The sequence below is a fragment of the Gluconacetobacter sacchari genome (assembly GCF_014174255.1).
Taxonomy (GTDB): domain Bacteria; phylum Pseudomonadota; class Alphaproteobacteria; order Acetobacterales; family Acetobacteraceae; genus Gluconacetobacter; species Gluconacetobacter sacchari.
The window spans coordinates 1-57,461 of record NZ_JABEQJ010000012.1; the positions used below are offsets into that span (position 1 = coordinate 1).

Below are 57,461 nucleotides of genomic sequence, written 5' to 3' on the forward strand. Positions count from 1 at the left end.
TCGATCCGCATGATAATATCGTGGCCGGGACAGCCTATCTGCGATGGCTGCACGACCGCTATGGCGATGCGGGTTTCCTCGCCGCCTACAATGCCGGTCCCGCCCGCTATGGCGAACATCTGGCGACTGGTCGTCCGTTGCCCAGCGAGACGGTTTCCTATGTCGCGCACGTTCGGACCCTGATCGAAAACCCGGCGTCTTTTCCTTCGGGACTGGCCGCGAAAATCGTTGCGGATTGGCGGGCGGGATCGCTCTTTGTCGGAGCAAAAACGGCTTCGGAATCGTTCATGCCGGTCGCAGTTTCCGTGTCGCAAAGGGCCGTATCTCCTCATCCCTTTCCGGCCGAATTTTTCGCGGCCCGCGATGGTTTCCGGCGTCCCGATTTCTTCGTCTCCCGCAGCGCACCGGAGCAGGATGGCGATGCGCGGACGGGAGTCATGAAACCATGAGCACAGGACGGGGGAGAAGGAGAAGGGGCAACTGCCAGCCGTAATCGAGCCTGAGCGGTCGTCGTCGATTGGCGGTCTCCCGGGCCGGAAAGAAGGTAGAGTTGCCGCGGTGAAACAGCAGCGCGGGAGGCGTGCGATGGAATTCTTTTGCGGTCTCGATGTGTCGATCGACGAAACGGCGGTCTGTGTGGTGGACGAGCAGGGCACCGTGCATCTGGAAACGACGGTGGCCACGGACCCGGCTGCGCTCAGGGATGCCGTGAAGCCGTTCCTGCCGCGCCTGCGCCGTATGGGTCACGAGGCAGGTTCCCTGTCGCCCTGGCTGCATCCGGAGATGCTGGCGCTGGGCCTGCCGGCGGTCTGCCTGGAGACGAAACACGTGCGGGCGGCGATGTCGGCGCAGCGCAACAAGACCGACAAGGCGGACGCGCTGGGGATCGCGCATATCGTGCGCACCGGCTGGTTCCGGACGGCCCATATCAAGAGCGAAGCAAGCTATCGGCTGCGTCTGATCCTGACCCAGCGCAGCACGCTCAAGCGCAAATTCATGGATCTCGAGAATACGATCCGCCATTCGCTCAAGGCGTTCGGTATCCGCCTGGGCACGGTCTCGCGGGCGCGCTTCGACACCGCCGTTCGCGAGGCCGTGGCGCAGGACGCGCTGACCCGCGATCTCATGGAGGCGATGCTGCGGGCGAAGGCCGTGCTCTGGGAAGAATATACCCGGCTGCACAAGCTGGTGGTGCGGATCGTCGCGGGTGACGAGGTGTGCCGGCGGTTCATGGCCATTCCGGGGGTGGGGCCGGTGACCGCGCTTGGCGTGATGACGGCGATCGACGATCCGTCGCGCTTCCGGCGCTCGCGCGACGTCGCGGCGTATTTCGGCCTGACGTCGCGGCGCTGGCAGTCGGGTACCAGCATCGATGTGCAGGGACGCATCAGCAAGGCCGGCGATCCGGAGGTGCGGCGGTCCCTCTATGAAGCGGCGTCGGTCCTGCTGACGCGTTTCAAGGGGCGCGACAAGCTGCGGACCTGGGGCCTGGAACTGGCGAAACGGTCCTGCCATCGCAAGGCGGCGGTCGCCGTGGCGCGCAAGATGGCCGTGATCATGCATGCCATGTGGCTCGACGGAACGGTCTATGACGGCGGTCCGGCCGTCGATCCCGAAGAGCGGGCCCGTCATATCGCTTGCAAGAACCGCAAATTGCCGCGGGCGCTCGCGTGAGTGTCCAGCTGCAAAGGAATGTTCCGCCGCGTGTCGGGATGACCGCGGCGTTCTGAACAGGGAGATCCGCCAAGGCGGATGGGGAAGGGTGCAGTCGAGGACGACGGGAAGCACGATATCTTGCCTGGAGCACGCGCAGGTGAACGCCTCGTGGGACTCCGCTCGAGTGCCTGTGATGCTGCCCCGTGAATCCGATGGCAAAATGCGCCACGACGAAAGGCCGGCCGCCCATCCACGGATGGGGCGGCATATCAGTCGTCGCTGAGCGCGGAAGAGTGCACGGCGTGCCACGAACCCTCAGTCAGGGCCGAGATGCCAGTCCAGGAGCAGAACTGTGATCGTGAAAGGAAGCTAAAGGAAAACGAAGAATGAAAAACTTGACCAAAAAACCCGCCCGATTAAGAGGGCAAGATTAAAGGGCGCGGCACTCCGTCCGGCCCGAACCTGCGGTTTTGTCTGTCTGCACATGGGGTTGGTGTCCCGCGTTGCGGCACCGTCGATTTTTCGCGTGGAGTGCGTTGGTTTTCCAGAAATCGGCTGTATTCCGCCCTTCCGCACGGCACTGTGCGGAAAACGGCGGTGAATTGCGGTGTCGGTCATGTCGTCTGATGACGACACAAGCTTCCAAATCCGGCCCGGTCGCATCCGTGGCAAAGAGGGCGGGAAGACCCGGAGTTTCCTGTCGCGGATGCGGGCAACCGTGCGGCGGTCGGGCACCTCCCGGCCGCTCCGAAATCATGGCGCGTCGGGCCCGGATATGCCTGGTGGTCCTGGCGGTACCGCCCCACGTCGTGGCGGTCGATCCGGCGTCCGGAAAGGACGCGGCGCGGCCTTCGTGCGGGGGCGCCAGATTTCCGGCTGGACTCATGCGAAGTCCGGCAGCCGATGCGTCATAGTCAAGTCGCGCATGATCCGCACGCCCGGCAGAGACGGCAGGGCGCGCGCCCACCTGAAATACATCCAGCGTGACGGCACGTCGCGCGAGGGCGAGCGGGGAAAGCTCTACGGGCCGGAGACCGATCGCGCCGACGGCGACGCCTTCCTCGAGCGCGGGCACGATGACCGACACCAGTTCCGCTTCATCGTCTCGCCCGAAGATGCCGAGCAGATGCAGGATCTGACCGCCTTCACGCGGGATCTGATGACCAGGATGGAATCCGACCTCGGCACGAAGCTCGACTGGCTGGCGGTGAACCATTTCAACACCGGCCATCCGCATGTCCATATCGTCATCAACGGCCGCGACGATCGGGGCGACGATCTGGTGATCAACGGCGACTACATCACCCAGGGCGTGCGCGAGCGGGCGACCGAACTGGTAACGCTGGAACTCGGCCCCGAGACGGTCCTGGAACAGCGCCGTAAGCTGGAGATCATGGTCGAGCAGGACCGCTTCCCCCGGATCGACCGGCAGTTGCTGGCGCTGGCCGAGGACGGGCCGATCGACATGCGCGGCGAGCAGGGTGGAGATCATGCCCTGCGCCTGCGGCGGCTTGCGAAACTGGAGCGGATGGGCCTCGCCAGCCAGGCCGAGCCGGGCGTCTGGCAGCTTGTGCCGGAGATGGAGAAAACGCTCCGCGAACTGGGCGAATGTGGCGACATCATCCGCGCCATGAACCGGGCGATGCGCGAGCGGGGCCGTGCCCTCGATCCTGGCCTGTTCGTCTTCCACGATGCGGCGTCGCGCGAGACGGTAGAGGGGCGCCTGATCGACCGCCATCTGTCGGACGAACTGGGCGAGACGATCGGCCTGGTCATCGACGGCGCGGATGGCCGCACGCACCATGTGACGGGGATCGATCCCGCCGCGCTGGAGGGCGTGCGCACCGGCAGCATCGCCGCGGTCGGCCCGGAGGTCGTCGGCCCCCGTCCGGCGGACCGGGAGATCGTGGCGGTCGCGGGGCAGGGCGGCGTCTATCGCGCGGACGCGCATCTCGCCCGGGCGCGGGCGAAGCCGCACGTTCCCGGTGGTGACGTTGACGCCTATATCGCGTCTCATGTCCGCCGATTGGAAGCCCTGCGCCGCGCCGGCATCGTGGAGCGGGTCGAGGACGGCATGTGGCAAATCCCAGCCGACTATCTGGACCGCGCGGCCGCATACGATACGGCCCGCGCGCGACAGCTTTCCGTCCGGGTCCTGTCTATCCTCGATCTCGACGCCCAGGTTACGGCGGACGGCGCGACGTGGCTGGATCGCGGGCTGGTGGCATGCGGGACGTCGGGCGTAGTCGATTCCGGCTTCGGGCACGAGGTGATCGCGGCACGGCAGCGGCGGCAGGAGCGGCTGGTCGAACGCGGTGACGCCTGGCATGGTCCGGACGGAGATATCCGTTACCGCAAGGGCCTGCTCGCCACCCTGGAGCGACGGGAACTGGAGCGGGTCGGCGGCGAAATGGCAGCAACGCGCGAAACGTCATTTCGGGCGCTGGCGGAGGGTGAGACCATGCGGGGCACATTGCGCGAGAAAGTGCGGCTGGCGAGCGGCACCTACGCTCTGGTCGAGAACGCGCAGGAATTCGTGCTGGTGCCATGGAAGCCGGTGATCGATCAGCGGATCGGGCAGGAGATTTCCGGCGTCATGCGGGCCGGGACGATGGACTGGCAACTGGGCCGGCAACGGGGGCTGGGATTGTAAGAAAGGGAGCGAACATTTCATCTGATTGCAACCTGGCCCGGTATACGACACCGCGTACCTTTGGCCGGCGCGTCTTTGGTGATCGCCGGTCCCCGTGGTTCAGGACAATCCTTCATGATCGACTGCCAACTGATAGCCCCCAGTGGGATAAGTGGCGGGAAACCGGTCGACGCGAACACACCAGCGGGCAGCAGGCGGTGAAAGCCACGCCGTCATTTCCAGCATGGTGGCGTGATGCTTACGCAGATCCCAGTGGAGGATGGGTTCGTGGTGTGCGATACGGTTTCGCAAAAGACGGATTGGTGTAAGCGGGCGGGAGAACTGTTTGCGGCCAAGCCGTTTGCCATCCGGCTTCGCCGCGATCGCGGACAAGCTGCTGCGCCAGAGATTCTCGTAAACAGGGCTGACCATAGCGGTCCAGAAGCTGAATGTGAGAGCTGCCACTACGCGACCGGGCAGCGGTTCCTTTTTGTCCTTGGCGAGTTCGGCGAGCGCGCCCTGAACCTGTTCCCGTTGATGCGGTGCCTGAAGGAGGCCGTCAGCGTCGAACCAGCGCTCGCCATAAGTGGCGGACATGATCGTGTGGACACGGTTGCGCAACGCCAGTTCCAGCACCTGGAGAGGGGTGTAGAGCGCCTCGGAAAGCTGGGTGTTCAGGGCATAGAGTTCGAGCGCGCGCGTTCGGTCGCCGTCTGCCCACGCCACGTAGCGGGCGAAGCGCTCCAGCGAGAGAGCATCCTCCATCTCCGCTACTTCGGTCATGGGGTGTTCCTCGAAACTCTTGCAATGAGGTGGGGGCTCATTTATCTATACCCGTGGACACCCCGGGACCGCCTCTGCTCACGCATGCGCCCGGGGTAACTTGTTTTCAGGCCTGCTCATTGCGCCGATGCCGCGGCGTTTCAGCCCTCTTTTGCGCCTCGCGGGCTTCGCGCTTTTTCGCCTTCGCTTCCGCGAATTCCGGTTCGAGCTTCTGCACGCGACCGACTAGGCCGGTCAGGTGATAGATGTTCGAGTTCCAGTCTCCGGCGGCGGTACGGCGTAGCTCGCGAGCAACGAGGCCTGCCTTCTCCAGAGCCCGGATATTCGTCTGGATCGTTTTGGGTTTGCAGCCAATCCGATCGGCGAGATCCGCTTTCGAGGGGAAAGGTGCCCGCGTCGGATCCCTCCAATAGTCCAGAAGCTGGGCCAGAATATTGAACTGGAGTGGCGTGATCCCGAGACGGCTTTGAGCTTGAATCAGCATGGAAGGCAGCGCCGTGTAACCGTGGGTCAGCACGGCTTTGCCCCAGATCTTCTCATGTGAAGAGAGGGTCTTCGTCGGCTTCGTTGGAAACTCCAGGACTGTCGAGGTTGTCGTATCGCTCATGGGCGTGAATCCTTTCTCTCAAGAACTTATGGAAGCACCTCTTCAGCATCAATATTTCTGGCACCCCAGGGTATGGCCATTTGACGACCGACCCGAATATCGATCATTTCGCTCGTTCCTGAGTCACGCTGAGACGGTATGTGCTGCATGTGCTGCTTAAGTGGCAGGAAGACACCTCTCCTCGGTTGTCCTCATACCTTACCCCTGGGTTATCAAATAGCCATACCCTCCAAGACTAAATTGGGTTGGAGGGTATGATGATCGCTCTGGCTGGGGACGGGAGCCAGATATATCCGGCATTTTCGCGGATCATCCGCACCAGCATTTCGTCGGGATTGTCAAAACGCCGATTCGTCCAGGTTGGACAATAATGCTGCCACGTCGATTCCGATGGTGGTCGCAATATCGAGGAATTCGATCACATCGATACGGCGCTCACCGGTTTCGTATTTTGCAACGTAGGACTGGGGCTTGCCGAGCCGGACGGCCAGTTCGGTCTGGGTCAGACCACGGGCGCGCCTTGCCGCGATCAGCAACTCCATGAGACGCTGCTGACGCGGCGAGCGCAGCGATTTCGGCATTGGCGCGTTCCCGATGAGGAAGGGGAACAGCGCCATTAATCCTATTTCGGGATTATCCCATTTGGCTGTGTCCCGAGGCGTGGTGTAGGAGTGAGATTGGCCGCTGAGGCGGCCACCGCCGGTCTTTGATAGGGTTCGGGTGCGAAACTGAACCAGAAGGACCTGACGATGACCGATGAGAAGATGGCGCTGCTTGAGCTTGTAGAGCAAGCGTCGGATAGCGATTTTGTGCGCGAGATGTTGGCGTTTGCTGCCGATCGGATGATGGAGATGGAGGTCGAGGCCCGAACTGGCGCCCCTTTGGGCGCGCGTTCGACCTCCCGCTCGACCCAGCGCAACGGTTACCGCGCCCGGAGTTGGGACACCCGGGCGGGCACGGTCGAGCTTGCGATCCCGAAACTGCGCAAGGGCAGCTATTTCCCGACTTTCCTCGAGCCGCGCAGGACGGCGGAAAAGGCGCTGCTGGCGGTCATCCAGGAAGCCTATGTGCAGGGGATTTCCACCCGGTCGGTCGATGATCTCGTCCGCGCTATGGGCGCCGGTGGCGTCTCCAAAAGCCAGGTCAGCCGTCTGGTCGGCGAAATCGACGAGCGGGTCAACTCCTTCCTGTCCCGCCCGCTCGAAGGCGAGTGGCCGTATCTGTGGATCGATGCGACGTATCTGAAACTCCGTCAGGGCGGTCGTATCGTCTCGATTGCCGTGATAATCGCCGTGGGCGTGAACATGGACGGTCGCCGTGAGGTGCTTGGCGTGGCGACGGGACCGTCCGAAGCGGAAGCGTTCTGGACCGATTTCCTGCGTTCCCTGGCCGATCGCGGCCTGCGGGGCGTGAAGCTGGTGGTCGCCGATGCCCATGCCGGTCTGCGCGCCGCGGCCGGTCGCGTGTTCAACGCGACCCTGCAACGCTGCCGGGTGCACTGGATGCGCAACGCACTCGCTTATGCCCACACAAAACAACGTCCTGCCATCACGGCCCTGTTGCGCACGATCTTCACGCAGGAAACCGCCGAGGACGCGTCACGCCAATGGCGGCACGTCACGGACACACTGCGCGAAGGCTTCCCGAAGCTGGCCGAATTCATGGAGCGGACAGAGGCGGATGTCCTGGCTTATATGGGCTTTCCCCGAGAGCACTGGACACAGATCTCGTCAACGAACCCGATCGAGCGGGTAAACCGGGAGATCAAGCGTCGCTGCGACGTCATCGGCATTTTCCCCAACGACGCCGCCATCATCCGCCTCGTCGGTGCCTTGATGCTCGAACAGAACGACGAGTGGGCCGTGTGCCGACGCTACATGACACTGGAAGGACTGGCCGCCATCAGCCATAATCCCACAATCAGCCTGCCCGCCGTGGCAGCCTGATCCTATCGAACCCCTCGAGGATCGGCGCTCCTACACCACACCTCGGGACACAGCCTCCCATTTTGGGTTAATTGGCTGGAACCAAGCGACGAGGTGCCCGATGTCCGCGCAAGCCGACCCTGATCCCGCGATCGCCGCCGAGGCCCCCGGCGGCCCGGCGCTGACCGCCTATGACCATCTCCATCACGTGACCTACCTGCGCCTACTCGACGCGGAGGCGGACGGCGCGGACTGGCGCGAGGTCGCGCGGATCGTGCTCGGCCGCGACACGGCGGACGACGAACCCGGCGCGCGCCGCTGCTGGGACTCGCACATGGCCCGGGCACGTTGGATGCGCGATGTCGGTTACCGCCAACTGCTGACCGTGCCCGGTGGCAAAACGCTGCAATAGACCTCCCGCCGATTACTTACCCTTTCGCCGCCGCTTGCCGCCCGGCGGCTGAATCCGCTTGCGGAAATTCCCGCTGTTCCTTCGCTGACGGACAGGTGTTCTGTCAGGGAGGAAGCCATGTCCGCCACGCGCGTGCTCTGGGGCCAGGTGATCCTGGTCCTGACGATCGTCCTCATGTTCTGGTGGGCAGCGACGGAATGGACCGCCTGGCGGCTGGGCTTCCAGCCCGCGCTGGGGCGGCCCTGGTTCCTGCTGGACAAGCGCTGGCCGGTCTATGCCCCGCCGCTGTTCTTCTGGTGGTGGTACGAATTCGATGCCTACACGCCCTCGGTGTTCGTGCGGGGCGCGCGGATCGGCGTCGCCGGCGTCATCCTGGCGGTCATCGTCGCGTTCGCGCTGTCGATCTGGCGGGCGCGGGAGCGGCGGCGGGTGGAAACCTACGGTTCCGCCCGCTGGGCCAGCCGGCAGGAAGTCGCCGGGGCCGGTCTGCTCGGTTCCGACGGACTGGTGCTGGGGCGGTATCGCCGCGCCTACCTGCGCCATGACGGCCCCGACCATGTGCTGTGTTTCGCGCCGACCCGCTCGGGCAAGGGCGTCGGGCTGGTGATCCCGACCCTGCTGACCTGGCCCGGCTCGGCGATCGTCCATGACATCAAGGGGGAGAACTGGGAGCTGACCGCCGGTTTCCGCGCCACCTTCGGCCGCGTGCTGCTGTTCGATCCGACCAACAGGGCGTCCGCCACCTATAACCCGCTGCTGGAGGTCCGGCCGGGCGAATACGAGGTCCGTGACGTCCAGAACATCGCCGACATCCTGGTCGATCCCGAGGGGGCGCTGGAGCGGCGCAACCATTGGGAGAAGACCTCCCATTCCCTGCTGGTCGGCGCGATCCTGCATGTCCTCTATGCCGAAGCGGACAAGACGCTGGCCGGGGTGGCCAAATTCCTGTCCGACCCGCAACGCTCGATCGAAGCCACCCTGGCGACGATGATGCGGACGAATCACCTCGGGACCAAGGGACCGCATCCGGTCGTGGCCTCGGCGGCGCGGGAATTGCTGAACAAGTCGGACAATGAGCGCTCCGGCGTGCTGTCCACCGCCATGTCGTTCCTCGGCCTCTATCGCGACCCCGTGGTCGCTCACGTCACAAGCCGCTGCGACTGGCGGATCGCGGACCTGGTTCAGGGCGAGCGGCCCGCCTCGCTCTACCTCGTCGTGCCGCCCTCGGACATCAGCCGCACCAAGCCGCTGATCCGGCTGGTGCTGAACCAGATCGGCCGCCGGCTGACCGAGGATCTCGACGCGGCGGGGAAGCGCCACCGCCTGCTGCTGATGCTCGACGAATTTCCCGCCCTGGGGCGTCTAGATTTCTTCGAGAGCGCGCTGGCCTTCATGGCCGGCTACCGTATCCGGGCCTTTCTGATCGCCCAGTCGCTGAACCAGATCGAGAAAGCCTATGGCCCCAACAATGCGATCCTCGACAATTGCCATGTCCGGGTCAGCTTCGCGACCAATGACGAGCGGACCGCGAAACGGGTATCCGACGCACTCGGCATGGCGACTGAGCAGCGGGATGCCACCAATTACGCCGGCCACCGCCTCTCGCCCTGGCTGGGACACCTCATGGTCTCCCGCCAGGAGACGGCACGGCCCCTGCTGACGCCGGGTGAGGTGCAGCAGCTTCCCGACCATGAGGAACTGGTCATGCTCTCCGGCTGCCCGCCGATCCGCGCGCTCAAGGCCCGCTATTACGACGATCCGCGTTTCCGGGAGCGCATCCTGTCGCCGCCCGAGCCCGCCGCCTGCGGAGAAGGGGAGGCCATTTGTGTCGCCGACGCCTGGGCGGGGGTCAGCGCGGCGCCTGATCCGGTGGGCGCGCCAAACGAGGAACCCGCTTCCACACAGGGAACGACCGAGGGCGCCGACACCGACGGCGGGATCCGGCGCGAGCCGGACCTGCCGGAGCATGAGGATATCGCACCGCGGCCTGACCCCGCCTGGGAATTCGATCTCCCTGAGCAGGACCAGGACGAAGAGGCGCGCCGGACGGCGGAATGGCTCCGGACGCAGCGGGGTGTCGCGCGCCAGGCCGGCATGGATCCGGCCGACGGGCTGGGCTTGTAGGGGGCCATCATGCAGAAGCGCAGCCGACGCCTGAACATCTATTTCGACCCGGCCATCCTTAAGCAGCTGGAAGCGCGCGCCGCACGGCGGGATCTCTCGAAATCGGCGCTGGTCGAGACCGCGGTGCTGTCCTTCCTGACGGATGACGCCGTCGAACGGCAGGAGGCCGCGACGTCGCGGCGGCTGGACCGCATGTCGCGCCAGATCGCCGGCCTGGAGGAGGACATTTCCATCCTGGCGGAGACCCTGACCCTGTTTATCCGCTTCTGGCTGACCAGCACACCACCGCTGCCGGAGAGCGCGCGGGCCTCGGCGCGGGCGATGGGGCTGGAGCGGTTCGAAGGGTTCCTGACGGCGCTAGAGCGGCGCCTGGCGACCGGCGACCGATTCCTGCGCGAGCGCTCGCGTGACATCGCCGCGCGGCAGGGGGCAGCGGAGAACGACCCGACCGAATAGCTGTCCGTTTCCTACCCGAACGCCGCATCGACCGAATTCGTTGTTGCGGCCCAATAAATCCGCCCCTTTCTAATCATCCCCGTCGTCGTCCGCGCTGGTCGGACGGCCCGAACGGATGGGGACGCGCATGCCGGTCACAGCAATCGAAAACAGCGTCAGGGCGCGCGGCATGTCCATGCTGCGCACGGCGATGGGGCCGGCCATAGCGGGGCGTCTCGCCGACCCGGCCGTGGTCGAGGTGATGCTCAATCCGGATGGGCGGCTGTGGATCGATCGGCTATCCGAAGGGCTGGCGGACACCGGAGACCATGTCACCCCGGCTGATGCCGAGCGGATCGTAAGGCTGGTGGCGCACCATGTCGGCGCCGAGGTCCATGACGCCGCGCCGCGCGTGTCGGCGGAACTGCCGACTGGTGAGCGGTTCGAGGGTCTGCTACCTCCGGTTGTGGCTGCGCCGAGCTTTGCGATCCGCAAGCCCGCCGTCGCGGTGTTCACCCTCGATGATTACGTCGCCGCCCGGATCATGACGGAAGGCCAGGCGAAGTTCCTGCGCCGGGCGATCGCGGAGCGGCGGAACATCCTTGTCGCGGGTGGCACATCCACCGGCAAGACCACTCTGGTCAACGCCCTGCTGGCCGAGGTGGCAAAGACCGACGACCGTGTTGTGCTGATCGAGGATACGCGCGAACTTCAGTGTCGGGCGCCGAACCTTGTGTCGCTCCGTACGCGCGATGGCGTTGTCACGCTGTCCGAACTGGTGCGCTCGGCCCTGCGTCTGCGACCTGACCGTATTCCCATCGGCGAGGTGCGCGGTCCCGAAGCACTGGATCTGCTCAAGGCGTGGGGCACGGGTCATCCCGGTGGGATTGGCACGCTGCATGCGGGCACGGCCATCGGCGCCCTGCATCGTATGGAGCAACTGATCCAGGAGATCGTCGTCACGGTGCCCCGTGCATTGATTGCCGAAACGATCGACGTGATCGCTGTCCTCTCCGGTCGGGGCACGCAGCGCCGACTGTCCGAACTCGCCACCGTGGATGGGCTCGATCCCGCCACAGGCGCCTATCGCATTCATCCAGTTCATACCGATGGAGATTTCCAATGAACCTCGCGCTGCTCCGCGTGCGTCGGCACGCGCCTGTCGTTTCCGCCATGCTGCTGCTGTCCATCGCATGGTGCTCGTCGGCCCTGGCGTCCGGGTCGGACATGCCGTGGGAGGAACCGCTCAACCAGATCCTGGAATCCGTGCAGGGACCGGTGGCGCGCATCGTGTCGGTGATCATCATCACCGTGACCGGCCTGACGCTGGCCTTCGGGGAAACCTCGGGCGGCTTCCGTCGCCTGATCCAGATCGTGTTTGGTCTGTCCATCGCTTTTGCGGCCAGCTCGTTCTTTCTGTCGTTCTTCTCCTTCTCCGGCGGAGCACTGATCTGATGGCCGCCGGATATGACGATGACGGGGTACCGGGCTTTCATGTGCCGGTGCATCGCTCCCTGACCGATCCGATCCTGTTGGGTGGCGCACCCCGTACCCTGGCCATCGCCAACGGCACGCTGGGGGCTGCGATCTCGCTGGGGCTGCGGCTCTGGCTAGTCGGCGCGGTGTTCTGGATCGTGGGGCACAGCCTCGCGGTCTGGGGGGCGAAGCGCGATCCGCTGTTCGTGGAAGTCGGGCGGCGGCATCTTCGCTACCCCGCCTGGCTCCGAGCATAGGGAGGGTAGGGCGATGATGTCCCTTGGTGAATATCGTAATCGTAATTCCCTCCTGTCGGATTTTCTCCCATGGGCGGCGCTGGTCGAAAAAGGTGTTGTCCTGAACAAGGACGGTTCGTTCCAGCGAACGGCCAGCATTCGTGGTCCCGATCTTGATTCCGCCACGCCCGCCGAGTTGGTGGGCGTGACCGGGCGGTTGAATAACGCGCTTCGTCGCCTTGGCTCCGGCTGGGCGGTGTTCGTGGAAGCGCAGCGCGTTCCGGCAACGCTGTATCCGGAGGGCGATTTTCCCGACGCGGCCAGCCAGATGGTCGATCTGGAACGCCGGGAGCAGTTCGAGGATGAGGGGGCGCATTTCGAAAGCCGCTACTTTCTCACGCTGGTGTGGCTACCGCCTGCGGAATCTTCCGGTCGTGCCGAGGATTTTCTCTATGAAGGCAGGGAACGGGACGGCCCTGATCCCCATGGCATGCTCCATGCCTTCGTGGATCGCTCCGACCGGATGCTGGCTCTGCTGGATGGGTTCATGCCCGAGGCGGCGTGGCTGAATGACGCCGAGACGCTGACCTATCTGCATTCGACCATTTCCACCCGTAACCAGCACGTCAGAGTGCCGGAAATTCCGATGCACCTCGATGCGCTCCTGGTCGACCAGCCGCTCGCGGGCGGCCTGGAACCGAAGCTCGGTGATGCGTTTCTGAAAACCCTGACGATCACAGGTTTCCCCAGCCGGACTTTCCCCGGAATTCTGGACGATCTGAACCGGCTGGCGATGCCGTATCGCTGGTCTACCCGTGCGATCCTGCTGGACAAGACGGATGCGATGAAGGTGCTGACAAAAATCCGTCGGCAGTGGTTCGCAAAGCGCAAGAGCATCGCAGCCATTGTCCGGGAGGTCATGACCAACGAGGCCTCGGTTCTCGTGGACAACGATGCCGCCAACAAGGCGGCGGATGCCGATCTGGCCTTGCAGTCTCTCGGCGCCGATGATGTCGGGCAGGCGTATATCACTGCCACGGTGACGGTGTGGGATGGTTCCGCGTCCATAGCGACCGAGAAGCTGCGGCTGGTCGAAAAGATCATCCAGGGTCGCGATTTCACCTGCATGGCGGAAAGCCTCAACGCCGTGGAAGCATGGCTCAGCTCTCTTCCCGGCCATGTCTACGCCAATGTCCGTCAGCCGCCGGTTTCGACCCTGAACCTCGCGCATATGATCCCGCTGTCCGCCGTGTGGGCTGGCCCGGAATGGGATGTGCATTTCAAGGCGCCGCCGCTGTTCTACGGAAAAACGGCGGGGGCGACACCCTTCCGGGTTTCCCTGCATGTCGGGGATGTTGGTCATACCCTGATCGCCGGCCCGACAGGGGCGGGGAAGTCGGTGCTGCTGGCGCTGATGGCGCTCCAGTTCCGCCGCTACGTGGGCTCGCAGATTTTCGCCTTCGATTTTGGTGGTTCCATGCGCGCGGCGACGTTGGCGATGGGTGGCGACTGGCACGATCTCGGGGGTGGGTTGTCGGACGGCGACATAGAAACCGCCGCCGTCGCCCTTCAGCCGCTGGCGCGGATTGACGATCCCGACGAGAGCAAGTGGGCCAGTGAATGGCTGGGTCAGATTCTGATCGGTGAGGGCGTAACGCTGACGCCGGACGTCAAAGCCCATCTCTGGTCCGCCCTGAATTCCCTGGCATCGTCGCCGGTACCAGAACGCACATTGTCCGGTCTGGTGGCGCTGCTTCAGTCCAACGCCCTGAAACAGGCTCTGGCGCCCTACTGCCTCGGCGGTCCCTATGGCCGCCTGTTGGACGCGGACGCCGAGCGCCTGGGGGACGCTGATGTGGTGGTGTTCGAGACCGAGGGGCTGATCGGCTCGGGTGCGGCGTCTTCCGTGCTGTCCTACCTGTTCCATTGGATCGAGGGTCGTCTCGACGGGCGGCCGACCCTGCTGGTCATCGATGAGGGCTGGCTGGTCCTGGATGACGGAGACTTCGCTGGCCAGTTGCGTGAGTGGATGAAAACGCTGCGCAAGAAGAACGCATCGGTGATTTTCGCAACGCAAAGCCTGTCCGACATAGCCAACTCGCCGATTGCCCCAGCCGTGGTGGAAAGCTGCCCGACGCGGATCTTCCTGCCCAACGAGCGCGCCATCGAGCCACAGATCACGGCGCTCTATCGGGATTTCGGGCTGAATGACCGGCAGATCGCCATCATCTCCCGCGCAGCCTCGAAACGGGAATATTACTGCCAGACCCAGCGGGGAAACCGGTTGTTTGAGCTTGGGCTCGGGCCTGTCGCACTCGCCCTGTGTGCCGCATCCGGCAAAGACGATCACAGGCTGATCAATGCGGTGCTGGCGGAGCATGGGCGGGATGGCTTTCTGCCCGCGTGGTTCGAAGCGCGTGGCGTGTCATGGGCAGCCGATCTTCTGCGTGACGATCGCGGATCGGAGGGCGTGCCATGACGGAAAAATCTTTCCGGCCTTGGGCTGAATTTTTCGGTCGTGCGAGCGAAAAGCATTTGTGCCGGGGTGTCCTTCTTACCTCTGCAATGCTGGCAGTTTGCGGGACGTTCTTTCCCTTGCGTCCGGCCCACGCGCAATGGGCGGTGTATGACGGCGCGAACCACGTCGAGAACGTGCTGATCGCGGCGCGCACGCTCCAGCAGATCGATAATCAGATCACGTCACTCACCAACCAGGCGCAGATGCTGGTCAATCAGGGTCGCAATCTGGCGAGCCTGCCTCTGTCGACATTGTCGACGTTGAAGTCAACGATTTCCAAGACGACGGCTCTACTCGCTCAGGCGCAGAACATCGCCTACAGCGTGCAATCCGTCGAGCAGCAGTATCAGCAGACGTATACGTCAGTGTCCTCCGGCATGTCCGACCGCACCCTGTTCAGCCAGGCGCAGACGCGGTGGCAGAATTCCGTTGGCGGGTTTGAGGACGCCCTGAAATTGCAGGCGCGGGTGGTTGGGAACATCCCCAGCGATAGCTCGGCCATGACGCAACTGGTCTCGGCCAGCCAGACCTCCACGGGGGCGTTGCAGGCGGCACAAGCCGGCAACCAGCTTCTGGCCCTGCAATCCCGACAACTGTCCGACATCCAGGCCGAACTGGCCGCCAACTGTCGCGCCACGGCTCTGCAACAGGCACGTGATGCAGCAACGGAAGCGGAAAGTGACGCGCAGTATCAGCATTTTTCGCAGCATGACGCCTATGTGCCGGGAACGGTGTCCATGTTCGGCGGCAGCGGGAACTGACGGCCATGGCCACCAACGACGTGGGCGTTATTGATACCTTCCTGAACACCTTCACGACCACGATCGACAGCGGCTTCGGTATGCTGAAAGGAAACGTTGTTTCGCTGGCGGGATCGCTGTCCGTGCTCGATATCGCACTGGCCGGGCTGTTCTGGGCCTGGGCGGCGGATGAGGACATCATCCAGCGTCTGGTGAAGAAGACGCTGTATATTGGTTTCTTCGCTTTCCTGATCAACAATTTCGACCATTTTGCGAAGGTGGTGTTCGACAGTTTCGCCGCCATGGGCCTGAAGGCCGGGGGTGGCAATCTGACATTGTCAGATTTCCTCCGTCCCGGTCGACTGGCCGCGACCGGGTTCGACGCGGCCCAGCCGCTGCTGGAGTCCGTTCATAATCTTCTCGGCCCCGTCGCGTTTTTCAAAAACTTCATCCAGATTTTTGTGCTGTGCCTGTCCTGGCTGATTGTGCTGGCGGCGTTCTTCATCCTGGCCGTGCAGCTTTTCGTGGCCCTGATCGAGTTCAAGCTGACCAGCCTCGCCGGTTTCGTGCTGATCCCCTTTGCCCTGTTCAACCGGACGGTCTTCCTGGCGGAGAAGGTGCTGGGCAATGTCGTGTCATCGGGCGTGAAAGTGATGGTGCTGGCGGTGATCTCCGGCATCGCGTCTGTATTATTCCGGCAGTTTACGACTTTTTATGGCGATGCTGTGCCCACCGTCGGACAGGCAACGTCGGTGGTACTGGCGTCACTCGCTATCGTCGGTTTGTCCATTTATGGCGGCAGCATCGCCAATGGTCTGATCTCCGGCGCGCCACAGCTTGGCGCGGGCGCCGCTGTCGGCACCGGCATGGCGGTGGGAGCGATGGGCGCCGCTGCCGTGGCGGGCGTTGGAGCGGTTGCCTCTGGTGGGGCTGCGGCCGTGGGTGCCACCGCTGCCGCCGCGCGTGGCGGAGCCACGATCGCGGGTGCGGCCAATACGGCTTATTCCATGGGGGCCATGAATGCTGCTGGCGAAAGTGCCGGTGCCCGCATGGCAGCCGGGCTGGGCGGTGTCGCTCGGGCGCCGGGCAGCGCTGCCGCGAATGCCGTGAAGAGTAAAATGTCGTCTGCGGCCACCGCCATGAAGCAGAGTTACGGCGAGGGCGCGCGAGGGGCTTTCACCGCGACAGGCGGACGCTTCACGGGAGGGTCCGATGCGGGTGCCGGGTCGTCCGGCAGCCCGTCAGGTAATGGCGGAGGGGGTGTTGCCGGCGGCGGTTCTGGCCCCGAGGGCACGCCACCCCGTTGGGCGCGGAGCATGAAGCGCCGCAACGCAGCCACCCATGCCGCCGAAGCCGCCCATGTTATCCGCTCGGCCGATGGCGGCGGCGGAAGTTCCAGCATTGATCTCTCGGAAAAGGAATGAGGACGATGTTCCGTCGCTCCACCAGCCGTTACGGGATCACGCCCGCTCCGGTCACACCCTATCAGAAGGCAGCGCAGATCTGGGACGAGCGGATCGGCTCCGCCCGCGTGCAGGCGCGCAACTGGCGGCTCATGGCCTTCGCTTCGTTGGTTCTCTCCGCAGGTCTCGGGGCCGGGCTGATCTGGCAATCCGCGCGTGGCACGATCGCGCCTTGGGTCGTGCAGGTGGACCATCTGGGCGAGGCGCAGGTTGTGGCCCCCGCGACTGCCGCCTACACGCCGACCGATCCGCAGATCGCGTGGTATCTAGCTCGCTTCATCGAGGATGTCCGTTCTCTGTCCTCCGATCCGGTCGTGGTGCGGGCCAACTGGCTGCGGGCCTATGATTTCACCACCATATCGGGCGCCGTGGCGCTGAACGATTATGCACGCCTCAACGATCCCTTCTCACGCATCGGCCATGAGCAGGTCGAGGTGGACATCGCCTCGGTGATCCGGGCGTCCCCCGACAGCTTCCGTGTTGCCTGGACCGAGCGCCATTACCGAGATGGCGCTTTCACCGGCACCGAACGCTGGACCGCCATCGTGTCGGTCGTGCTACGCACGCCCCGCGATGCCGATCATCTGCGGAAAAATCCTCTTGGAATCTACGTCTCCGCCATCAACTGGTCGAAGGAGCTGGGCCAATGATCCGTCGTGCTCTTCGTGTCCTGCCGTTGCTGGCCCTGCCTCTGGCGGGCTGCGCGCAGCAGTATCATCCGCCGGTCATCCGCTACGATGACGCCGCACGCGCAACGAGAATTCCCGATCCACCGAAGCCGGTAGAGGTCGTGGAAGTCTCCAGACCGCTTCCCCTGCCGGGGCAGCTTAAACCGTTGCCCGCACGACGCACGGTCCATCCGGCTTCCGAAGCTGTCGATCCGACCGCGCGCGTGACCCAGGCCAATGTCGTCGCACGCATCCAGCCCACGCGGGCAGGGTTCATCAATGCGGTACAGGTCTATCCGTATAGTCCGGGCGCGCTCTATCAGATCTATGCCTCGCCGGGAGAAATCACCGACATCATGCTCCAGCAGGGCGAAAAGCTGGTTGGCAGCGGGCCGGTCGCCGCTGGGGATACGGTACGCTGGATCATCGGCGATACCGAAAGCGGAGCAGGCGCGACGAAGCGCATCCATATCCTGATTAAGCCAACACGGCCCGATCTGACCACCAACCTGATCGTCAACACCGATCGCCGGACCTATCTGGCGGAACTGCGCTCGACACCCGCAACGTATATGGCGTCGGTGTCGTGGGATTATCCCGAGGACGATCTGATTGCCCTGCACCGGCAGGATAGTGCGGCAGAGGATGAAGCGCCGGTGGATGCGGGGTTGGACCTGAATGCGCTGAATTTCCGCTATGGCATCCAGCCGGTCAAAGGCGGAACACCACCCTGGCTGCCCAGCCGGGCCTTCGATGACGGCCACAAGGTCTATATCGCCTTTCCATCGGGGATCGGGCAGGGGGAATTGCCGCCGCTCTTCGTGTTGGGGGCCGATGGCGGGCCGAAACTGGTCAATTACCGAGTCCGGCAGAACTGGATGATCGTTGACCGCCTGTTCGCCGCCGCCGAATTACGCCTGGGTGACAAGCATTCTGAGCAGCGCGTGCGGATCGTGCGCACCGATGGACGGCGGACATGACCGGGCAGGCCCCGACAGCGGGAAGCCCCGCAGGTGCTGCGCCAGCGTCACCACCACCACCCGATCTGCGCCTGCGGGCGGAACGGCCGCGCGTGGTGCGACTGTCGCGCACCGTGGTCTGGTCTCTGGGGGGCGTGGGCATGATCGCGGTGGCGTTTGCCCTGGGCTATGCGCTGGAAAGCAGTCGTCAGACGGTTCCCCCGGCTGCCAGCCAGGACACGGATGCGCATTCGTCCGCCGATGGTCTGGCGGGGTTGCCGTCCGACTATGTCGGCAAGGAGGTGCCAAAGCTCGGTCCAGCGCTGCCTGGTGATCTGGGGCATACCATTTTGAAAGCGCAGGAGCAGGGAAAGGTCGCCGCTAGCGGCAACGACCGGCGGGCCGCGCAGGAGGTGGAGGCCGCGATCTCCAGCCGTCTGTTCGTGCAGATGGGGCAGCATGACCGGGGTAACGAGCAGCCAACGTCGTCCGCGCCGGGTGCCTCTGCCGCTCAGGGGCCGGCGCCCCCTGCGACGGACCCACAATCTGGCAACCGTGCTTTTCTTGCGGGCCAACCGGATCGGCTGACGACCAGCCCGGATCCCGTCACGCCCGCAGCCTCGCCTTATGTGCTTCAGGCGGGTACCGTGATCGCGGGGGCCTTGAACACCAAAATCAGTTCCGATCTGCCCGGCCAGATTACCGGCCATGTCACCCAGAACGTCTATGACAGTCCGACAGGCCGCTATCTCCTGATCCCGCAGGGAAGCCTTCTCTTCGGGGCCTATAACAGCGGGATTTCCTTCGGCCAGCAGCGCACCCAGATTATCTGGACGCGGTTGATCTTCCCGAATGGTGAAAGCCTGGTGCTGGAGAAGCTGCCCGGCGGCGACGCCATAGGCCAGTCCGGCCTGTCCGATGATATGAATAATCACTGGGGCCAGCTCTTCAGGGCAGCGCTGGTCACGACCCTCCTCAGCGTGGGCTCCGAAGCCGGGACGTCATGGTATGAAAACAACCTCATGCAGGCCATCCGTTCCGGGGCCAGCAATGGGTTTTCCATGGTCGGCAACCGGCTGATCGACCGTAGCCTCAACGTCCAGCCGACGCTCACTGATCGGCCGGGGCTGCCGTTCACGGTTGTCCTGAGCCACGACTTAATTCTCAAGTTATACAAGGCGGAAAACGATGACCGGTGACTCCCTGAAAATCATCCGTCTGGCCGATCCCAGACCTGTGAAGCTGACCCTGCAATCGCCCGCCGATGTCTGGCGTGACCTCGAACTCTATGCGGCGCTCCTGTCCGAGGCGGAAAAGAGAAAATTCCTCTCCCGAATCTCGCCGGCGATATGATTGCTCGCTTTATGAGCGAGGATCATGCGTTCCTTCGCCGCAGGAAGAAAATGTTGTCGGGCCATAAGGACTGACGCGTCATATATCACGATTCGGTATTCGGCACGAAACCACGGTCCGGCCCGAATACGGTCTTCACAGTCTTAAGAAAAGCCCGCAATGTCGGGCTGTTGTTGTAACGCGACCAAGCGGCATGGAACGTGATCATCGTTGGGCCGCCGCGCAGGGGACGGAAGATGACTCCAGGAGCGCGCAGATCGCGTGCTCCCGGCATGACAAGCGCCAGTGCGCGGTTTCTCGCCACGGACAGCAGCAGCGTATCCCGTCCGGCGTGCAGTTCCTCGACCATGGGTGCCCGCAATCCTTCCGTGAGCCAAGGGAGAAGGCGTTCCATCAGTGATGGTCCGATCCCTTCTGCGCGCACCAGGAACGTGCGACCTGCCAGATCCTCTCTAGTCAGGGTCGCCCGAGCAGCCAGCGCATCCTGATCGCTCAGGGCCACCAGCATGTCTTCATGCCAGAGAGGACGGGACAGAATGACACCACGTTCGTCGGGCACCCACGGCGTCAGCGCGATATCGAGCCTACGCCTGCGAAGGTTACCCGCGAGATCCGCCGGTGATACTTCCTCGGGGATAAGGAAGACGTCTGGCGACGACAGACTGAACTGCTCCAGCAGGCGCGCCTGAGTGCCGGACGTCGTGGCGGACTGGAGGGCGATATGCAGGGCGTTCGTGCGATATGCGCTTCCTCCAGTCGCCACGGCCTGCGCGATCAGGCTGAGTGCGCGTTCCGCGAAATCGAGGAAGACATGCCCTTGGAGCGTTGGGCGGACGCCGTGTTGCCGGTCGAACAGACGATAGCCGAGACTGTCTTCCAGCCCGCTGATCCGTGTGCTGACCGCTGAGGGCATGACGCCGAGCATGGACGCAGCTTTCCGGAAACTGTGCATCTCCGCCACCGTCAGGGCCTCGGCGAGCGTGACCAGCGATAGTCGACCGCTGACCAGATAACGCCGGAACTCTGTCTGGTTTCGGCCTCTTGGTCCGGATCGCAGAGACTCTGAATCCGTGTTACCGTTTGTCGTCATTGCTTACGGTCTCGGTCAACATATGCGGGTATTTGTCCGCCCAGTCGGGCAGTGCGAATTTTCGTAGTGCAGGTACATGTTGGTACACATGCTTTGTAAGCATTTTATGTAATTTAAATGCTTACGCTGAGTTTATTTTATCCATAAAATCTTTTGATTTAGGAGAAAGAAGGATAAAATAGTAACGGGCGGTGATATAATCCATCCTATATCGATAGAGCTAAATACACCGCAAAATGGTCCAGAAAAAAAAGCATTCGTCGCGAAAGGAATCTGGACAGAAACTCCAACGAAAAAAGCTGCGACGGCAGGAAAATTCACAAGTCCATAAATTCCGCCGTCAGACTTAAAAAAAGATCCGACATCGTAATTTTCTTTTCTGAAGAAATAAAAATCAGAAATATTGATCGTGACCCAGGGAACCAGTACGATAAGCAGTGCAAATACGATATTCAGAAAAACCGGCACGACGGTTGTCGTGAACATCAACGACAATATCAGCCCCGTTATGAGGAGGCTGGACGATATGGCGATACGGGCGACGCGTTCCGGTGACCATTTCGCAAAAAAAGTCTGAATCAATGTGATGATCGACAGGCTGGCGCCATATGCGTTCAATGCATTGTGGCTGATGATGTTCAGCACGAACAGAAGCAGAAGAGGGCGCGACAGGGCGCCGCTCAGGATGCTCAATGCATGAAGCGGGTCCGCTATGGTCGGTTCGGCCGCGGACACGAACGCGCCGAAGATAAAACTGAGAGAAGCGCCGATTGCGGCGCCGAAGAAACTCATGGCGAATGGTCGGGCAATGCCGACGGATGCGGGTAGATAGCGGGAATAGTCGGACGTATAGCAGGAATAGGATGTATTCCAGACCAGTGATGTCGAGAACGTCAGAAACCAGCCCCATCTGTTGAAACTACCGATTTGCCAGACAGCGGGAGGGGCTTGGCGGAAAATGAGAAGGAAGGCCAGTGCAAGCGCCGACATCATGAACCAGATTCCGCATCGGTTCAGGAGGTGAATCGTCTTGTATCCCAGAATGCCGATACCCACCGCGCAAAGTGCCCCGACAATGGTGGTCGCGCTGATGTCGAAAACCGGCACCACATCATGCAGTGCGGCTCCGGCCAGGACCGTATTCGACGTGAAGAAACCGAAATATAAAATAGACGCAATCAGCGTAATGATGACGGAACCGTAGCGGCCGAACTGGCCGCGTGCCTGAACCATCTGGGCCAGGCCCATTCGAGGGCCTTGGGCAGAGCAGGCACCCAGTACCAGCGCACCAAGAAAATGCCCGGCTATAATCGCTGTTGTACACCAAAACAGGGAGAGGTGGCTTCGGGCAAACAGCGCCGCTCCTGTGACGATAGGGAGGGGAGCGATGTTGGTCGTGAACCAGAGGGTGAACAGGTCGCGTACATGACCGTGCCGTTCGTTTTCGGGAACGAAAGAGATGCTGTATTTCTCGATGAGGTCGCTGTTCTCCGTTTGAAAACAGGCTTCCCCGGTCATCAGCCAATACCTCCGCCGGCAGGCGGCACAATAAATGGAAAGGGTTTCATGATCCTGTTTTCCATTGTCTCGATCAGGCATTGAATACGGGGCATGAACGCTACCCATGCCGGGTCTTGGGCCAGAGCGGCTCTCCGACTTTCCCGGTCATCGAGGCTCTCGTAGGCCCAGATATGAACAATCTCGTTCAGTGCGCCAATTTCGGAGTAATAATAGCCGATCAGATGCCCGAGATAAGGTTGCTGTATTTTGATGCCCTCTGATGAAACGGCATTGATGTATTCGGCTGTCTTGCCGGTTTTCAGACGATAGGTACGGATTTCGTAAATCATGGTAATATTTTCCTATCGCATGACAAATGGATCGGAGATCGGCTCGTCCGATGTACGAATCCAGACGGACTTGATCCGGGTATAGTCGAGCATGGCCTCCGAGCCGCCCTCGCGGCCCAACCCGCTCAACCCATATCCGCCGAATGGCATGAGGGGCGAGATCATCCGGTAAGTGTTGATCCACACGACACCGGCGCGAATACGCGCGCTGACGCGCTTGGCGCAGGCCAGATCGCGGGTGAAAACGCCCGATGCCAGACCGAAGGGCGTATCGTTGGCCTTGGCAATCGCGTCCTGTTCGTCATCGAAAGGAAGAACGCTGAGGACCGGGCCGAAAAACTCCTCCTTCAGACAAGGAAGGTCCGGTCGGTCGCAGAGAAGGATGGTAGGTTCGAAATAGAAGCCTTCCGCGAACGCTTCCGGTGCCTTGCCGCCGGTAATCAGCGTTGCGCCGGAATCCAGACTGCGGGCGATCAGATCCTGGATGTGCTCTCGCTGACGTTGCGTGGCGAGGGGGCCGAATTCGGTTTCCATGCTTTGTGGGGAGCCGATACGAATGGCTTGGGCCCGGGTTTTCAGCTGCCCCAGAAGCGGTTCGAAGATGTCACGATGAGCCAGCAGACGCGAACCGGCGACGCAGCTTTGACCAGAGGCAGCGAAGATACCAGCAATAAGGGCATTGACGGTGCTGTCCAGATCCGCGTCGGGGAAGACGATGACCGGCGATTTGCCGCCCAGTTCCAGCGTCGTGTAGGCCAGATTGTTCGCACTGTTGCGCACGACGTGGCGCGCTGTTTCCGGTCCTCCGGTGAAGGCGATACGCGCGACCAGCGGATGGCTGGTCAGTATTCTGCCGCAATCATCGCCGTAGCCGGTCAGGATGGATACCACGCCCGGCGGAAAACCGGCTTCATGCACGAGGCGGGCAAAGCCCAGCAGCGGTGCAGGTGCTTCCTCGGATGCTTTGAGCACGACGGTGCAGCCTGCCGCCAGCGCGGGAGCGAGCTTGACTGCCGACAGAAAAAGCTGCGAGTTCCATGGAACGATCGCCGCAACGACCCCGATCGGTTCCCGGCGCTGATAGGCTTCGGTATCGGTCTTGTCGATGGAGACGTATCGGCCGTCCAGCTTATCCGCCAGACCGCCGTAATAGCGATAATATTCGGCGATATAGGCAATCTGCGACCGGGTTTCCCGGATGATCTTGCCGGTATCACGGGTTTCCAGTTCCGCCAGTTCCGGGGCTGCCTGCTCCAGCAGGTCGGCCAGACGGAACAACAGGCGGCCGCGCTGGGTGGCGGTCAGCCCGGCCCAATCCGGGTCGTTCAGCGAGCGGTGGGCGGCGTTGACCGCGCGATCGACATCGTCTGCCCCGGCACGGGGCATGCGTGCCCAGGGGGTCTGCGTCGCGGGGTCGATGCTTTCGAAGGTTCGCTCGGCATGCTCGAAGCGGCCGTCGATATAGTGCTGGAATTCCCGCATGGCTGCATATCCTTGGACTGGTTTTCTGTCAGGAGAAGGCCGGCATGACATCCCGGATAAAGCGCTCCAGCGAGGCCTTCTTGCGCTCGAACGGCATCAGGCTGTCGATCCAGAAGCTATACTGGTCGTAGCCCATGGCCTCGTATCGCTTCAGCCGGTCGATGACAGTGCCTGCTGAGCCTACGGCCAGATTGTTGCGGATGATTTCGGGCGCATACTGCGGGCTTTCGGCCATTTCCTCCTCGGTCAATTGCTGGATGAAGCCATTGTCGATCGGACGCTGATTTTTGAACCAGGCACCGAAATAGCAGTAAAACCGGGAGAGTTCCCTGGCGGCCTGCTGTACGTCCTCTTCGCTGTCGGCCACATAGGTGTGCAGCAGCAGCATGATCTGTGGAGACGGAATGTGCGGATGGAGCGCGCAGGCAGCCCGGAAGCGATCCATGAGGCTTTCGACCTCGGCGTCGCCCGATGCCAGAGGCGTAACCTGGACATTGCAGCCATTTTCAACGGCGAAAGCGTGCGAATTTGGATCACGCGCTGCTAGCCACAGGGGCATGTCACCGCTCATGGGCTTTGGCACCACCGTCGATTTCGGAAAGGACCAGAATTCTCCCTGATGGGCCAGGTCTCCGGCCCAGAGCTTACGCAGCAGCGGCACCATTTCGCGCATGCGCTGGCCGGCGGTCCAAGCATCCAGACCTGGCATCATGCGTTCATATTCGAAACTGTAGGCTCCGCGCGCGATACCCAGATCAAGACGGCCTTTCGTCGCCAGATCGGTCAGCGCGGCCTCGCCGGCCAGACGCAGTGGGTGCCAGAACGGAGCGATCACCGTGCCAGTCCCAAGACGGATGCGCGACGTCTTGCTGGCCAGATAGGCGATGTTGATGAAGGGATTGGGGGCGATGGTGAATTCCATGCCATGATGTTCGCCGATCCAGGCCGTCTCCATGCCGCCGTCTTCCGCGATCCGGACCAATTGTTCCAGTTCGTCGAACAGTTCGGCGTGTGTCTGGTTGGCATGGTATCGTTCCATATGAACGAAGAGAGAGAATTTCATTCTTGGCAACTCCGGCTTCCCGCTGCACGGGCACATGGGGTGTCATTCAGGAAATCTTGTATGGCCAGATCGGTCGAGGGCGGATGGACGAAGCTCATCATGTGCCGTTCGCCGGCAAGAATGCGGGCGGTTCCGTTCGCGCTGTCGCGTGCCATGGCTTCCGACATCGCCGGCGTCGAATTGGGATCGAGCGCACCGGTCAGAAAAAGTGCGGGCATGGATAGGGTGGACAACTGTCCCTTGCAGGCGGCATCGGCGGTGGCGAACAGACGATATGTCCGCGCATAGCCTTCCGGCTGGATGGTATTCAGCAGAGCAAGGAGGACCGCCTTCTTGTCTTCTGTCTCGGGTGTCTGTTCGTCGCCGAACCATCGGTCGAGTGTCGCTGACCAGTCGGGCACCGTTCCGTCCAGAGTCGCGACGCGGCGGGCGATCGCATCCTTCTGCTCGTGCGTGCGATCATAGACACCGTTCATGACCACCAGACGCCGGACGTGCTGCGGGTAGCGCAGCGCAGCATCAAGCGCGATCAGGGCGCCCATGGAATGACCGATCAGGGTGACCGGCCCTGGGCGTAGATGTGTCACCAAAGCGGCGAACTGGGCGCTATAGTCGGACAGGCATGGGACGGGCGGCGGCAGGCGGCTCTGGCCGTGTCCCAGCATGTCGTAGGCGATGCAGCGATAATGCGGCGAGAAGCGGGCTAGCTGGGGTTCCCAGAACTCCAGCTTCATGCCCACACCGTGCAGAAAGACCAGCGTTTCGCGCTCCGCGTCCCCGGGGCAGACTACTCGGAAGCGCGTACCGTCGAAACTGTCGTCAGCGACGTGAAGCCTGTCTGGACGGTGTGTCATCGGTCAGCCCTGCGTGTCGCCCAGTTCGGCCAGATCCTGGTAACGGTCGCCGATACGATGGTGTGGACGACCGCCGATGGATGCCCCGAGGGCCACGACGATTTCGTCCGGTGCGGGGGCGTCGTTGATCGAGAACTGGATGGTCAGATAATGAGAGCGCCGCCCTTCGTCATTCTTGTCCATCAGGGGAATGACGATGGGGGCGTCAGGGCCGCCGCGCGTGTTGGTAAAGGCGAGATAGGATTTGGCGTTGACGGCGCGGCGGTAGAAATTGCCGAACCGCAGGGTATGGATCAGCGCCGAGGCATGTTCGATCTCGCCGGAGGTCCCGACGACGGCAGCCTTGCCGTAGCCCTCGATCCTGTCGCCACCGCCGGTCATTTCGGTGATCCGCGTGGTCAGGGTCTCGCCGAGGATCGGGGCGATGGCGTGGATTTCAGGCTTCAGATCCTCGACGAAGCCGCGTCCGGCCCAGGGGTTCCGGAGAATGGCCGCCACGGCAAACATCCTGAGGGGTATGGAGGCTTCCTTGCCGCCTTCTATGAAGGTGTCTTCTTGATAGGAAACGATTTTCCGGAGAAAAAGTGACATTTTCAGGGCCTCCTTGGCTGCCGGCGGATAGTGATCGTTACGATGTATATTCGAAGAATTCGCAGGGAAGATCAATGGATAATTTCCTAAAAGGAAAAAAAATTTCTCCTACGTAATCCTTGTGGTTGCTCTACGACGCGCCCAGCGCATGATATCCGCGTCGGAAATAGACCAGCGCCGGGGAACCATGACGGATCTCGATATCCTGAATGGCACCGAAGATGACGCTGTGTGTGCCGATATCGGTAATGCTGTCGATCCGGCAGTCGAACGAGACGATCGCATCTTCCAGCGCGGGGGCGCCAGTGACGCGCCTGTGCCAGGCGGCCTGGAGAAAACGGGTCTCCTGGTCAGCTTTGCTCGCAAACAGGCCCGACAGTTCCTGATGGGTGGCGTTCAGAACATTGACGCACAGAACGCCGTTACGCAGGAAGATATCGTGAGACCGACTGCTGCGATTGATGCAGACTAGAAGGGTAGGTGGACTGTCGGTGACGGAACACACGGCCGATACGGTCATACCCGCCCTTCCTGCCTTCCCGTCGGTCGTAATGATGCTGACAGCCGAGCCCACATGGGACATGGCTTCGCGGAAAACGGTCTGATCAATCATAATGTCACGTCCTTGCCCGTGGTCATGCTGGCCGCACGAAGAGTGTTCTGGAGCAGGCACGCGATGGTCATCGGCCCGACACCGCCCGGGACGGGCGTGATGGCGCGGGCATGGGCGGCAACTTCGTCGAACGCAACGTCGCCCACGATGGTCGGTCCGTTTGTACCATCGACGCGGTTGATGCCGACGTCGATGACCACAGCGCCGGGTTTGACCCAATCGCCCCGCACCAGGCCCGGGTGGCCAGCCGCGACGATCAGGATATCCGCCCGCCGCGCTTCGGCCGCGACATCGCGGGTCTGGAGATGGGTGATAACGACCGTGCATCCCTCATTCAGCAGCAGTCGCGCCATGGGGCGACCGACGATGTTCGAGCAGCCGATGACGACGGCATGCAGGCCGGAGAGCGACGGGAGGAAGCGACGGAGCAGGATCATGCACCCCATCGGTGTGCAGGGGATCATGCCGTCCGTGCGTCCAACCGCCAGTTTGCCCACATTGACGACGTGGAATCCGTCGACATCCTTTGCAGGATCGATCGCGTCCAGCACCGCGTCGCGCTGAATGTGGGGCGGAAGCGGCAACTGAACGAGAATGCCATGGATTGCGCGGTCGGCATTCAATGCGTGGATGAGAGCCAGTAGCGCCTGCTGCGTGGTATCGGCGGGCAGGCAATGGCAAACCGAATGCATGCCCGCGGCCTCGGTCTTGCGCACCTTGCTGCGGACATAGATGACGCTGGCCGGGTCGTCGCCCACCAATATCACGGCAAGCCCTGGTGTGATCCCGCGCGCCCGTAGGGTTGCGACCTCGCGGGCGATGGCATTCGTCATCACCTTGGCTTCGGCCTTGCCGTTGATCATCACTGCTCCGGCTGACATGTGGATATTCATCGTCAGTCGCTGAAGACGATGGTCTTGTTGCCGTTCAGCAGGGCGCGCCGTTCGATGTGATAGCGCACTGCCCGTGCCAGAACCCGGCGTTCGATATCCCGACCTTTGCGGATCAGATCCTCCGGCGTATCCGCATGCGAGATCCGTTCCACGTCCTGCTCGATGATCGGACCTTCGTCCAGGTCGCTGGTCACGTAATGGGCCGTGGCCCCGATCAGCTTGACGCCGCGCGCGAAGGCCTGGTGATAGGGACGCGCGCCTTTGAAACCGGGCAGAAAGGAGTGGTGGATGTTGATGCACCGTCCAGCAAGCTTGCGGGAGAATTCGTTGGACAGGATTTGCATGTAGCGGGCCAGGACCATCAGTTCGGCACCCGAGGACTGGAAAATGTCCCAGATCCGCCCTTCCTGCTCGGCTTTCGTATCCTTGGTGATCGGGAGATGGTGGAAGGGAATGCCGTAGAATTCGATATCGGCATATGTGTCCTGCGGGTGATTGGAAATGATCCCCACCGGTTCGATCGCCAGTTCTCCGATCCGCCAGCGATAGAGAAGGTCGACCAGGCAATGGTCGAATTTCGAGACCATCAGCAGCACCTTGTGCGGCCGAGCCATGTCGGTCAGCGTCCATTCCATCGCGAATTCATCGGACAGGATGGCGATGGCGTCCGACAGGGTCTGCTCGATCGCGTCTGAGAGCGGGATGTCGAAGACGATCCGCATGAAGAAACGCTGTTCTTCGGCGTAATCGAACTGCTGCGCCTCGGTGATGTTGGCGCCGAGTTCGTACAGCTTCATGCCGATCCCGGCGACGATACCGGGGCGGTTCGGGCAGCTGAGCGTGAGCGTGAAGGTGGCGTGGGCGGGAGAAAGACGTATCATCGTTACACTCGTTCCGAATGCGGAATGCCGCCTTTCATGGCGACATGGATATCGTGATGCAGGCTCCGAGCGAAGCTGCGGAAGACGGTGAAGTCGAGGCCTGACGTGCCATCTGGGCGACTGAGGATGACCGGGATGTGACCGGCGAGCGTCAGGGCTGTGTGCCCCGGCCCGAAGTGGTGGGGGGCCAGATCCACTGGCACCAGCTTGGCCGCGACAGCATCCGCGCCGGTGCCACGAAGGCATAATGTGACGCGGCTGTCGGTCTGGTTCGTCAGAGCCGCCAGCCCCGCGCAGAGGGGGGCCAGACGCGCCATGAGGCCGGCGCCCGCCGGCGCATGAGCGAACCATTGATGATGCGCCGCCTTGGTCAGCTGTAGTCCATCCTGACCCGACGCGGTGGAGAAGTCTGCCGGAAGGGTTACGCCGAAGGTGGAGGCCAGTGCAGCGTCGAGATCCGGCAGGCATTTCGCGAATGGGCCGATGCTGACGGTTTCACGCGTCGGTGCAAGCGCAAGCGTCAAACCGTTGACCGTGATGGAGGGGGGCTGTACCGCAGGTTGCGGCAGCAGGGGATCAGGCATGGAGACGTTTTCCTTCCGGATCGACGAAAACCGGCGAGACGATCTCGGCCTCGGTGATGGTGTCGGCCAACGGATTGTGAACGGCGATGATTTCGCCGTGTCGGGCCGGTCCATTGGACAGAAAGCCCAGCGCGATCCACGAGCCGATGGTCGGGGACCAGGCGGATGAGGAAATCCATCCCTGATCGAACGCCGCCGTTGCGGGGCTGCCCTTGGGCAGGAGATGAGCCCCCGCAGCCAGTGTCGTGCCGGCCACCAGCGGGCGCAAGCCGACCAGGGTTGGACGCGCCGGACCGGTCAGGGCAGCGCGGGCTGCCATCGTGCGGCCGATGAAATCCTTTTTCGTCGACAGCATGCGTCCCATACCCAGATCGTGCGCGGTCGTCTGTCCGTTCAGTTCAGGGCCGGCCGGATGGCCTTTTTCGATACGCATGACCCCGAGGGCTTCGGTACCATAGGGCGCGATGCCGTAGGGGGCACCCACGCGCATCAGCAGTCGCGCCAAGGCATCGCCATAATGCGCGGGAACGGCCAGTTCGTAGGCCAGTTCGCCCGAGAAGGAGAGCCTGAACAGCCGGGCGGACTGGCCACCGCAGACGGTGATATTCGCCGCTGCCATGTAGCCGAATCCCTCGTTTGACAGGTCGTATTGCGGGTCGACGATCTGGCGCAGCACATCGCGGGATCGGGGGCCTGCAACAGCGATCTGTGCCCATTCGTCGGTGACCGAGATGACCTGGACGTCCATGTCGGGCCACAGGCATTGATGGCAGAATTCCAGATGCTGCATGACGGGGCCGGCATTGGCCGTTGTCGTGGTCATGACATAATTGTTTTCGCCCAGGCGCGCGGTCGTCCCGTCGTCAAACGCAAAACCATCCTCGCGCAGCATCAGTCCGTAGCGTGCCCGCCCCACCGGCAGTTTCTGCCAGGCATTGACGTAGACACGCTCGAGGAAGGTGGCGGCGTCCGGTCCCTGGATGTCGATCTTGCCCAGCGTCGTGACGTCGCAGAAGCCAACGGCATTGCGGACGGTGTTGACTTCGCGGTTGACGGTGTCCTGCCACGTCGTTTCACCGGCGCGCGGATACCAATGCGCGCGCTGCCAGAGCCCGTTGGCCGTGAAGACGGCTCCCTGTTCGCTCGCCCATTGATGGGTAGGCGGCAGACGGTGCGGCTTGAAATGAAGCCCGCGATGCGGACCGGCCAGCGTACCCAGCGTAACGGGTTGGGTGGGAGGACGGGTCAACGTGGTGCCGGTCTGCGGGATGGACTGCCCGTTGACTTCGGCCAGAAAGGCGAGACCGTTGACATTAGCGGTCTTGCCCTGGTCCGTGGCCATCCCCAGCGTCGTATAGCGCTTGAGATGCTCGACGGAGCGAAACCCTTCCTGCGCGGCCAGTTTCGTGTCCTTGGCCGTGACATCGTTCTGAAAATCGATGAAGGCCCTTCCCGCGCGGCGCCCGCTTTCGGCGTCCATGGCGTGCCATTGTGGGACGATGCCGTATGACTCGTCCTGATCAACGATGGGAGCGGCCAGCGGGGGTGACGATGCCTCCCCGAACCCGCAACAGGCAGCGGCCTGATGGCCAGCCCGCGCGCCTTCGGTCAGCGCGCCCGATGTCGTCATCGTGCCGGCAGCGACACCCGCGACATGCAGGTCTTCCTCGTCGGGTGTGGGGATGAAGGCTGCGATCTCGTCGCTATAAGACGGGCGTCTGCCATGATGGGTGGTCAGGGCGATGTCGGGATTCCAGCCGCCGGAGACCGCGATCAGATCGCAGGCGATACGGCAGTCTTTCCCGTTGCCGCCACGTATCAGGGCGGCCGTGACACCACGATAGCCGGACGTATCGGCAATCCTGGCGCCAGGGAACAGCCGGGCCCCCGTCCGTTGGGCAACGGCCTGTGCATGAGTTGAGGACTGACGGGAATCGACGATCGCCATGATACGCACACCTGCGGCATACAGGTCGGCTGCCGTGCGCAGGCCGTCGTCATTATTGGTGTAGACGATGGCCTGACGCCCCGGTGCGACACCGAAGCGATTGACATACATACGAACCGCCCCTGCAAGCATGATGCCGGGCCGGTCATTGTTGGGGAAAACGATCGGCCGTTCGATGGCACCAGTAGCGACGACGCATTGCCGGGCGACGATGCGCCAGAGACGCTGGCGCGGCTGGTCGGGCTGGGGGACAGCCAGATGGTCCGAGACGCGTTCGAAGACGCCGTATGTGCCGCCGTCATAGCGTGCGAACACGCAACTGCGGGTCATGATCCGCACGTTGGGCATGGCGCGCAGCCGGCTTACGGTCGCTTCCGCCCAGGTCCATCCCGGCCGATGATCGATCAGAATGTTTTCGGCGCGCAGGCGCCCGCCAGGCAGACTGTCCTGTTCACACAGGATAACGCGCGCTCCGCTGGTGGCTGCCGCCATCGCGGCGGCCAGACCGGCGGGACCCGATCCGACGATCAGGACATCGCAGAAACCGTTGGATTTTTCATAGAAATCTGGATCGGCTTCCTCCGCCGCGCGACCGAGGCCGGCCGCGCGGCGGATGATCGGCTCGTAGATTTTCTCCCAGAACGCTGCGGGCCACATGAACGTTTTGTAGTAGAAACCGGCAGTGAAAACCGGGGACAGGACGCCATTGATACCCATTGCATCGAAGGCCAGGGTCGGCCAGCGGTTCTGGCTGCTCGCGGTCAGGCCGTCGAACAGTTCCGCGACGGTTGCGCGGGTGTTCGGCTCACGCCACGCGCCGGTACGCAGTTCCACCAGGGCGTTCGGTTCCTCGGGGCCAGCCGACAGGATGCCGCGCGGACGGTGATATTTGAAAGAGCGACCCACCAGACGGACGCCGTTGGCCAGCAGGGCGGAGGCCAGAGTGTCACCGGGATGTGCGGTATAGGATTTGTCGTCGAAGGTGAAGCGGATCGTCCTGCCGACATCGATCCCATTCCCCTGGATCAGACGCATGGGCTGGGTGGGGCCGGTCACGGGCAGCGGCGCATGATCCCGCATGATGTTATACATGTTCACGATTCCGACCTCGCATTTTCCGAAGCGGCACCCGCGGGCCGGACGCCATGGACCATGTGCGTCGTGGTATCCCGCTCTACGACCAACCATGCGCGGCAGCCTGCGCCGTGGTACCAGTATTCTTCGTGACGTCCGGCGGGGTTCTCCCGCAGATAGACATAGTCGACCCAGGATTCGGCCGGCGCATCAAGGGCGGGACGCCGCACGGTCGCGTCGCCACGATAGGTGAATTCCTCAAGGCTACGTTCACCGCAATGCGGACAGTTCAGACGCATGACAGGACCCTCAATGTAGATTGGGCTGTGCGCCCATGCCTTTTTCGTCGATGACCGCGCCGCGGCCGAAGCGGTCGAGGCGGTAGGCCGTTGCGACCTCATGCGGTTCGTCGCGTGCCAGCAAATGGGCGAAGCACAGACCGGAGGCAGGGGTGGCCTTAAAGCCTCCATAACACCAGCCCGCATTCAGATAGAGTTGTTCGACCGGTGTACGGTCTATGATGGGGCTGCCGTCCATCGACATGTCCATGATGCCGCCCCATTGGCGCAGCAGGCGTACGCGCCCGATGCGGGGCATCAGCGCCATTCCGCCCTCCACCACATCTTCGACGACCGGCATGTTGCCGCGCTGGGCATAGGAATTGTAGCCGTCGATATCTCCGCCGAAGACCAGGCCGCCCTTGTCGGACTGGCTGATATAGAAATGGCCGGCACCGAAGGTCGTGACGCAATCGATGAAGGGTTTGAGGCCCTCGGTCACGAAAGCCTGCAGGACGTGGCTTTCGATTGGTAGCCGGAGCCCGGCCATCGCCGCGACCCGCGAGGAGTTGCCCGCGCAGGCAAGGCCGACTTTGCCGGCGGCAATGGGGCCGCGCGATGTTTGGACGCCCGTGACCCGGCCGTTTACGATGGTGATGCCGGTGACTTCGCAATTTTCGATGATATCGACACCCAGTTGGTCGGCAGCGCGGGCATAGCCCCATGCCACGGCGTCGTGGCGAACGGTCCCGCCGCGTCTCTGCAAAAGGCCACCCTGAATCGGGAAGCGGGCGTCATCGAAATTCAGGAAGGGCAGTTTCGCCCGGACGGCGGAGGCATCCAGAAGCTCGGCGTCGATACCATGCAGGCGCATCGCGTTGCCGCGCCGGATATAGGCATTGCGCTGGGCGTCGTTATGGAAAAGGTTCAGAACCCCTCGCTGACTGACCATCGCATTGTAATTGATATCCTGCTCCAGCCCTTCCCACAGCTTCATCGAGCATTCATAGAAGGGCGCGTTTCCTGGAAGCAGATAGTTGGAACGGACGATCGTCGTGTTGCGACCGATATTGCCGTTGCCTATCCAGCCCTTCTCCAGAACGGCCACGCGTCTGATGCCGTAGCGCCGCGCCAGATAATAGGCTGTTGCCAGCCCGTGGCCGCCGCCGCCCACGATGACGATGTCGTAGGCGGCCTGCGGCGACGCCTTACGCCATGCGGGCTTCCACCCGGCATGGCCGCGCAGACTCTCGCGCAGCAGCGAGAAGAGGGAATAGCGTTCGCTGGACATTCGAACCCTTGATTTAGTTAATGGTGACAGCATAAAGCCATCGCTGATAGACTGAGTATAAATTTTACTTATGGTGCATCCGTGGCGGTAAACGTTCTTCCATTTGATGTGAATGCGTTAAGCGTGTTTCTTGCCGTATGCGAGCACGGCAGTATGGCATCGGCCGGCAGGGTGCTGGGCATTACGCAACCTGCGGTCTCACAGTCGATCGCCGACCTTGAGGCTCGGATCGGTGCGACCCTTTTCGATCGGAGCGTGCGGCCGCTGGCGCTGACGGCATCGGGCATGGTGTTGCGGCAATACGCGGGAAATCTCGTTGCCGACATGCACCAGATGTCGGGCCGGCTGCGCGACATGCAGCGCGGACGCGTGTCACATTTACGGATCGGGATCGTCGATTCGCTGTCTCGGGCACTGTTGCGGGAGGTGGCGGCGTTCCTGGGCGATCGAACAGAACATCTGGTTGTACTGGCGGGGCTGACCGAATCTCATGCCGCAGCCCTTCTGGCACGGAAAATCGACTTTATCGTCGGCGTCGATGATCTGGAGGACGTGCCGGGGCTCGAGCGGTGGCCGCTGTTCGAGGAGCCCTACGTCCTGGTCTGCCCCGGAACAGTCGCGCCGCCCGCCGATCGGGACGCGCTAGCGCAATTGCTGACTGAAATGCCTTTCGTGCGTTTTACGCTACGGTCCCGGTCCGGGACGGAAATCGAACGTTTTCTGCGTCGCATGCGTATCGAAGTGCCTTTCGGGCAGGAGTTCGATCTGCCGACCGGGGTGCTGGCGGGCTGCCTGAACGGCGGCGTTGCGATTTCGACACCGCTTTGTCTTAGGGAAGCCGGATACGGGCCGGAAATGGGGCTGGCCGTGCATCCGTTGCCGATCTCCGGCTTTCGGCGCCGGATGACGCTGGTCGCGCGGCGACGTGAGTTCGGCCGCCTGCCCCTGGATCTGGCCGAAACGCTCCGTAAATCTCTGAAAGAACATAGTCTTCCATCTTTAGTGGACCAGTTCGCTCCATTTGCGTCTACGATGCGTGTCCTAGATTGATCCCGTCTGGCTGAAGCGAGCGCGCCCTGCCCAAGCTAAGCCGCGCCCGGGATAACATGTATGGAGTTTAAGCCTTGGCCGTATTGCGTTCTCGCCCCGTTGCTCCGGACGATGCCGGAGATCTGCTAACCGGCTCATCGGCCGAGCCAGTCCGTGAGTTGACGCTGGAAGAGTCTCTGGGCGCGCAGATCAGACTGCGGCGGCGCAAGGCGGAACTGACGGGAGCCGATCTGGCGAGCGCGGCGGGAATCTCGCTCGGCATGTTGTCGAAGATCGAGAACGGGCAGATTTCGGCGTCTCTGACCACGCTCCAGTCCGTCAGCAGGGCGCTGAATGTGCCATTAAGCCAGCTTTTTGCAACATTCGAAGAGCAGCGGGACTGTTCCTTCGTCAAGAGCGGCCATGGCGTCGTTATCGAGCGCCGGGGAACCAAGGCGGGGCATGAATACGAACTGCTAGGGCATCTTCTCGGCGGTCCTACTGTGGTCGAGCCTTACATGATTACGCTTCACGAGGAAGCCAGACCTTATAGCAATTTTCGGCATGAGGGCGTGGAGTTGATCCATATGCTCAGTGGCCGTGTCGTCTATCGCCACGGCGAGGAACGCTACGACATGGAGCCCGGCGATACCCTGTTGTTCGATTGTCAGGCACCTCATGGACCAGAGGAATTACTAGAAAAACCAATGCGTTACCTCTCGATCATCATCTATCCCCGGAAAAGCGACACACCGTAGCCGAACCGGAAAACTTTCCTTTAAGGAATATTTTATTCCTTTCCGTTGACTCCGGGCGATAGGATGCGCTTCATTGCCGTATCGTTTCCTTTGATCGCGGAGAATCACGATGTGCGGCATCGTTGGGTTGTTCCTGAAAAATCCGGCTCTACAGCCACAGCTTGGCGCCCTGACGGCGCAAATGCTCAAAACCATGACCGAACGCGGTCCAGACAGCGCGGGCTTCGCTATTTATGGCGGCGGCGCGCATGGGCGCACCAAGATGACGCTACGTGGCGTCACGGAGGCTTTGCGTCCGGACTTCGAAAAGAGCGTCCTGTCGTTGAGCGATAGCGCCACCTTTTCTTATCGGGACGACCATCTCGTGGTGTCCTGCCCGGATGACGCCGTCTCGGCCATTCGAGAACTGGTTGCGGGATATGGATCGGACGTCAGGATCGTCTCCAGCGGAGACAGTATCGAGCTTTATAAGGGCGTTGGCCTTCCCGAAGACGTGGCGGCGCGCTTCCAGCTCGCTGAGATGAGCGGAACTCACGCAATCGGCCATACGCGGATGGCGACCGAATCCGCCGTTACCACGGCTGGCGCGCATCCTTTTTCGACCGGCCCGGACCAGTGCCTCGTGCATAATGGATCCCTGTCCAATCACAACACGCTGCGTCGCCAACTGGTGCGCGACGGACTGAGTTTCGAGACCGAAAACGACTCGGAAGTAGCGGCTGGCTATCTGTCCTGGCGGTTGTCCCGGGGAGAAAGGCTGGATGAGGCCCTGACGGCCTCGCTGTCCGATCTGGACGGATTTTACACGTTCGTCGTCGGTACGCGTGACGGGTTTGCCGTGCTGCGTGATCCCGTCGCCTGCAAGCCGGCGGTGATGGCGGAGACGGATGACTATGTTGCGTTCGCATCCGAATATCGGGCGTTCGCCGGCCTGCCGGGGATCGAGAGTGCAACGGTTTTCGAGCCTGAACCGCAACGTGTCTATCACTGGGAGCACGCGGCATGAGCGCGACGCTGTCCAATCATCAGGCTATTGATCTGAGGGAATCGACCATCCGCGAGCTCAACGCCGTGCTGCAGTCTGAAGATGTCACCGGCTCCTGGCTGGTCAGTCATCCGGAGGGACGGCATTCCATTGCGGTGGGGCTGACAGCGCCAATCGATATTATTATCGATGGTCAGGCGGGATATTACGCTGGTGGCATGAACCAGCACGCCAATCTGGTGATCAAGGGTAATGCCGGTCCTGGCGTTGCCGAGAACATGATGAGCGGTTCGGTTCGCATCGAAGGCAATGCCAGCATGGCGGCCGGTGCGACCGCGCACGGCGGCTTGCTGGTCATCGAGGGAGATGCGGGCGCGCGCTGCGGCATTTCCATGAAAGGCGTCAATATCGTCGTGCGCGGATCCGTCGGGCATATGAGTGCCTTTATGGCGCAATCCGGCAATCTGGTCGTCTGCGGTGACGCTGGTGATGCGCTTGGTGACAGCCTGTACGAGGCGCGCATCTTCGTGCGCGGAACCGTCAAAAGTCTTGGTGCGGACTGTGAGGAAAAGGACATGAGTGCGGAGGATCTGCAGATTCTGCGTGGGTTGCTGGAAGAGGCGGGGATTACGGAATACAGCGCCGAGCATTTCCGCTGCTATGGTTCCGCACGCCGTCTGTACAATTTCCACGTCGATAACGCTGCCGCGTACTGAGGTCATAATGTCACAGAGCAAAAACACGCCACCTCGCACGACGCCGCGTTTTTCGGCCACGTTCGATCAGTTTACGATTTCCGAGATCCAGCGCGCCGCGGCGACCGGCATTTACGACATCCGGGGGGCGGGAACAAAACGCAAGCTACCGCATTTCGACGATCTTCTGTTTTTGGGCGCGTCGATCTCCCGTTACCCGCTCGAGGGTTATCGTGAGCGGTGCGATACGGATGTCGTTCTTGGAACACGCTTTGCCAAAAAGCCGATCCGCTTGAAGACGCCGGTGACGGTCGCGGGCATGTCCTTCGGTGCGCTGTCGGCGCAGGCGAAGGAAGCCCTGGGCCGGGGTGCCAGCGCGGTCGGCACGTCCACGACGACGGGTGATGGTGGGATGACTCCGGAGGAGCGGGGACACTCTTCGATCCTCGTCTATCAATATCTGCCGTCGCGCTATGGGATGAATCCCGACGATCTGCGTCGCGCGGATGCGATCGAAGTCGTGGTCGGACAAGGGGCCAAGCCAGGCGGCGGCGGCATGTTGCTGGGGCAGAAAATTTCGCCCCGCGTCGCGAAAATGCGGAACCTGCCGGAAGGCATCGACCAGCGTTCGGCCTGTCGTCATCCGGACTGGACTGGGCCGGACGATCTGGAAATCAAGATCGAGGAACTTCGTGAGATCACCGGTTGGGAAAAGCCGATCTATGTAAAGGTCGGTGCCAGTCGGCCGTACTATGATGTTTCGCTGGCCGTCAAAGCCGGGGCGGATGTCATCGTGCTGGATGGTATGCAGGGCGGGACGGCCGCCACCCAGGAAGTCTTCATCGAGCATGTCGGGCTGCCCATTCTCTCGGCGATTCGCTCCGCCGTGCAAGCCTTGCAGGATCTGGGGATGCACCGGAAGGTTCAATTGATTGTCTCTGGCGGTATCCGGAGCGGTGCCGATATGGCCAAGGCTCTGGCGCTGGGTGCGGATGCGGTGGCAATCGGCACTGCCGCATTGATCGCGCTGGGCGATCAGAGTCCCGATCTGGCCGAGGAATATGCCAAGCTCGGGACTGTGCCGGGGGCCTACGACGACTGGCAGGAAGGACGGGATCCAGCCGGTATTACGACGCAGGATCCGGAACTCGCTTCCCGTCTCGATCCGATTCTGGGCGGACGGCGTATCGCCAACTACCTCTCGGTGATGACGATGGAAGCTCAGGCGATTGCTCGGGCCTGCGGCAAGAGCCATCTCCATAATCTCGAACCCGAGGATCTGGTCTCGCTGACGATGGAAGCCGCCGCGATGACGAAGATCCCTCTTGCCGGAACCGACTGGTATCCGGGCAAGAACGGTTTTTGATTTCATGACCTCTCCGATGCCCCGTGCATGTTGGAGAGGTTTGTTTATACAAGCGTTTGTAGGGCTTCAAATATGGCTCAAAGTACAATTGTTCCGGATCTCGCTGCTATCGCTGCGGAGAAAGGGATTCGCTTTTTCCTGATTTCGTTTACGGATCTTTTCGGGGCGCAACGCGCCAAGCTGGTCCCAGCGGCCGCGATTGCCGGAATGCAGAAGAACGGTGCGGGTTTCGCAGGATTTGCCGCGAATTTCGTACTGTCACCGGCCGATCCTGACCTGGTGGCCGTGCCGGATGCCAGCACGCTGATCCAGCTTCCGTGGAAGCCCGAAGTCGGATGGCTTGCATCCGATCTCAAAATGCGTGGCGCTTTGATCGAGCAAGGGCCGCGCAATACGCTCAAGAGAATGGTCGAACGTGCGAGGGCGGCAGGATTTTCCGTGAAGACCGGCGTGGAATGTGAGTTTTTCCTGCTCACGCCGGACGGCCAGGAGATTTCTGACGGCCATGATGATGCAGGCAAACCCTGTTACGACGCTTCCGCGCTCATGCGACGGTATGACATCATCGCGGAAATCTGCGATGCCATGTTGTCTCTTGGCTGGGAGCCCTATCAGAACGACCATGAGGACGCGAATGGCCAGTTCGAGATGAACTGGATTTTCGACGATGCCCTGATTACGGCCGATCGGCACGTGTTCTTCAAATTCATGGCCCGTTCCATTGCCGAGAAGCACGGGCTTCGTGCGACATTCATGCCCAAACCCTTCATGCACCTCACCGGCACGGGTTGTCATGCCCATATTTCATTGTGGAATGGCGACGAGAACGTTTGCTTCGATGCCGAGGACGCGATGGGATTGTCTCAACGCGGCTATCATTTTGTCGGCGGACTGATTCATCATGCCGATGCTCTTTGCGCGTTTCTGAATCCTACCGTGAATTCCTATAAGCGGATCAACGCTCCCCGAACGGTCTCCGGCGCGACGTGGTCACCGAATTCAGTGACCTATTCAGGCGATAACCGGACGCATATGATCAGAGTGCCCGGCAAGGGCCGGTTCGAGATGCGTTTGCCGGATGGCGCGGCTAACCCTTATCTCCTGCAAGCGTCGATTCTTGCGGCTGGGCTGGATGGTATCGAACGGAAAATCGATCCGGGCAAGCCTCTGGATATCAACATGTATACCGAAGGGCATAAGGTTAAGGATGCCAAGAAACTTCCATTGAATCTGCTGGATGCGCTGCGTGCCCTGGACGCTGACAATGGCCTTCGTGACGTCATGGGATCTGATGTAATCGATCCGTATCTTCAGTTGAAGACTGCCGAATGGAACGCGCATTGCGGCCATCTGTCCGACTGGGAGCGTGCCGCCACAATTGATTGCTGATCGGATTATAAGAAAAAGTTATCGTGACAATAAAAACGTTCCGAAATCATAATATACAGAAATCACAACGAAGGCGATTGGATCAGTCTTATTTGTAACGCCTTATCTGGTCGCCGACAAGAATGTTTACGACTTAAATCAGCACGCGTCTTTTTTTGCCGGTGCGACGCGAATGTCATGCAAAACGGAACACATCATGAAAAGAATATGTCGATTTTCGTTCGCTTTGTCAATGACGACCATCCTGAGTAGTTTTGGCGTGGCTCATGCGGCAGTTCGTCATGGAACGACGAAAGGTCAGTCTGCGCCGGCACACAAAGAGACAAAAAGTCATTCTCCGAAACAGGACATGGTTGTCAGTTCTACGTCAGAGCAACTGTCTGTGGCGGCTAAACGTCTCGTCCATGGCGCTGTCGAGACCGTCAGTCAGAAACTATTGTCTCAGGCACCGGCCGGTACAAACCCGATGAAGATTCTCGGCAGTCTCCCGGGCGTAATGTTTCAGTCCGACGATCCGCAAGGACTCAACACGTGGTCTATCCAGATTTTCATGCACGGGTTTCAGGCGCAGGAACTGGGTATGACCCTAGATGGCATGCCTCTAGGGGAGCTGGCATACCGTAACTACAACGGTCTCAATCCTGTTCTCGCGATTTCGTCGGAAAACGTGCAGCGTGTGAATGTCTCGCAGTCTGCCGGTGCAGAGGATGTGGCGGCCACGAATAACCTTGGTGGCACGCTTGCCTATATTTCTTCCGATCCTCATAACAAATTTGGAGGCTCTATCCGGCAAGGTTTTGGGAGTTATAGCAATTTCCATACGTTCATTCGGATGGACAGCGGCGCACTGAATAACTCCGGCTCGAAATTTTACGTGTCCTATATGCGTAATGATGGCCAGTTGTGGAAAGGCTATGGGAACCAGTTTAGTCAGCAGGTGAATGCGAAATTCGTTCAGCCCATCGGGCAGGATAGTCGCATTTCAGCATTTTTTGACTGGTCCGATATCCATCAGTTTACCCTGCCTGACGCATCGCCCGAGGTGATACAAAATCTCGGTTATAACGTCCCGGATTATTATAATGGCCGGCAGAGTGGATTACAGGCAGCGATCAATGCAGCCAATGGCATCTATCCGGCCGGATTTGATAAACTGGCGGACAAGACCGATTCAGCCTATTACGAGGCTACAAACAATACACAGGATCTGTTCGGCGGTATAAAAGCCGATATTCGCTTGAACGACCGTCTGACATGGAATACGACGGCCTACGGTCATGGTGAAACCAACCAGACGACGTGGACCACCCCCTATTATCCGTCGCCCAATGGTTCGCCACTCAGTGAACTGGTCAAGGAGCCGGAAATCCGGCGTTTTGGGATTATTTCCCAACTTCATTATAACATCGCTCATAACGAGATTGGTGGTGGCGTCTGGTACGAAAATAACGCCTATATGTCGCCGATGAATGCTTACTCGATGCCGAATATTGTAGATGGCAGGCTGACGTCGGCGATTCCGGACCCTCTGGGGAACTGGACACATCCTTTTGCGGAAATTTACAATCAGAATTACAGTACAAATACCTTTACCGCGTTCGTGAATGATACATATCACGTGCTGCCAAATGTAGCGTTGCATTTCGGTTTCAAGTCCGTTTTGAGCACGACCAGAGTCGGTGACGGATATCTGAACCAGGCCTATTATGGCGCAGGTTCCCGTATTGCCAGCTCAGAGGGATTGACGACGGCTGAAGCTTTCTTACCGCATATCAGCGGGGATTGGCATTTCCTTCGGCATCATGAGTTGTTCTTCGACATTTCGGAAAATGTGCATAGTTATGCGGAGTGCGGGTACAAATTGTGCGTCTCACCTTTTGCGGTATCCCAGGAAGCTTTCGATCAGACAAAAAGTTCACTGCATCCCGAGACGGCGTGGACGTATGCTGTGGGGTACAGGTATAACGACCAGCATATCGGCGCGTCGGTTTATGCCTATCGAACAAACTTTAATAATCGTCTTCAGCAGATTACAAGTGGCTCATCCATCAATCCGGTGTCCACCGTCGCGAATGTTGGTGGCGTCACGATGAATGGTGTGGATGCGGCACTGACGATCATGCCAATCGAGGGTTTGTCGCTGACGAATAGCATCAGCTATAATCACGCGACATATGATAACAATATTACTGAAGCCGGGACGGTATACGCGATCAAAGGGTCACAGGTCGTCAACTATCCACGCTTCATGTATAAATCCCGTTTGTCTTATACGTGGCGCGGATTGCTGGCCTATGTGGATGGCAGCTACACCGGGACCAGAAACTACAGCTACACGGGAGACGTGAAAGTGCCCGGGTACTGGTTGGCAAATGCCGGCGTCGAATATTCATTGGGAAATATGGCAAAATATTCCCGTAGACTGGATGCGATCAAGAACGTGGTGGTCTCGTTCAACGTGGCAAATCTGAGCAATTCCCGTTACATTTCAACCATGGGCGAGAACGGAAATCCGATGAATATCGCGTCTGGTGCAATGAGTTTTCAGTCGATGCTGGTCGGTGCTCCCAGAATGTTCTTTGGAAGCATTCGGGCCGATTTCTAAAAGTAGAATCAAGCACAGAGTTCGACGACGGGTGGTTCTGCCTGTGAGGCAGAGCCCGAGGGAGTGTTGCAGTGGATTTTGTTTTGAGAATCCTTGACGATCCGGCGCTGTTTCGTCAGCAGGCATATGTTGCGGGTCGCTGGGTTGCATCCTCAAATGGTAAGACGATTTCTGTTAGAAATCCGTTTGACGAGGCGGAGATTGGTTATGTGCCAGCCTGCACTATGGAGCAGGTCGATGAGGCGATCGACGTCGCTAAGGCAGCGCAGATTCTGTGGGCGCGGCTCCCGGATCGGGAGCGTTCGGACAGATTGCGTGCGTGGTATGATCTGATTATCCAGAATCAGGACGATCTTGCCCGGATCATGACTCTGGAGCAAGGGAAGCCGTTGTCGGAGGCTCGGGCCGAAATTCTGTACGCCGCAAGTTTCGTTAGGTGGTATGCGGAAGAGGCCCGACGCTTGAACGGTCATGTCATGCGGCCTGATGAGAACCGTCGGGTTATTGTTCTGAAACAGCCAGTTGGAGTTACAGCTGCAATTACTCCGTGGAACTTTCCAGCCGCTATGATTACGCGGAAGGCTGCGCCAGCGCTTGCCGCTGGCTGTAGCATGATCGTCAAACCGTCTGAGCTGACGCCTTTCAGCGCTCTGGCTCTCGCCGTGCTGGCAGAGAGAGCTTCTATACCAGCGGGTCTTTTCAGTGTCGTGACCGGCCCTGCGCGTGAAATCGGGGATGTACTATTGCGGAGTCCCAGCGTGCGTAAATTATCCTTTACCGGCTCCACGCCGGTTGGCAAGTATTTGATGGCTCAATCGGGTGAAACGGTAAAGCGTCTGACTCTTGAGTTGGGCGGTAATGCGCCGTTGATCGTTTTCGATGATGCGGATCTCGATGTCGCCGTTCAAGGTGTTTTGGCAAGTAAATTTCGTAATGCTGGACAGACATGCGTTTGTACAAATCGGGCTTATATCCAGAATGGTGTGTACGAGGAAACTTGTGCACGGATTGTGAAATGTTTGGAGAGTGCCTCCGGGGGCAATGGAATGGACCCGAGCGTAACGATTGGTCCTCTTATCAACGAGGCAGCCGTCGCCAAAGTGCGGCTTCACGTGGATGATGCGTTGTCTCGCGGCGCGAGGATAATTGGAAGAGAACTGACAGTGCTCGGACGTGTCGTGTTGCCAATCGTGCTGGCTGATGTGCCTCCCGACGCGCTGATCGCATCGGAAGAAACCTTCGGTCCGGTTCTGCCTTTATTTCGTTTCGAGTCAGAGCGGGAGGCCCTAACATTCGCCAACGCGACGCCTTTCGGTCTCGCGGGATATGTGTTCACACGCAACGTAAGTCGCGCCTGGCGCGTCAGTGAAGCGCTTGAATGTGGGATGGTCGGCATGAATACCGGTGCCATTTCTTTGGCCTCGGCACCTTTTGGAGGTGTCAAGCAGTCGGGACTTGGGCGTGAAGGGGGCGCGGCCGGGATGGAAGAATATATTGAGACGAAAACATTGCATCTCGAAATGTGAGAGCTATACCACATGTGACATGGCGAATCGGGACTGAAGCGTCCCGCGTTTGCCGGAGGCTCCTATCTGTGAAAAGGAGCTATCATAAACATGGTGAGCCAGAGATTTTCGCCTACGCTCCGTGCATGTACGGTGAGTGTGGGGGGGGAAGATCGAGCTGTTTATGGGTCGGAATGAGCTGCGATGACATCGATTGTTGCCAGGAGCGGCTGGACGGCCGAGGTGCTGCACTGCTGGCGCCGCGATGAGTCCAGGCGGCGAGCTCGACCGGCGAGCAAGCCGTTGCTGAGGTGCTCTGATCGGGCCCGGAGCGGGCGTCACGCCACGGGGGCGGACACTTCCTGCGCGTTGACGAGAACAGTCAGCAACTCCGCTTCAGAGAAAGTCGTTGTCCGCACGGCCTTCCACAGGACGAACCCGTCGGCCCGGACGAGAGCGACCCCGCTTGCCGAAATCCCGTAGGCAGCCGGAAACACCGCGTCCAGATCGTCTACGTCGCGTCCCACGACATGCCAGGATATTGGAATTCCGTGCTGGTGGCATGACGCGTCCGCCTCCCGGCACCAGTCGGCCGCATCTGCCTCCGCCAGCAGCACCAGCCCGTCGCCGAACAGGTCGAGGCTGGAGAGACGGACGCCATCCCAGCGCAGCCCGACATGCGGCGCGCGTGTTCCCGGCTCGGCATGGAGGTCGCGCGGAGGCACGGCGATCGGGTTGGGCACGTTCCCGGCGTGGGGCAGGATCGGATAGCTGTCGGATTGTGAGACGTCATTGGGATGATGTAGCGTGGGCGATACCGCGTTACGCTCCATGGTTTTCTTCCGTTTGCAGGGAGAGCGAATGATGCTTCAGATCCACCCACAGGCCCGCACGACACCTGCCGTGCGGGCTGACATCGCCCGCTCGTCGGAACCGACATCCGTGCTCGCCGGAAGCTGGCGGCCTGCCAGGACGACAGACACCAGGGATGGATATCAACCACGTCGATCTGTTCGAAGGGCAATCCGAGGCACGAGGCCGCGAGTGACCGGCAGTTTTCCGGCGTGAACCGCGTGGCGTTCGCCGCATCCGCCGGGTCGTATTCAATGCTCATGACGACCGAGACGAGATCGGTGCTCCAGGACAGGAAGGCATTGATATCGGGCTGTCGCACCCATGCGAAGCTTAGGGGCCGCCCGCGCAGCCTACCCATTGTGGTCGCTTGATCCCCTTGCTGTCGATCAGAAAATGAAATCGAACAGAGGCGGTCGGTTATTATCGGGGTTACTCTACTTCAATTGAAAGGACGGCCAGCGAAAATCATTGCCTTGGCCGTATCTCGCGCGGTGCCGAGAGTGATCGTTTGGGGAGACGGCTGAGCGCTGAATACGGGCACTTTCAGGCTCTCGAAATCGAAACTCTGTCCGTCGACATCGACCGTGCCGAAGATCGGCATGACGAAGGCCGTTTCGCCGGCGGGTATAGGAACGGTGAGTGTCGCGCCGGATTGGAGCGAGACATCCAGCATGGTCACCGCCGTCGGCGGTTTAAGTGGCGAGGACAGGTCGCCGAACCGTCCAAGCGGGACACGCACTTTGACGCCTTTCCCCTGAAACACCGGGATATCCTGTGGCTCCAGGCTCAGGGGGAAAGGCGCGACGTCTCGCTCCTGTGGTGCGAGAGCGACAAAGATCTGCAGCGAATGAACCGTCTTGCCTTCTTCTGCCGGGTTCTCCTGATGGATTACCCCACTGCCGGCGGTGATCCAGTGCAGACCGCCCGGACGGATTAGGTTGTGCGTGCCGAGTGAATCGCGGTTATCGATCCCGGTCTCGGAATCGGGAAAGATATAGGAAACCGCGGAAAATCCCGCATGCGGGTGCGGCGGAAACGTCGGTGCGCTCATCCAGGCATGATCGACATTCATGAAGGGATCGATCAACGCCGCCTGAAGGCGGTCAGTGGCAGCAGCAGCAGCAGCTGAGTGGCGGCGACGAACAGGGTCAGCACATGAGCCTGCGCCGGCCGGTAGCCGTGGATCTGGGTCAGAAAACTGATGGGCACTGGCCCTGAGCCAAGGGCGATAATAAGGACAAGCACGAGGGCTATGAGCGCATAGGCGAAATTTCGCCTCTTCAGCAGATCCAGCCGGAAAAGCGGTTGCGGCGCGTGCAGTTCGCGCAGCACCAGGGCTGGAATGCCGATCGCCGAGCAGAGGAACAGCAGGCAGATGGTCGGCGAGTTGAGCCAGTCGAGACGATTGGCCTGTTTCAGCGCGACGACGAGGCTGCCGAACCCCATGAGGACGAAGATAACCCCGGGCCAGTCGAACTGACGCAGCATGGGATAGCGCGGGGGATCCTGATCGAGCCCAAACCAGATCAGCACCGCGGCGATGGTCACGAACGGAATGACGCCGAGGAAGATGAAGTGCCAGTCCTGCAGCCCATCGGTCCACAAGGCGGCGAGACTTGTTGCAAGGTTGGGGGCGATGGTGGCCGAGCACGCGTACACCGCCAAGCCATAAAGACGGATGGGTGGAGGCAGTACCCGTAACGCCGTCATCATCAATAGCGGGATTGACCACCCGCCGGCCAGTCCCTGCACCAGGCGGAGGAAAAACAGTGCCGACACGCCCGGCCCGGTCGTCATGAGCAGGGTCGGCAGCGTCGCGAGGGCAGCCACGGACAAGGCGAAGCGTCGTAGGGTGAAGATCGCCGCCATGGTCGGAGCTGTTGCCATTCCGACGATCTCGGCGACGAGATACAGGCTGGGCAGCCAGACCGCCTCATCGTGGGAGAGCCCAAGAGCCCCGGCGACGTCCCAGAGCGAGGTGTTCAGGACCTGATCGTTCAGTTCCACGGCCAGCACCAGAAACAGCATACCCAGCAATCCGACCAGAGGCGGAATGCGCAAAGCAGGCTTTGGGGTGCTCGTCGTGCCGCTCATGGGGACTGGATCTCAACAGGGGGCATGGTTGCGTCTCGCTCCGGTAAAGCGATTCGAACCGAACCGATCGGTACTGTGCTATGTCGCCGGCGGGAATATTGTCAACATCTCTTTGTTTACGGAATTTATCGAGGGGGAAGCACGGTCATCCAGCCCATAGACTAACAAGCTCCTGCTTGTTATAAACCGATCGGTTCGGTATATGGGCTGGATGTTTGACCATACACCCGACGCGACTGGAAATTGTATGACGAGAAATGAACGCGGCGCAGCGGGCGAGTCGTCCGCAGATAACCTTGAGGACATGCCACCCAAGGCACTGGTCGTTCTGCGCGCTGCGCGTACGGTCTTTCTGGCGCACGGGTTCAGCATGGCAACGACCGATATGATCCAGCGTGAAGCCGGGGTCTCCAAGTCGACCGTCTATGCCCACTATCCTAACAAAGAGGCACTTTTCGTCGCCGTCATCGAAGCTGAATGCGCCGCGCACGCAAGTAAGGTGAGGGCGATCAGCAGCCAGAAGGGTAACCTTCGAGCTGGCCTTGCCGCAATCGCTCGCGCTTATCTGCGTATCGTGCTTTCCACCGATGCCTTGTCACTGTTTCGTGTTGTGGTCGCCGAAGCACCGTCTTTTCCAAATCTCGCCAGAGTTTTTTTTCTCGCGGGACCTCATGTGATTGAGGGTGTCGTCTCCCTGCATCTGGCCGAGGCGATCGAAGCGGGAGAGGTTGACTTGAGCGAGATCGGGCGTGATGCGGCCGCCGCTCAGTTTACCAATCTCGTTCGGGGGGAACCGCAGATCCAGTGCCTGACCCATCCGCACGCCACGCCCTCAGAAGCGCAGGTTGATCAGTGGGCAAGTAATGCCGTGACCACATTCTGGAAGGCGTACGGGATAGCGTAAGCGCCTTCAGATATGCCGACAGGACACCAGCAGCGTGGTTTCGCCGGGAGTTACGCGGCTCAGCGTGCTGGGTAAGGATCTTTTCTCACCGACCTTGCTCCCGCCAGAGGAGTAAGTCGTCATTCAGGAGATGACACCTTGAAATTGCTTCATATTGATTCAAGCATTCTCGGAGAGAACTCGGTCAGCCGTATTCTCTCGGCTGCAATCGTCGCTCACCTCAAAGTAAGGGGAGATGTTGAGGTCATCTATCATGACCTGGCGGCACGTCCGATCGGGAATCTGACCGGCCGCTATCTTGCTGGGCAGAATGCGGACGTTCAGCACGATCAGGCATTGCAGGAGGATCTGCACCTTGGAGGTAGGGTGCTGACGGAATTTCTCGCCGCCGAAACAATCGTTATTGGTGTGCCGATGTATAACCTCACCATTCCGAGCCAGCTTAAGGCTTGGATCGATCACATCATGGTCGCGGGAAAGACGTTTCACTATACTCACAATGGGCCAGTTGGTCTCGCCGGCGATAAACGGGTCATTCTGGCTCTGGCCCGAGGTGGCCATTATTCGCCGGGCAGCCCAGCGGCAGGCATGGAACATCAGGAAAGCTATCTGCGCGCGGTCCTGGGATTCATCGGAATCATGGAGATTACAACTGTGCTGGCAGAGGGTGTCGCTCTCGGAGCGCACGCTCGCGAAAAAGCCATTGCCTCTGCGCGAGAGGTTATTGCGACGCTCTGAAATTCGCCAAAACCTGTCTTGGCATCGATGCCTGATCATCGTTAACGGGGAAAGCTTCGTTTGTGCGATCGTTGAGGGGGTCGACGCCAAGCGGTGCAAGGAGCGTATCCGACTGCGTGTCATTGATGGTTGGGTTTGCGGCTAACTAATTGATATTCTGTAACTATAGTGCAGCCTGAAGCGAATGTGGAAATCGGTACTTGCGTGCCCCCGCAACCAATGTATCCTGCTCAATGAACGATTGAAGAACGTCATGGTCCGGATGGGCTGCGGCGCCTTTTCTGTTGGACGAAAAGTTCAGGATCGCGGCCAGATCGCCCTCAAGGAAGATAGCAAGCTCACCGTCCTGCGGGATCAGCTTGATACGCGAGACCAGAGCGCGCAGCCGCTCGACTGCTTCCATGCTCGCATCTTCTTTTTGGAGGTTTTCGTACAGCGCTTCGATGCGTTCCCGATAGATCACAGCCATGTTCGGATGCAGCAGGGGAGGGGGCTGCGGCGCATCGGCCAGCAGTGCCGTCAACTCCTCCTTGCGGGCTTCCAGCCTTCCGATCTTGTCCTTCAGCTTCGCGCCCGGAACGCCGTCGAGGATGGCCTGAATTGCCTTATCCAGTTCACGATCGACGCGCGGCAGTTCGGCACGCATCGCGGCAAGGTCCGCGCCTCGTTCCATTCTCACGCGGTTTACCTCCCGGGTGAATTCGTCACAGAATTCCTTGAAGAGCGCGGGATCCATAAGGCGCGTCCGCAGCCCGTTAAGCACAGACTTCTCGAGCACGTCGCGTCGAATGGTCATGCGGTTGTCGCAAGTGCCCTTGTTGCGCGCGGTTGAACAACCGAGCAGAGTCTTCGAGATCATCGAAAAACCACCGCCACAGCAGCCACACCGCGTCATTGCCGTGAAGAGATGACGAGGCCGCTTCAGGCTGTTGAGGGGGTGAACCCCTTCGCCGCGTGTCTTTTGTGACCACGTCGTGGTTGCCTGGCGGGCCTTGGCGGCTTCCCAGAGTTCCGGCTCGACGATACGAAGTTCAGGAACGTCCTTCACGATCCATTCACTTTCCGGGTTCAGGCGTGAAACGCGCTTTCCAGTTTCTGGATCCTTGAGATAGCGAAGGCGGTTCCAGATCAGACGACCAATATACATCTCATTATTCAGGAAGCCGGTACCACGGTCCCGGTTACCGTGAATGGTGGAGGGACCCCAGGCGCCCCCTAGCGGTCCGGCGACACCCTCGGCATTCAGATCCAGCGCGATGGCTCTCGGCGCCTTGCCGTCCGCATATTCACGGAAGACACGCCGCACGATAGCCGCCTCGTTCGCGTTGACTGTGCGCTGTCCGCGGACAGCCTCGCCACTGGCATCGAATTGCCGCACGACGTCATATCCATAACACAAGCCGCCGCCTGATTTGCCGGCTTCCACGCGTCCCCGGAGACCGCGCCGTGTCTTGTCCGCCAGATCCTGTAGAAAGAGGGCATTCATGGTGCCCTTGAGTCCGACATGGAGCTGGGTGACGTCTCCCTCGGAGAGCGTAATGATTCGCACGCCGGCGAATTTCATGCGCTTGAAGAGGCCCGCGATGTCCTCCTGGTCACGCGAAAGCCGGTCCATCGCTTCGGCAAGAATAATGCAAAACTTTCCGCGCTGTGCGTCCTGCATCAGTTCCTGGATGCCTGGACGCAACAGCGACGCGCCGGAGACGGCCCTGTCCGTGTAGCTGTCCACGACTGACCAGTCCTGTCGCGCGGCATAATCGCGACAGAGCCGTAGCTGGTCCTCGATTGAGGCGTCACGCTGGCTGTCGGAGGAGTAGCGGGCATAGAGCGCGACTTTCACAGCGACCTCCTGTCATTCCTCCGATCGTGTACGGATCGGTCTGTGTTCGTTTTCAACATAATCCCGCGCTGCCTGACGAGCCAAGGCGCGCACCAGTTCGCGAAGAGCGTCCATCATGCTTTGCGTTGTCGCACTTTCACGAGGGTGCGGACTGAGAATCACGCGAGGCGGCCTCGATAGTGTAGCGTCTTTGTCTCGCATCATCCTACCTTTTTTGCTGCCGATAGTGTGGCGCGAAACATCGCACGGTCAGGCACGGCGGGGCACAAAAAAGTATATTAGAACAGTGTGTTGCGGAGTATGTTGGCGTGTTCGGGCGTAGTCGTGTCAGGGCGGGCGTGCAAAAAATGCGGTACGATGCATCACATATTCGTGAATTAACGAGCACTCTGAGGGTGCACGGAATGGTCGTTCCACCTGCTCGAGCGCACGGCGATAAACTACGATTTGCGCACTCTAGAGAGCGCTGCGCGCTGGAATCAGGCGTGAAATATGGCGTCAGGCACAGGATTATCGCGGTCGTCCGGACGGCACGTAGGGCGGTCGGCACGTTCTACACTCATGATGATACACGAAACATTGCGGATGAATTCTTCTTGACAGAGAACAGAACGTTTCGTCAGTGTTGGCATCACAGGTCGCGAGCTGTTTCCCGTCGATGACATAATCTCAAGGACTGCTTCATGCTGACACACGCTGGCGGCGCCGTATCCGCGCGACCTGATTTTCAGCCGACCGAGAGCACCCTCGAGGTCTTGCAGAGCATGGTGCGCGACGCTCTCTCGCATGCCGATGCCGATCTGTTTCTCTCGTCGCGTGGCGCCGTGAGCGATCTTCATGGACTCGTGGAGAGCGCCTGCGGCCGCGCCTTCTCCAAGGACGACGCTTCGGCTCGGGAGGTCGTGCATCGCCTCCTCCACGATCTTTATGGGTTGCACCTTTGCAAACCGCGCTCGGGTCTGACGGGAAACCAGTACAGCATCGAGCTTCTCCGCGCGCGCCGCGCAATCGAGAAGGCTTGGATCCAGTGGGAGGTGTCACGATTGGGCGTGGTCCCGGCCGAGATACAACCGGAAGAGATCGGACAAGCGATCAAGACGCTGTGGAGAGAACACGCGGGGTATAATCATACGGTCTTCGATTTCATGAAGAGCGATGCGACCCGCCCGCAAATCATCAAATATTTTACAACCGATTATGCGCTCAACATGCGTTTCTACGATCTGATTGTGTTGTCGCTCGTCGGGATCGACGAAGATGTCAGGATGGAGGTCGCGCACAATTTCTGGGATGAGATGGGGCAGGGTAACCAGGCCCGCACGCATGTGCGCCTCTACCGGGACCTGCTCGAGTACCTGGGCATTGAGGATACTCCGGATCAATTCGTGGATGCGCTGGGCTGGGAAGGGCTGTCGGGATACAATCTCCTGCTCTATTTTGCCTTCAACCGGCGGGAGTATTTCCGCTCCATTGGCGCCCTGGCTATCACGGAACTCTCCGATCCCGAGCAATATGCCAAGCTCCTGGCCGGCTGTCGGCGTGTCGGGATCGGCACCGACCGCCCGTCGGTGCTTGATTATTATAGCGAGCACGTGGAGGTCGATGCCCTCCATGGCGACGGCTGGATCGACAACGTGATCGTTCCGGTACTCAAGCGCTATCCCGGTGAAGCGCGGGCCGTACTCGAAGGGGCCATCATGCGATTGAATTCGAGCAAGGCGTACTGGGACTGGCAACTGGCCGAGATGAAATCAATGCCTTCGCCGCCGAAGACCTTGCTCGCAGCGGTCGGGTGATCGGTAGCCCGCCTTTGGACGGACCGTTCAGGTGCTAGCAGCTAATTAACTTGTCCTACGGCATCCGCTGTGGCTTGATCCGTACCTTGAACTTGTTGACGCACAATACGTTCCGGTCACAAGCTGGAACCGATTGATGTGAAATCCTTTGAGGTCCTGGACGTGCCACAGCAGAAACTCCGCCGAAAGCGGAATCGGATTGATAGTCGCGAGGCCTTGTTGACGACTGCGGGCTCCTTGTTCGCCCGTTCCGGTTTCCACCAGGTTAGCGTCGACGACATCGCTGACAGCGCCGAGGTTGCCAAGACGGCGATCTACTACCACTTCCGTAACAAAGAGGGGCTGGTGGTCGACTTTCTGGAAGGGCACATCGAAAACCTCGAAGCCTCGCTGATCGACGCGGTGCGGGCCCACACCGACCCGAAAGCGCGTCTGCGTGCGGTGTTCGACTGGCATACGGCCTGGTTCGGTCAGCCCGATTTCGCGGGCTGCGTCTTTTCGCGTGCCACTGCAGAGTATAAAGGTAGGCAGGACACGATCGCGGAACTGTCCCGCGTTCAGAAACGCAGCTTGCGTCACGCGGTGCGGGTCCTCCTCGAAGCGAACGGAGTGCCTAAGACACGATCGGATGAACTGGCGCACACTATGATTTACCTTCTCGATGGCGCGGTGGTTTCGGCCAATGTGCTTGATGAAAAGGATGCCGCCGATCGGGCCTGGGGAGCGGCGGAACGGCTTCTGAACAGCGAGATCGAACAGGCTGGCGCCAAGAAAAAATAGTGAGTCACGGTCGTGCTGGGCGGGATGCGACCCCGATTACGCCTCCGCCAGTTTGTTCACGCCCCGCTGCGCCCCTGCCGTCAATCCATCCAAATTCGCTTGAATTCACCGTGCTTTCATCCGCCAGAGTTTCTCCGTTTGAACGGAGGGCTCGATGTCCGGATCACGTATTCTCTGGGGACAGCTCTGTCTCTGTTTCCTGATCGTCCTGCTCGCCTGGTGGGCCGCCACGCAGTGGGTCGCCTGGCGGCTCGCGTTTCAGCCGGAGCTTGGGGCGCCCTGGACGGTCGTCGCCGGGCGGTGGCCGCTCTACGCGCCGTTCCTGTTTCCCTGGTGGTGGTACGAATTCAATGCCTACGCGCCGCCTATCTTCGTCGAAGGGGCGTGGATCGCCGGATCGGGCGGCGTGCTGGCGTTCCTCACCGCGGTCGCGCTGTCGGTTTGGCGCGCGCGGGAGCAGAAACGTACCGCGACATACGGATCGGCGCGCTGGGCCGAACGCAGCGATATCGAGCAGGCCGGACTGGTCGGACCCGACGGCGTCGTGCTGGGGCGCTGGGAGCGCAATTATATCCGCCATGACGGCCCGGAACATGTGCTGTGTTTCGCGCCGACCCGCTCCGGTAAAGGTGTCGGGCTGGTCATTCCCACCCTGCTGACCTGGCCGGGCTCGGCCATCGTCCACGATATCAAGGGCGAGAACTGGTCCATCACGGCGGGGTTCCGGGGTCACTTTGGCAGGCTGATCCTGTTCGATCCGACCAATCCGGCGTCCTGCGCGTACAATCCCCTGCTGGAAATCCGCCTCGGCGCGTGGGAAGTGCGCGACGCCCAGAACGTCGCGGACGTGCTGGTCGATCCCGAAGGATCGCTGGAGCGCCGCAACCATTGGGAGAAGACGTCGCACTCCCTGCTGGTGGGGGCAATCCTCCATGTTCTCTATGCCGAGCCCGACAAGTCGCTGCGCGGTGTCGCCAGCCTGCTGTCCGATCCGAAGCGCTCGATCGCCGCCACCCTCGTCGTCATGATGGGCACGCGCCATCTCGGGGAGCGTGGCGTCCATCCTGTGGTGGCGTCCGCCGCGCGCGAATTGCTCAATAAATCTCCCAACGAGCGCTCCGGCGTGCTGAGCACCGCCATGTCGTTCCTCGGCCTGTATCGTGACCCGGTTGTCGCCGAGGTGACGAGCCGCAGTGCGTGGCGCATCGGCGATCTCGTCGACGCCGCCCGGCCGACCACGCTTTATTTTGTCATTCCACCCTCCGATATCAGCCGCACCAAGCCGCTGATTCGGCTGATGCTCAACCAGATCGGGCGTCGGCTGACCGAGGATCTATCGGGGGCCGGGGGCCGGCAGCGCCTTCTGCTGATGCTCGACGAGTTCCCGGCGCTCGGGCGGCTGGATTTCTTCGAAAGCGCGCTGGCCTTCATGGCCGGCTACCGGATCAAGGCGTTCCTGATTGCCCAGTCGCTCAACCAGATCGAAAAAGCCTACGGGCAGAACAACTCGATCATCGACAACTGCCATGTCCGCGTGAGCTTTGCGACCAACGACGAGCGTACGGCCAAACGTGTTTCCGATGCACTCGGCACCGCAACCGAAATCCGCTCACAGAAGAACTATGCCGGCCATCGGCTGTCGCCCTGGCTCGGGCACCTGATGGTGTCACGCCAGGAGAGTGCACGCCCCCTGCTGACCGTCGGCGAGGTTCAGGAACTGCCGGCGACCGACGAGCTGGTCCTGCTTTCGGGTATGTCGCCCATTCGGGCCAAGAAAGCGCGGTATTTCCGCGACGCCCGTTTTCGGGAACGGCTCATGCCCGCGCCCGAAACGGGCACGCGTGGTCTGCCGGTCGCGCCCGACGACTGGACCGGGCGCCCGCAGCCGTCAAAGCCGGAGGTCAAACCCGACACGCCGGAGGACGCGGCGAAGGAGGCAGGCGAGGACGAAGATCCGGTCGGCACCGAGGCGCGCCGTCAGCCGGAAATGGACGTGTCGGGTGAACCCGACCTGCCGCCGCAGGATGACGACGATCTCGCGCGTGAACCGTCCATGCGTGAGCGCGCACGCGATCCGATGGAAGAGGAAGACCTCCATACGGTACTGACGGCAGACCTCGCACGCAAAGCCCGTCAGGCTGCCCTCGATCCTGGCAATGATCTGGGGTTGTCATGAGCGGTGCGCGCCAGAAGAAGAAGCGGCTTTCGGTCTATCTGGAGCCGCATCTGTGGAAGGGTCTGCGGACGCAGGCCGCCCGTCGGTCGATGTCGGACTCCCTGCTGGCCGAAGCCGCGATCGCGGCTTGGCTCGACCCGGAAAGCGCGGGCGGTGATCCCAAGGCGTCGCTGGACGCCGCCGTGCAGCGGCTCGACCGTCGTCAGGCGCGGATCGAACGCGACCTGTCGATCTCGGTCGAGACGCTCGCGCTGTTCATCCGCCTCTGGTTCACCAGCATGCCCGGTCTGCCGGACAGCATCGCGGCCGCCGCTCGTGCGCAGGGGGCGGAGCGCTACGACCGCTTTGTCGAAATGCTGGGGCGGCGGCTGGCCAGCGACAAACGGTTTCGGACGGACGTCGAACGGGAGCCGCCCGATGAGGCGGACTCCCCCTGAGAGGCGACGTCCGGTGCCGCTTCAGCGCGAAAGCGCGCCTGCCATCCGCAACTCATCGGTCTTTTTGCCCGAGTTCCGGCCTCTCTCTCCCCCAGGTGCGGTGGGCGCGGCTGGTGCCTTGGCCGCCTCAACCGGCTGGCGTGGCGCTGGGGCAGGCCTTGCGGCGTCTTTCGTACGCTTTCCAAGACCGATCGATTGGGCCACTTTGCGGCGCATTTCGGCGTAATTAGGGGCGACAGTCGGATACTCGTCCGGGAGATCCCATTTTTCTTTGTACTCTTCGATCGTCATGCCGAAGGCGGACGTCAGGTGGCGCTTAAGCGATTTGAGCTTTTTCCCGTCTTCAAGACAGATCACATAGTCGGGAAACACGGATTCCTTGATCGGCACCGCGGGATGCGGCTTCTCTTCTACCCGAGCCGTGGGAACCGCCAGATCGAGAGGTTCAGCGACGGACACGGACCAACCGCCTGCAAGCGCGGGCTTTGCCGGCGCTTCCGGGGGCGTCGCCGCTGTCGCCGGCGTACCGTGTGTCGGTGCCGGTTCTTCGACCGACAGCGACGTATAGAGGCGACGAACCAAATCGGGGAGTTGATCGGTCTCGACCTTGGTCGCGGCGAGATGCGCGGTAACGATCTGGGCCATCGCATTCAGGCGGCCGAGAATGATGTCCTTGTCGCTGCTCAATCGGGGCATCCTCGATACGGGCTGGAAGGTATTGTCAGAATAGGGCGAAGCCCGAGTCCATGCAAAGAGGGCTTTTCCCTGCTCGCTTGAAACACGGTCACCCGCATCCAAGCAACCCGGCGGAATTATGATCCAACGATCTCGTGTGAAACAAACTCCTTGAGACCGGGCCCTTCCACACGGCATCTGACCATCCACGACCATATGGCCTTTCTGAAAGGAGTTGTTGCGAAGTAAAGTGGCCGCCATGCGCGTTCAGGCAGTCGCATGTCTACTTGGGACACCCTAATCTGCCGAACAGAATGAAGACGTAGCATCCCCTGCCATTCTCTGTACTGCGATC

At 61.0% G+C, this 57,461-nt stretch carries 53 protein-coding genes and 1 pseudogene; 32 read left to right on the plus strand and 22 right to left on the minus strand.

The window, feature by feature from the left end; all coding sequences use genetic code 11:
* From HLH48_RS10370 to HLH48_RS10380, 3 genes are all read left to right on the plus strand, one after another.
* On the plus strand, positions 1-449 hold a 449-nt coding region (locus HLH48_RS10370), incomplete at its 5' end, for a lytic transglycosylase domain-containing protein (RefSeq protein WP_182997444.1).
* Between the two features lie 136 nt (positions 450-585).
* Positions 586-1,674 (plus strand): IS110-like element ISGdi15 family transposase, encoded by a 1,089-nt coding sequence (locus HLH48_RS10375; RefSeq protein WP_012222184.1) that lies wholly within the window; start codon positions 586-588, stop codon positions 1,672-1,674.
* Positions 1,675-2,581: 907 nt separating this feature from the next.
* The gene (locus HLH48_RS10380) at positions 2,582-4,309 is read left to right on the plus strand and encodes a DUF3363 domain-containing protein (RefSeq protein ID WP_246387225.1); all 1,728 of its coding nucleotides are present in this window, start codon (positions 2,582-2,584) and stop codon (positions 4,307-4,309) included.
* Between the two features lie 99 nt (positions 4,310-4,408).
* Here the strand turns inward: HLH48_RS10380 and HLH48_RS10385 are convergent, their stop codons facing one another.
* From HLH48_RS10385 to HLH48_RS10395, 3 genes are all read right to left on the minus strand, one after another.
* Positions 4,409-5,071: an Abi family protein gene (locus HLH48_RS10385; RefSeq protein WP_182997446.1), complete on the minus strand. Its 663-nt coding sequence runs from the start codon at positions 5,069-5,071 to the stop codon at positions 4,409-4,411.
* A 106-nt stretch (positions 5,072-5,177) separates the two neighbouring features.
* Entirely contained in the window at positions 5,178-5,678 is a 501-nt protein-coding gene (locus HLH48_RS10390) for a helix-turn-helix domain-containing protein (protein WP_182997447.1), read from the minus strand.
* Between the two features lie 338 nt (positions 5,679-6,016).
* Positions 6,017-6,295 (minus strand): helix-turn-helix domain-containing protein, encoded by a 279-nt coding sequence (locus tag HLH48_RS10395; protein WP_306309967.1) that lies wholly within the window; start codon positions 6,293-6,295, stop codon positions 6,017-6,019.
* A gap of 132 nt (positions 6,296-6,427) precedes the next feature.
* Between HLH48_RS10395 and HLH48_RS10400 the strand changes: the two genes are divergently transcribed.
* The 14 genes from HLH48_RS10400 (at position 6,428) to HLH48_RS10465 (ending at position 19,987) form a co-directional block, all read left to right on the plus strand.
* A complete protein-coding gene (locus tag HLH48_RS10400) occupies positions 6,428-7,624 on the plus strand; it encodes an IS256 family transposase (RefSeq protein ID WP_182997448.1) in 1,197 nt (398 codons plus the stop codon).
* Between the two features lie 100 nt (positions 7,625-7,724).
* Positions 7,725-8,015, plus strand: coding sequence for a DNA -binding domain-containing protein (locus HLH48_RS10405; RefSeq protein ID WP_182997449.1), 291 nt, complete (start codon positions 7,725-7,727; stop codon positions 8,013-8,015).
* A gap of 117 nt (positions 8,016-8,132) precedes the next feature.
* Positions 8,133-10,139: a conjugal transfer protein TraG gene (locus tag HLH48_RS10410; RefSeq protein WP_182997450.1), complete on the plus strand. Its 2,007-nt coding sequence runs from the start codon at positions 8,133-8,135 to the stop codon at positions 10,137-10,139.
* A gap of 9 nt (positions 10,140-10,148) precedes the next feature.
* Positions 10,149-10,595, plus strand: a complete 447-nt coding sequence (locus HLH48_RS10415) for a ribbon-helix-helix domain-containing protein (RefSeq protein ID WP_182997451.1) — start codon at positions 10,149-10,151, stop codon at positions 10,593-10,595.
* A gap of 127 nt (positions 10,596-10,722) precedes the next feature.
* Complete coding sequence (gene trbB, locus HLH48_RS10420) at positions 10,723-11,700, plus strand: P-type conjugative transfer ATPase TrbB (RefSeq protein WP_182997452.1); 978 nt, start codon at positions 10,723-10,725, stop codon at positions 11,698-11,700.
* Positions 11,697-12,029 carry a TrbC/VirB2 family protein gene (locus HLH48_RS10425; RefSeq protein WP_182997453.1) on the plus strand — a complete coding sequence of 111 codons (333 nt, stop codon included), beginning with the start codon at positions 11,697-11,699 and terminating at the stop codon, positions 12,027-12,029. Before trbB ends, HLH48_RS10425 begins: the two co-directional genes overlap by 4 nt.
* Complete coding sequence (locus HLH48_RS10430) at positions 12,029-12,307, plus strand: VirB3 family type IV secretion system protein (protein ID WP_182997454.1); 279 nt, start codon at positions 12,029-12,031, stop codon at positions 12,305-12,307. Before HLH48_RS10425 ends, HLH48_RS10430 begins: the two co-directional genes overlap by 1 nt.
* Positions 12,308-12,320: 13 nt before the next feature.
* Positions 12,321-14,765, plus strand: a complete 2,445-nt coding sequence (gene trbE / locus HLH48_RS10435; RefSeq protein ID WP_182997455.1) for a conjugal transfer protein TrbE — start codon at positions 12,321-12,323, stop codon at positions 14,763-14,765.
* On the plus strand, positions 14,762-15,565 hold the full coding sequence (trbJ, locus tag HLH48_RS10440; RefSeq protein ID WP_182997456.1) for a P-type conjugative transfer protein TrbJ: 804 nt from the start codon (positions 14,762-14,764) through the stop codon (positions 15,563-15,565). The genes trbE and trbJ overlap by 4 nt, the downstream gene beginning before the upstream one ends.
* 5 nt (positions 15,566-15,570) lie before the next feature.
* A complete protein-coding gene (trbL, locus tag HLH48_RS10445) occupies positions 15,571-16,968 on the plus strand; it encodes a P-type conjugative transfer protein TrbL (RefSeq protein ID WP_182997457.1) in 1,398 nt (465 codons plus the stop codon).
* A 5-nt stretch (positions 16,969-16,973) separates the two neighbouring features.
* Positions 16,974-17,657, plus strand: coding sequence for a conjugal transfer protein TrbF (trbF, locus tag HLH48_RS10450; RefSeq protein WP_182997548.1), 684 nt, complete (start codon positions 16,974-16,976; stop codon positions 17,655-17,657).
* A complete protein-coding gene (gene trbG, locus HLH48_RS10455; RefSeq protein WP_182997458.1) occupies positions 17,654-18,655 on the plus strand; it encodes a P-type conjugative transfer protein TrbG in 1,002 nt (333 codons plus the stop codon). Before trbF ends, trbG begins: the two co-directional genes overlap by 4 nt.
* Positions 18,652-19,833, plus strand: a complete 1,182-nt coding sequence (locus HLH48_RS10460) for a TrbI/VirB10 family protein (RefSeq protein ID WP_182997459.1) — start codon at positions 18,652-18,654, stop codon at positions 19,831-19,833. Before trbG ends, HLH48_RS10460 begins: the two co-directional genes overlap by 4 nt.
* Positions 19,823-19,987 carry a DUF2274 domain-containing protein gene (locus HLH48_RS10465; RefSeq protein WP_182997460.1) on the plus strand — a complete coding sequence of 55 codons (165 nt, stop codon included), beginning with the start codon at positions 19,823-19,825 and terminating at the stop codon, positions 19,985-19,987. The genes HLH48_RS10460 and HLH48_RS10465 overlap by 11 nt, the downstream gene beginning before the upstream one ends.
* 85 nt (positions 19,988-20,072) lie before the next feature.
* Here the strand turns inward: HLH48_RS10465 and HLH48_RS10470 are convergent, their stop codons facing one another.
* The 14 genes from HLH48_RS10470 to HLH48_RS10535 all read right to left on the minus strand — a co-directional run bounded on the left by HLH48_RS10470 (position 20,073) and on the right by HLH48_RS10535 (position 34,479).
* On the minus strand, positions 20,073-21,077 hold the full coding sequence (locus tag HLH48_RS10470) for a LysR family transcriptional regulator (protein WP_343065409.1): 1,005 nt from the start codon (positions 21,075-21,077) through the stop codon (positions 20,073-20,075).
* A 132-nt stretch (positions 21,078-21,209) separates the two neighbouring features.
* Positions 21,210-22,595: a purine-cytosine permease family protein gene (locus HLH48_RS10475; protein WP_182997461.1), complete on the minus strand. Its 1,386-nt coding sequence runs from the start codon at positions 22,593-22,595 to the stop codon at positions 21,210-21,212.
* Positions 22,595-22,927: an NIPSNAP family protein gene (locus HLH48_RS10480; RefSeq protein WP_182997462.1), complete on the minus strand. Its 333-nt coding sequence runs from the start codon at positions 22,925-22,927 to the stop codon at positions 22,595-22,597. The genes HLH48_RS10475 and HLH48_RS10480 overlap by 1 nt, the downstream gene beginning before the upstream one ends.
* 12 nt (positions 22,928-22,939) lie before the next feature.
* Positions 22,940-24,409, minus strand: a complete 1,470-nt coding sequence (locus HLH48_RS10485) for an aldehyde dehydrogenase (RefSeq protein ID WP_182997463.1) — start codon at positions 24,407-24,409, stop codon at positions 22,940-22,942.
* A 28-nt stretch (positions 24,410-24,437) separates the two neighbouring features.
* Entirely contained in the window at positions 24,438-25,508 is a 1,071-nt protein-coding gene (locus HLH48_RS10490) for an LLM class flavin-dependent oxidoreductase (protein WP_246387227.1), read from the minus strand.
* The gene (locus HLH48_RS10495) at positions 25,469-26,326 is read right to left on the minus strand and encodes an alpha/beta fold hydrolase (RefSeq protein WP_264812302.1); all 858 of its coding nucleotides are present in this window, start codon (positions 26,324-26,326) and stop codon (positions 25,469-25,471) included. The genes HLH48_RS10490 and HLH48_RS10495 overlap by 40 nt, the downstream gene beginning before the upstream one ends.
* A 3-nt stretch (positions 26,327-26,329) precedes the next feature.
* Positions 26,330-26,917, minus strand: coding sequence for an amino acid synthesis family protein (locus HLH48_RS10500; protein ID WP_182997465.1), 588 nt, complete (start codon positions 26,915-26,917; stop codon positions 26,330-26,332).
* A 130-nt stretch (positions 26,918-27,047) separates the two neighbouring features.
* Positions 27,048-27,530 carry a flavin reductase gene (locus HLH48_RS10505; protein ID WP_182997466.1) on the minus strand — a complete coding sequence of 161 codons (483 nt, stop codon included), beginning with the start codon at positions 27,528-27,530 and terminating at the stop codon, positions 27,048-27,050.
* Complete coding sequence (locus tag HLH48_RS10510; RefSeq protein ID WP_182997467.1) at positions 27,527-28,411, minus strand: bifunctional 5,10-methylenetetrahydrofolate dehydrogenase/5,10-methenyltetrahydrofolate cyclohydrolase; 885 nt, start codon at positions 28,409-28,411, stop codon at positions 27,527-27,529. Before HLH48_RS10510 ends, HLH48_RS10505 begins: the two co-directional genes overlap by 4 nt.
* Before the next feature lie 14 nt (positions 28,412-28,425).
* Positions 28,426-29,304, minus strand: a complete 879-nt coding sequence (gene purU / locus HLH48_RS10515) for a formyltetrahydrofolate deformylase (protein WP_182997468.1) — start codon at positions 29,302-29,304, stop codon at positions 28,426-28,428.
* A 2-nt stretch (positions 29,305-29,306) separates the two neighbouring features.
* Positions 29,307-29,888: a sarcosine oxidase subunit gamma gene (locus HLH48_RS10520; RefSeq protein WP_182997469.1), complete on the minus strand. Its 582-nt coding sequence runs from the start codon at positions 29,886-29,888 to the stop codon at positions 29,307-29,309.
* Positions 29,881-32,928, minus strand: a complete 3,048-nt coding sequence (locus HLH48_RS10525; protein WP_272502288.1) for a sarcosine oxidase subunit alpha family protein — start codon at positions 32,926-32,928, stop codon at positions 29,881-29,883. The genes HLH48_RS10520 and HLH48_RS10525 overlap by 8 nt, the downstream gene beginning before the upstream one ends.
* A 2-nt stretch (positions 32,929-32,930) precedes the next feature.
* Positions 32,931-33,209, minus strand: a complete 279-nt coding sequence (locus HLH48_RS10530; RefSeq protein WP_182997470.1) for a sarcosine oxidase subunit delta — start codon at positions 33,207-33,209, stop codon at positions 32,931-32,933.
* A 10-nt stretch (positions 33,210-33,219) separates the two neighbouring features.
* The gene (locus tag HLH48_RS10535; RefSeq protein WP_182997471.1) at positions 33,220-34,479 is read right to left on the minus strand and encodes a sarcosine oxidase subunit beta family protein; all 1,260 of its coding nucleotides are present in this window, start codon (positions 34,477-34,479) and stop codon (positions 33,220-33,222) included.
* Positions 34,480-34,560: 81 nt separating this feature from the next.
* Here HLH48_RS10535 and HLH48_RS10540 point away from each other — a divergent pair, with 81 nt between their 5' ends.
* From HLH48_RS10540 to HLH48_RS23220, 9 genes and pseudogenes are all read left to right on the plus strand, one after another.
* Entirely contained in the window at positions 34,561-35,529 is a 969-nt protein-coding gene (locus HLH48_RS10540) for a LysR family transcriptional regulator (RefSeq protein ID WP_264812300.1), read from the plus strand.
* Positions 35,530-35,603: 74 nt separating this feature from the next.
* Positions 35,604-36,266: a helix-turn-helix domain-containing protein gene (locus tag HLH48_RS10545; protein ID WP_182997472.1), complete on the plus strand. Its 663-nt coding sequence runs from the start codon at positions 35,604-35,606 to the stop codon at positions 36,264-36,266.
* Between the two features lie 109 nt (positions 36,267-36,375).
* Entirely contained in the window at positions 36,376-37,272 is an 897-nt protein-coding gene (locus HLH48_RS10550) for a class II glutamine amidotransferase (RefSeq protein ID WP_182997473.1), read from the plus strand.
* Entirely contained in the window at positions 37,269-37,967 is a 699-nt protein-coding gene (locus HLH48_RS10555) for a GltB/FmdC/FwdC-like GXGXG domain-containing protein (RefSeq protein WP_182997474.1), read from the plus strand. The genes HLH48_RS10550 and HLH48_RS10555 overlap by 4 nt, the downstream gene beginning before the upstream one ends.
* A 7-nt stretch (positions 37,968-37,974) precedes the next feature.
* The gene (locus HLH48_RS10560; protein WP_182997475.1) at positions 37,975-39,312 is read left to right on the plus strand and encodes an FMN-binding glutamate synthase family protein; all 1,338 of its coding nucleotides are present in this window, start codon (positions 37,975-37,977) and stop codon (positions 39,310-39,312) included.
* Positions 39,313-39,384: 72 nt separating this feature from the next.
* Positions 39,385-40,701, plus strand: coding sequence for a type III glutamate--ammonia ligase (gene glnT / locus HLH48_RS10565; RefSeq protein WP_182997476.1), 1,317 nt, complete (start codon positions 39,385-39,387; stop codon positions 40,699-40,701).
* Between the two features lie 232 nt (positions 40,702-40,933).
* A complete protein-coding gene (locus HLH48_RS10570; protein ID WP_246387228.1) occupies positions 40,934-43,306 on the plus strand; it encodes a TonB-dependent receptor in 2,373 nt (790 codons plus the stop codon).
* A 71-nt stretch (positions 43,307-43,377) separates the two neighbouring features.
* Positions 43,378-44,832 (plus strand): NAD-dependent succinate-semialdehyde dehydrogenase, encoded by a 1,455-nt coding sequence (locus HLH48_RS10575; RefSeq protein WP_182997478.1) that lies wholly within the window; start codon positions 43,378-43,380, stop codon positions 44,830-44,832.
* Positions 44,833-44,916: 84 nt separating this feature from the next.
* Positions 44,917-45,111: pseudogene (locus HLH48_RS23220) on the plus strand (IS3 family transposase); the annotation flags it as partial.
* Between the two features lie 38 nt (positions 45,112-45,149).
* Here HLH48_RS23220 and HLH48_RS10580 read toward each other — a convergent pair.
* From HLH48_RS10580 to HLH48_RS10590, 3 genes are all read right to left on the minus strand, one after another.
* Positions 45,150-45,644 (minus strand): aromatic-ring hydroxylase C-terminal domain-containing protein, encoded by a 495-nt coding sequence (locus HLH48_RS10580; RefSeq protein ID WP_182997479.1) that lies wholly within the window; start codon positions 45,642-45,644, stop codon positions 45,150-45,152.
* Positions 45,645-46,105: 461 nt separating this feature from the next.
* Complete coding sequence (locus HLH48_RS10585) at positions 46,106-46,738, minus strand: pirin family protein (protein ID WP_182997480.1); 633 nt, start codon at positions 46,736-46,738, stop codon at positions 46,106-46,108.
* Positions 46,739-46,749: 11 nt separating this feature from the next.
* Entirely contained in the window at positions 46,750-47,760 is a 1,011-nt protein-coding gene (locus HLH48_RS10590) for an MFS transporter (protein WP_182997481.1), read from the minus strand.
* 247 nt (positions 47,761-48,007) lie between these two features.
* Here HLH48_RS10590 and HLH48_RS10595 point away from each other — a divergent pair, with 247 nt between their 5' ends.
* Both HLH48_RS10595 and HLH48_RS10600 read left to right on the plus strand, forming a co-directional pair.
* Complete coding sequence (locus HLH48_RS10595) at positions 48,008-48,664, plus strand: TetR/AcrR family transcriptional regulator (protein ID WP_182997482.1); 657 nt, start codon at positions 48,008-48,010, stop codon at positions 48,662-48,664.
* 138 nt (positions 48,665-48,802) lie between these two features.
* Positions 48,803-49,402 (plus strand): FMN-dependent NADH-azoreductase, encoded by a 600-nt coding sequence (locus HLH48_RS10600; protein ID WP_182997483.1) that lies wholly within the window; start codon positions 48,803-48,805, stop codon positions 49,400-49,402.
* Between the two features lie 163 nt (positions 49,403-49,565).
* Here HLH48_RS10600 and HLH48_RS10605 read toward each other — a convergent pair whose 3' ends face one another.
* Positions 49,566-51,242: a recombinase family protein gene (locus HLH48_RS10605; RefSeq protein ID WP_182997484.1), complete on the minus strand. Its 1,677-nt coding sequence runs from the start codon at positions 51,240-51,242 to the stop codon at positions 49,566-49,568.
* 683 nt (positions 51,243-51,925) lie between these two features.
* Here HLH48_RS10605 and HLH48_RS10610 point away from each other — a divergent pair.
* From HLH48_RS10610 to HLH48_RS10625, 4 genes are all read left to right on the plus strand, one after another.
* Complete coding sequence (locus HLH48_RS10610) at positions 51,926-53,038, plus strand: iron-containing redox enzyme family protein (protein ID WP_246387230.1); 1,113 nt, start codon at positions 51,926-51,928, stop codon at positions 53,036-53,038.
* 138 nt (positions 53,039-53,176) lie between these two features.
* The gene (locus HLH48_RS10615; RefSeq protein ID WP_264812295.1) at positions 53,177-53,818 is read left to right on the plus strand and encodes a TetR/AcrR family transcriptional regulator; all 642 of its coding nucleotides are present in this window, start codon (positions 53,177-53,179) and stop codon (positions 53,816-53,818) included.
* 154 nt (positions 53,819-53,972) lie between these two features.
* A complete protein-coding gene (locus HLH48_RS10620) occupies positions 53,973-55,994 on the plus strand; it encodes a conjugal transfer protein TraG (protein WP_182997485.1) in 2,022 nt (673 codons plus the stop codon).
* Positions 55,991-56,431, plus strand: coding sequence for a CopG family transcriptional regulator (locus tag HLH48_RS10625; RefSeq protein WP_182997486.1), 441 nt, complete (start codon positions 55,991-55,993; stop codon positions 56,429-56,431). Before HLH48_RS10620 ends, HLH48_RS10625 begins: the two co-directional genes overlap by 4 nt.
* Before the next feature lie 21 nt (positions 56,432-56,452).
* Here HLH48_RS10625 and HLH48_RS10630 read toward each other — a convergent pair whose 3' ends face one another.
* Positions 56,453-57,076 carry a MucR family transcriptional regulator gene (locus HLH48_RS10630; RefSeq protein ID WP_246387239.1) on the minus strand — a complete coding sequence of 208 codons (624 nt, stop codon included), beginning with the start codon at positions 57,074-57,076 and terminating at the stop codon, positions 56,453-56,455.
* Positions 57,077-57,461: the final 385 nt, after the last annotated feature.

Excerpts from the sequence above, each read along its gene's own strand:
- HLH48_RS10375 (WP_012222184.1), top strand. The coding sequence starts at position 586 with ATGGAATTCTTTTGCGGTCTCGATGTGTCGATCGACGAAACGGCGGTC.
- HLH48_RS10380 (WP_246387225.1), top strand. The coding sequence starts at position 2,582 with ATGATCCGCACGCCCGGCAGAGACGGCAGGGCGCGCGCCCACCTGAAA.
- HLH48_RS10385 (WP_182997446.1), bottom strand. The coding sequence starts at position 5,071 with ATGACCGAAGTAGCGGAGATGGAGGATGCTCTCTCGCTGGAGCGCTTC.
- HLH48_RS10390 (WP_182997447.1), bottom strand. The coding sequence starts at position 5,678 with ATGAGCGATACGACAACCTCGACAGTCCTGGAGTTTCCAACGAAGCCG.
- HLH48_RS10395 (WP_306309967.1), bottom strand. The coding sequence starts at position 6,295 with ATGGCGCTGTTCCCCTTCCTCATCGGGAACGCGCCAATGCCGAAATCG.
- HLH48_RS10400 (WP_182997448.1), top strand. The coding sequence starts at position 6,428 with ATGACCGATGAGAAGATGGCGCTGCTTGAGCTTGTAGAGCAAGCGTCG.
- HLH48_RS10405 (WP_182997449.1), top strand. The coding sequence starts at position 7,725 with ATGTCCGCGCAAGCCGACCCTGATCCCGCGATCGCCGCCGAGGCCCCC.
- HLH48_RS10410 (WP_182997450.1), top strand. The coding sequence starts at position 8,133 with ATGTCCGCCACGCGCGTGCTCTGGGGCCAGGTGATCCTGGTCCTGACG.
- HLH48_RS10415 (WP_182997451.1), top strand. The coding sequence starts at position 10,149 with ATGCAGAAGCGCAGCCGACGCCTGAACATCTATTTCGACCCGGCCATC.
- trbB (WP_182997452.1), top strand. The coding sequence starts at position 10,723 with ATGCCGGTCACAGCAATCGAAAACAGCGTCAGGGCGCGCGGCATGTCC.
- HLH48_RS10425 (WP_182997453.1), top strand. The coding sequence starts at position 11,697 with ATGAACCTCGCGCTGCTCCGCGTGCGTCGGCACGCGCCTGTCGTTTCC.
- HLH48_RS10430 (WP_182997454.1), top strand. The coding sequence starts at position 12,029 with ATGGCCGCCGGATATGACGATGACGGGGTACCGGGCTTTCATGTGCCG.
- trbE (WP_182997455.1), top strand. The coding sequence starts at position 12,321 with ATGATGTCCCTTGGTGAATATCGTAATCGTAATTCCCTCCTGTCGGAT.
- trbJ (WP_182997456.1), top strand. The coding sequence starts at position 14,762 with ATGACGGAAAAATCTTTCCGGCCTTGGGCTGAATTTTTCGGTCGTGCG.
- trbL (WP_182997457.1), top strand. The coding sequence starts at position 15,571 with ATGGCCACCAACGACGTGGGCGTTATTGATACCTTCCTGAACACCTTC.
- trbF (WP_182997548.1), top strand. The coding sequence starts at position 16,974 with ATGTTCCGTCGCTCCACCAGCCGTTACGGGATCACGCCCGCTCCGGTC.
- trbG (WP_182997458.1), top strand. The coding sequence starts at position 17,654 with ATGATCCGTCGTGCTCTTCGTGTCCTGCCGTTGCTGGCCCTGCCTCTG.
- HLH48_RS10460 (WP_182997459.1), top strand. The coding sequence starts at position 18,652 with ATGACCGGGCAGGCCCCGACAGCGGGAAGCCCCGCAGGTGCTGCGCCA.
- HLH48_RS10465 (WP_182997460.1), top strand. The coding sequence starts at position 19,823 with ATGACCGGTGACTCCCTGAAAATCATCCGTCTGGCCGATCCCAGACCT.
- HLH48_RS10470 (WP_343065409.1), bottom strand. The coding sequence starts at position 21,077 with ATGACGACAAACGGTAACACGGATTCAGAGTCTCTGCGATCCGGACCA.
- HLH48_RS10475 (WP_182997461.1), bottom strand. The coding sequence starts at position 22,595 with ATGACCGGGGAAGCCTGTTTTCAAACGGAGAACAGCGACCTCATCGAG.
- HLH48_RS10480 (WP_182997462.1), bottom strand. The coding sequence starts at position 22,927 with ATGATTTACGAAATCCGTACCTATCGTCTGAAAACCGGCAAGACAGCC.
- HLH48_RS10485 (WP_182997463.1), bottom strand. The coding sequence starts at position 24,409 with ATGCGGGAATTCCAGCACTATATCGACGGCCGCTTCGAGCATGCCGAG.
- HLH48_RS10490 (WP_246387227.1), bottom strand. The coding sequence starts at position 25,508 with ATGTGCCCGTGCAGCGGGAAGCCGGAGTTGCCAAGAATGAAATTCTCT.
- HLH48_RS10495 (WP_264812302.1), bottom strand. The coding sequence starts at position 26,326 with ATGACACACCGTCCAGACAGGCTTCACGTCGCTGACGACAGTTTCGAC.
- HLH48_RS10500 (WP_182997465.1), bottom strand. The coding sequence starts at position 26,917 with ATGTCACTTTTTCTCCGGAAAATCGTTTCCTATCAAGAAGACACCTTC.
- HLH48_RS10505 (WP_182997466.1), bottom strand. The coding sequence starts at position 27,530 with ATGATTGATCAGACCGTTTTCCGCGAAGCCATGTCCCATGTGGGCTCG.
- HLH48_RS10510 (WP_182997467.1), bottom strand. The coding sequence starts at position 28,411 with ATGTCAGCCGGAGCAGTGATGATCAACGGCAAGGCCGAAGCCAAGGTG.
- purU (WP_182997468.1), bottom strand. The coding sequence starts at position 29,304 with ATGATACGTCTTTCTCCCGCCCACGCCACCTTCACGCTCACGCTCAGC.
- HLH48_RS10520 (WP_182997469.1), bottom strand. The coding sequence starts at position 29,888 with ATGCCTGATCCCCTGCTGCCGCAACCTGCGGTACAGCCCCCCTCCATC.
- HLH48_RS10525 (WP_272502288.1), bottom strand. The coding sequence starts at position 32,928 with ATGTATAACATCATGCGGGATCATGCGCCGCTGCCCGTGACCGGCCCC.
- HLH48_RS10530 (WP_182997470.1), bottom strand. The coding sequence starts at position 33,209 with ATGCGTCTGAACTGTCCGCATTGCGGTGAACGTAGCCTTGAGGAATTC.
- HLH48_RS10535 (WP_182997471.1), bottom strand. The coding sequence starts at position 34,479 with ATGTCCAGCGAACGCTATTCCCTCTTCTCGCTGCTGCGCGAGAGTCTG.
- HLH48_RS10550 (WP_182997473.1), top strand. The coding sequence starts at position 36,376 with ATGTGCGGCATCGTTGGGTTGTTCCTGAAAAATCCGGCTCTACAGCCA.
- HLH48_RS10555 (WP_182997474.1), top strand. The coding sequence starts at position 37,269 with ATGAGCGCGACGCTGTCCAATCATCAGGCTATTGATCTGAGGGAATCG.
- HLH48_RS10560 (WP_182997475.1), top strand. The coding sequence starts at position 37,975 with ATGTCACAGAGCAAAAACACGCCACCTCGCACGACGCCGCGTTTTTCG.
- glnT (WP_182997476.1), top strand. The coding sequence starts at position 39,385 with ATGGCTCAAAGTACAATTGTTCCGGATCTCGCTGCTATCGCTGCGGAG.
- HLH48_RS10570 (WP_246387228.1), top strand. The coding sequence starts at position 40,934 with ATGACGACCATCCTGAGTAGTTTTGGCGTGGCTCATGCGGCAGTTCGT.
- HLH48_RS10580 (WP_182997479.1), bottom strand. The coding sequence starts at position 45,644 with ATGGAGCGTAACGCGGTATCGCCCACGCTACATCATCCCAATGACGTC.
- HLH48_RS10585 (WP_182997480.1), bottom strand. The coding sequence starts at position 46,738 with ATGAATGTCGATCATGCCTGGATGAGCGCACCGACGTTTCCGCCGCAC.
- HLH48_RS10590 (WP_182997481.1), bottom strand. The coding sequence starts at position 47,760 with ATGAGCGGCACGACGAGCACCCCAAAGCCTGCTTTGCGCATTCCGCCT.
- HLH48_RS10595 (WP_182997482.1), top strand. The coding sequence starts at position 48,008 with ATGACGAGAAATGAACGCGGCGCAGCGGGCGAGTCGTCCGCAGATAAC.
- HLH48_RS10610 (WP_246387230.1), top strand. The coding sequence starts at position 51,926 with ATGCTGACACACGCTGGCGGCGCCGTATCCGCGCGACCTGATTTTCAG.
- HLH48_RS10620 (WP_182997485.1), top strand. The coding sequence starts at position 53,973 with ATGTCCGGATCACGTATTCTCTGGGGACAGCTCTGTCTCTGTTTCCTG.
- HLH48_RS10625 (WP_182997486.1), top strand. The coding sequence starts at position 55,991 with ATGAGCGGTGCGCGCCAGAAGAAGAAGCGGCTTTCGGTCTATCTGGAG.
- HLH48_RS10630 (WP_246387239.1), bottom strand. The coding sequence starts at position 57,076 with ATGGCCCAGATCGTTACCGCGCATCTCGCCGCGACCAAGGTCGAGACC.